We start from the raw sequence: 57,671 nt of genomic DNA on the forward strand, positions 1-57,671 counted from the left end.
TATTTTTGGATATACATTTATGATTAATAAAAAACAAGCATTTGCAGGTATCGGCATTTTACTCGCCGCCCTGTTTTTTGGTAAATGGGAATTAAGCAGTCAAATGCTATTTTTCCGATTACTGGTCGGCATGGGATTAGGCTATGCTTTAACTCGTGGATTCATGGGATTTGCGGGAAGTGTTAACCGTGCCTATCGAGGGGGTTCAACTAAACTGATGCAGATTTTAATGCTTCTGTTTATTGTCACAGCCATCGTTAATGCAGGCTTCCTATTCAATAGCGATATTAAGTCATACAATCTATGGATTAATCCGATTAATGCCGGTTTGATTCTAGGCGGCTTATCCTTTGGCTTCGGTATGACCTTCTCTTCTTGCTGTGCATCTGGCGTAATGACGGATTTAGTAACGGATTTACCACGTGCAGGTGTCACACTCATATTCTTTTCTTTAGGTGTATTTATCGGTTTTCCAATACAAAGTTCACAACCTTGGATAACAGAAAGTCTATTTACCAGTGCTTCATACGCTAACAATCCTGATTATAATGGTGTTTTTCTGCCTGATTTATTCACTTTTGATGGCCTAAATGGCTACCTAGGCGCAATCATTTTAACCACTATTTTTGCTGCGATTGTCATTTATCTATGTAAAAAATATGAAGATAAACGTCGTGAAAAAGGCACTTACCATGGTATTGATACTGAAATAGAGCAACAACAAACAGTTGCCGATAAAAATAAAAAGCCGGCCACTCCTTTTAAATTATTAAGCGCACAAACCTATCAACAAATTTTTGTTGAACCTTGGTCAATGAAAGCAGGTGCGATGATGATTGTCATTATGTTCACATTAATGTTAGCGGTTACGCAAACGGGATGGGGAGCATCGACCCCCTTTGGTATTTGGGTTGGTCAAATATTAACCTTCGTCGGCATGCCAATTGAACAGGTCGCACACTTTGCTGATCGACCTGTTGGTATGTTTGCAACCCCCTTCTTTGAGCACCCTATTTCAGTGCAAAATGTTGGTATAGTTATTGGTACATTATTCTGTGTATTAATGATGGGGCAGTTAAAACTATCATTCAATTATTCTGCTAAACAACTCGCCTTATTTGCAATGGGTGGTCTATTAATGGGGTTAGGTACTCGTTTTGCAAATGGCTGTAATGTAGGGGCGCTATATACTCCTATTGCCAACTTATCCTTATCTGGCTGGATCTTCTTCGTGGCACTAGTATCAGGTGGAATATTTGGTAATCGAGTTGCTAAACGAATTAGTTAAGTAATGAATAGGAAGATATAAGATTAGGCTACCCGTTCTTTAAAACGGGTAGCCTCTGTTTTAGTGTAATTTTAAGCGAGGACGTAAAATACGGTTAATTTTTTCAACCAAGGTCATTAAGCCCGTACGTAAATAGCCATGTAAAGCTACTTGATGCATTCTATACAGAGAGACATAAACTAAACGCGCTAAGCGTCCTTCAATTTTCATAGACCCTTTCATCAAGTTACCCATTAAACTACCCACTGTGCTGTAATTACTTAATGAGACAAGCGAACCATAATCACGATACTGGTAGTCAGATAACGGCTTATTTTTGATCGTTGCTAAAATATTATTAGCCACTAAAGAGGCCATCTGATGAGCAGACTGTGCACGCGGAGGCACAAAACCACCACCTGGTAATGGGCAACTAGCACAATCACCTAATGCATAAATTGTCTCATCTAATGTTGTTTGTAAATTTGCTTTCACCACCAACTGATTAATACGGTTGGTTTCCAATCCCGCAATATCCTTCAAAAAGTCAGGCCCTTTAATACCAGCAGCCCAGACGATTAAATCGGCTTTAATCAGTTCGCCAGATTTAGTCATTAAGCCCGCTTCAGTCGCCTCAGTAACCATTGTCTGGGTACGTACATCCACACCCAACTTAAGTAGCTCTTGATGTGCTGATGCCGATATTCTTTCAGGTAATGCAGGTAAAATTTTATCACCAGCTTCTATTAAACTCACTTTAAGATCCGTTGATTTGATCTCTTCAAATCCGTAACTAGAAACTTGTTGTAGTGAATTGTACAGTTCTGCTGATAATTCAACACCCGTTGCACCCGCGCCCACAATAGCGACACTCACTTGTTCAGCTTCTTTCACACCAAGCTGTAAATACTTGTTCAACATGAGATGATGAAATTTCTTGGCTTGCTGTGGACTGTCTAAGAAAATACAGTGGTCAGCCACCCCTTTCGTGTTAAAGTCATTGCTAACACTCCCTAGCGCCATCACTAAAATATCGTAGCTTAATTCACTTTCAGATAATATTTGCGTGCCATCTCTGTCATTAAGGCTCGCTAGATGAATTTTTTTATTTTCTCTATCAATATTATCAAGCGCTCCCAGTCTAAATTTAAAACCATGGTTTGTTGCATGGGCGCGATAACTTAATGCATCAATACCATCATCTAAAGAGCCTGCTGCGACTTCGTGTAGTAATGGTTTCCATAAATGCGTTCTATTTTTATCAACGAGTGTGATTTGAGCTTTTCTTTTTTTCCCTAATTTTTTTCCTAATGATGTCGCTAACTCCAATCCACCAGCCCCACCACCAACAATTACAATATTAAGCATACTTACCTCGAGTTTATAACAATTTATTTATAGCATTAATTTCATCAACAAAAATAATGTTATAAATAAATTTTCTAGGGACATATTTATAGCTAAATCACAGAAGAGTGTAATTATTTTACACAAAAAAACAAGGGTATGTTAACACTAATCATTAAATGTGGATATGTGGTTATTTTATTACAGGAATGTTAAAAGAGAAATAATCGGTTACCTATGAAATCTCTCTTTTTATAGCGATTTGATCAAGACTGCTTAAATTGTTTAATTGTTTGCAGGTGGTGAGAAATATCTTGAAATTTGTGCCCCTGATTTTCATCAAATATGATCGGATAATATTTAGAAAGAAGATAATCACTCTCTGCTGAATTAAGCATTTCATCAGTTCGAGAGAGGATACATAAACAATTTTCTCTATTTTTACGACGAAAATCATTGATACATTTAGTCGCTATATCAAGGTACTCTTCCGGCCATTCTATCTTACCGACCATATTATCTTCAGGATTAAGGTTCGGATTAAATAACACCTGTTTAATACCACAGAGATAGCCAATGCGCTCACTCCAATAACCTCCAAGTCCAACACCACATATTAGAGGATTATCATCATCACTACTCTGAACATGCTTATGTACTTCTTTGAGAATATGACTCATATCATGCTTTGGATGTATGGTGCTGTAATGAACGAAACGAACATCATCATCGATAAACTTTAATTGCATCACTTTTTCATGATTGCCTGGGCTTGTTGCATCGAAGCCGTGGAGATAAATGATCATTTAAATATTTCCGCCTTATTCTTCTATTGTAAATTACACGACTGGTTTACAAATCTTTTAAAACTTATAGTTCATCATCATATACAAACAAATCTGTATATCCATAAGTTTATGGGAATTAAAATAGAGTGCAAGGGGTGAACTTAAGTAATTAGACATCTTCTACAAACCGTCGTAATTTTTGACTATTTTCTATCCAACTAGGATCCCGATTCAGTGGCAATATGCACTTATTTTTTATATGGGCTAATTTATGTACACTATCATCTTTCAGCCCGCTTGTAACATCTAAGTTATCTAATATTGAAATAGCAGCATCGCTGTCATTGCATGCTAAAACCAAATCACAACCAGCAGCAATTGCTTGCTCTGCTCTATTAACATGGTTACCTGCAAAACTAGCGCCTTTCATTGAAATATCATCGCTAATGATGACACCTTTGAAGTTTAGTTGTTTACGCAATATAGTTTGTAACCAATATGATGAAAAGCCGGTTGTGGATCACATTGCGCATACACAACATGAGATGGCATTACAGCAGCAAGTGAAGCGCACTTTATTAATTGTTGAAAGGGTAAAATGTCGCTCGTGAATATAGCTTCTTCACTACGCTTATCTACCGGGAAATCGACGTGAGAATCAGCTTTAACACTACCATGACCAGGAAAATGTTTTCCCGTTGCACGCATGCCAACACTTTGCATACCTTGTATATAGGCTTGTGCCAATTTAATTGTTGTATTCACGTCCGATGAAAATGCCCGTTCTTTTATGACATCAGAAATGCCATTTAAGTCTAGTACAGGTGCAAAACTTAAATCGATGTCACAGGCTATCAGCTCACTAGCCATCACAGAGCCACTGCAAAAGGCAAGTTGTTGAGCTTTTTCCAAATCATGGCACTGCAGCAAACTTCCCGCGGCAGGTAACGTTGTAAAGCCATGACGGAAACGTTGCACTCGACCTCCTTCATGGTCAACACTGATTAATAAATCATTTTTAGCATGATAACGGATTTGTTGGACAAGCTCCTTGAGTTGCTTAATATCAACAAAATTCCGAGTAAATAAGATAACCCCCGCGACTAAAGGATGAGCTAATATCTCCTTCTCTTGCGCATCTAACTCTACACCTTTCAAATCAATTATTATCGGTCTCATCACTTTTTCTCATATAGGATCGTTCGGGAATTATACCAATTCGCATAATATTATAGTCATAACTTGTTGAGGGAAAATGATGGAGAGCAAGGCGTATGATTGAGTAATAGCTCGCTATTACGATTGAATGCAACGCTGTTATCTATTATTTTACCCAACAAGATAGAGCAGATACTTATGCGGATTGTATAAATTGGTTAGGATTATTACATTCCTTGCACAGTGAATATATAAAAAAACCAGCAAAGCTGGCTTTTTTATTGTTATAAATATCACGCCACTATTCAATGCGTTGTATAAGCTTTTCGATTTCAACTCGCTGAACTGGATTACTCTTATTTAAAATAGATAATAGAATCTCCTTAGCCCCTTTTTTATCATCTATTTCTAGGTACGCTCTTGCTAAGTCTAGTTGCGCACTTACTCCATTTTCATCATCATCAATGTCGATATCAGACTCAGCATTAATAACATCCGGAAACTCATCTAAACCGAAATCTAAATCAAATTCGTCATAAAGATCTTCTTTATTATTAGACTGTTCACTATCTTCCATCAATGTCTCGATATCGATAAAATCATTCTTTTTAACAATCTCATCTTGATCAGTTTGCGCTTGAGCAAGCAAATCGTCAATATCGGCTTCATCGCTTTGCGCTTGAGACAGTAAATCATCGATATCAGCTTCATCGCTTTGCGCTTGTGCGAGTAAATCATCGATATCAGCTTCATCGCTTTGCGCTTGCGCGAGCAAATCGTCAATATCGGCATCATCGGTTTGCGCTTGCGCGAGCAAATCGTCAATATCGGCATCATCGGTTTGCGCTTGCGCGAGCAAATCGTCAATATCAGATTCATCGCTTTGCGCTTGAGCAAGCAAATCATCGGCATCAGCTTCATCGCTTTGCGCTTGAGCCAGTAAATCGTCAATATCGGCTTCATCGCTTGGCGCTTGAGCCAGTAAATCATCAATATCGGCTTCATCGCTTGGCGCTTGAGCCAGTAAATCATCAATATCGGCTTCATCGCTTGGCACTTGAGCAAGCAAATCGTCAATATCGGCTTCATCGGTTTGTGCTTGTGCGAGCAAATCGTCAATATCGGTTTCGTCGGGTTGCGCTTGAGCAAGCAAATCATCAATATCGGCTTGTTCCTGTTCTTCCTGAGCTAATAAATCATCTAATTCAGTACTAACAGATTTAGCATTGCTTGACTGCGTTGACTCTAACAAATCAGAAATCATATCTGGATCGGTGATATTCTCACTAATAACTTCTGGTTGAGTTACCTCATCTGTTTTTGGTGATGTTACGGCCGAGTCTATACTCCATTCATCTTGCTCCGTAACATCATTTTGCTTTACATTGCTATCCTCTTCAGCTAATTGCGCTTCCCATTCCGCCGCCAAATCTAAATCATCATTACTAATTAGATCTTCTGCATTAACAAGTGCTGCAATACCAAAGGGATCATCCTCATCATGAGCGGGTTCATCATCATCTAAATTAATCGTCGATAATGATTCATTTTCAACTAACTCATTAATGCCGAATGGATCTACATCACTATTATCTAAATCAACATCCATTGTTTCAGGAGCAGTGTCACCACCAGGGATAATCTCCTCCAAATCAATATGTTGCAACTCTGATGAAAAGTCATTTTCTTCGTCATCATCAATATTGATGGTTTCCGGCTCAGCGGATTCTTGTGCAGAAAAATCTATTTCTTGCTCACTCTCACCTTCGGCAAAAATATCTTCAGTTAGTAGCGAATCAAATTTGCCATGCTCTTCCATCAACATACTTGTAGATTGTGCAAGTTCTTCATTTTGCTCGGCTAATGACTTTTTAACACTCATGCGTGAGATAATGACAAAAATAGCGAGTAATAATAATATAGGGAAGAAGATCACTAATAGTAAGTTGGTCAAAGAAGACGTTATCCAACGTAATACTTCATTAAACAGCCCTTCACCGCTAAATGGGCGAGCTGCAACGGCGTCTAATTGGGCTCGATAATCTGCAAGGGTGATCTGTAAAGCTTTATTATTCGCTAATTCGGCTTCCAGTGCAGCCTGTGTTGAACTGAGCTCTTCACGAAGTGGATCAATTATTTGTATTAATTTTTGATTTTTCTCAGTCTCAACTAATAGATCTTCTTGGAGACTATTAAAGCTATTTTGTTGCTTTACCGATTCAACTTGAAGCGCGATCAATTCATTTTTTACAACCAATAACTCTTCTTTTAATGCCTCATCTACGGCTTTCTGTGCAATAATCGACTTCTCATTTTTTTGTGGAGCCTGTGCGACTGATTGCGCTTCCGGTTTAGTATTTTTTTTAGCAGGTGTTACGCTGGATTTGGCTTTATTTACCGTTACGTTAGGCTTAGGCGTATACTTGTTAATTAACGCCATCGCCTCTCTATCTGTTTGTTGTAAAACGAAGTCTAACGTTGGAATGGTAATATTCGAAGATGCAATCGGTCTATTAATATTACCGTTAAAAAATGCATTAGGATTTAATTTATAGATACCAAGAAGGGTTTGTTGAATACTAACCCTATCGCTCGGTCTAAGTTTAGAGGCAATTGACCATAATGTTTCACTCGTCGTAATTGGCCCATATTGCCCATTAGAAGTTGCAGTTTCTCCATTAGGTCCCGTTAAATCAAGGGCGAAACTTTGTGGTGCAGAAAATATTAAAGAAGAGCAGCATACAAGAGTAAGCAGGAGACGCTTCATATCCATTCCTTGTTAAAAGCAAAAATAAGTCGTTAATAAACAGTTCTATTAACTTGAATAATAAACTAGCTCATTCAACTGCCGTGTAATTATCTAAAAAGTTAGGCTAGAATTGAGAATTAGCCCACTATAATATTCTATTCAAAATTATAAATAGGTATGTATTAGCTTTTCAGCAACCATAATCGCATTTGTCGCAATACCAAAGTGAATGTTATCTGCACAAACCCATAGATTGATACCACATGGATCACAAACATCTTTTCGTAATCGCCCGACTTGTACGCTCTCATTACCAATAACATCATTAATCATGTCTGGATAATCACAAACTGATTTTGCTAACACAATTCCATCGCTGTGATGTAATGACTGTGCAACCTCATCAAGCTCGACAGGGTAATGCGTTTGTAAGTGTACGGCTTGCGCACATCCATAAAACATTGGTACAACAGCCTGTGTTGATGAAACAATAATAGCGGGGTCATTTAATAGTGAACGTATTTCATTTACTAAACGTAATTCACTTAAACTAATACCTTCATCATCAAGCGCGCCAACTTGTGGAAACACATTGAACGCACACTGTTGAGGAAAGTTAGAACTCTCTATTGCCATGCCATTTAACAAGCGAGCGGTTTCACCTGCGAGCGTTGTTACGCCAACCTTACCCGTTACCGACACAGAGTGATAACTTGCAACATTGACACGTACTAAGCCCACTTCTTGATTAATCTGCTTAATTGCTAAACTTAACTGCGCACTTTCACTGCTTGGAATCGCTATTTTATTGGTTTCTAAATAACGGCCAAGGTGGTCGTCATTAACACCGATTTGGACCAATGGAACGTTAATATCTTCGCTAAAAGTGCCGCTATTATCTATAACAATACAATACTCACTCGCGACATCTGCCCATTTTTGAGTGGTTTCGATATCCGTTAAGAAAAATGCGATATCCACTTTTTGCCAATCAAATTCCTCGATATTGCTAACAGTTAGCGATTTTCCTGAAAACATAACGGTTTCAATATCTGTTTCACCATTAGCAAGCGGGTAAACCTTAGCAACTGGAAAGTCTCGTTTGACAAGCACTTCTAGTGTCGTTTCAATACACCCATGGATGTCACCTATCAGCGCGATATTATATTCAGATTTCATTGTATTCCTTGCTGTTACTCGTTAGTTGAAAAACCTAACCTAGTTAATAATGCATTTTGTGATTTATGTGCGTTAACCGTCAATGTAGATAATTCACGGCGTTCTTGGTAAGTTTTTCGCATAGTATCAAAACCATCAACTTGTTCAATCATTTGACGGAATAAATAGTCATCTCTGCGCACATCAAAAATCAGATGGACGAGTGATTTTAATAGTGTTTGGTCCACTGTCTGTGAAATATTGATAGCATTAATCGCAGCAGTCGGTAGGAAATCCTTTAACGTATACGTTGTTGGTAACGACAATAAATCGGTTAATGCTTGATATAGCATTTCCGTCCCACGTACTTTGCCATCTAAGCTATAACCGGCAATATGCGGTGTTGCAATTTCCACCAAAGGTAACAACCGTTTTTCTATATTGGGTTCATTTTCCCACACGTCAAATACGAGAGAGGGTAACTTCTGCCCGTTGGCAATTTCTAACAAGGCTTGATTATCAATCACATCACCACGTGATGCATTCAATAAAATCTGCCCACTCGTTAATGTCGATAACACTTCATGGTTAAACATATGGACCGTTGGAAACGGACCTACAGTGATTTTAGGGACATGTAGGGTAATGATATCCGCTTTGAGAACATCGCTGAATTGACAAAAATCGCGCTTATCACCTGCTAGCTGCAAGGGGGGATCATATAACTTACAGTTGACACCCAAAGCCGTTAAACGTTGAAATACCGCACTACCCGTATTACCAGCGCCAACAATCGCCACTGTTTTATCGGTGAGTTGAAACTGTTTTTTTTCAGCGAGTACCAACAAACTACTTAAAATATATTCCGCAACAGAGACCTTATTACACCCTGGCGCACTGCTGAAAGCCACGCCTCTGTTTTGTAGATACTTTTGATCGATATGGTCGGTGCCGATGGTTGCTGTGCCAACAAATTTAAGAGACTGATTAAGGTGTAATAACGTCTCATTAACTTGCGTAATAGAGCGAACTAATAACACATCGGCATGACGTAATTGTTCCGCTGTGACACTACGACCAGCAAAATAATGTAGCGAGCCTAATTCAGCGAAGAACTCCTGTGCATAAGGAATATTTTCATCTATATAAATATTCATTTAATTTCCTACAAAAAAAGGAGCGTAAGCTCCTTTTTATTTATTATCAATAACGAATTAAATGGTTAGTAACGCTTAAATACCAAGGTTGCGTTGGTACCACCAAAACCGAAACTGTTAGACATAACAAGGTTCAATTTAGCATCCTCAGCTTGGTTAGCAACAATCGGTAAACTAACTGCTTTTTCATCGATTTCTTCAATATTAATTGAAGGAGAGATAAAGTTATTTTCCATCATGATCAGGCTATAAATGGCCTCATGGACACCAGCGGCACCTAAAGCATGACCTGTTTGCGATTTTGTCGCACTAATCTTTGGTGCTTTATCGCCAAACACTTCATTAATCGCCTCGAGCTCTTTAGTGTCGCCAACGGGGGTAGAAGTACCATGTGTATTAAGGTAATCAATATCGCCCTCTACCGTCGATAAAGCCTGACGCATACAGCTAAACAGCACCTTCTCCAGAAGGAGCAACCATATCGTAACCGTCTGATGTTGCACCGTAACCAACAATTTCAGCGTATATTTTAGCACCACGAGCAAGCGCATGCTCTAACTCTTCAACGACAACCATACCGCCACCACCGGAGATAACAAAACCGTCACGGTTTGCATCATAAGTACGAGACGCTTTTTCTGGTGTTTCGTTGTATTTACTTGATAAAGCACCCATGGCATCGAACTCACAAGCCATGGTCCAATGTAACTCTTCACCACCACCAGCAAAAACAATATCTTGTTTACCAAGCTGAATTTGCTCAAGTGCATGACCAATACAATGAGAGCTTGTTGCGCACGCAGAACTCATTGAATAGTTAATACCTTTAATTTTAAAAGGTGTTGCAACACATGCAGATGTGGTACTTGCCATGGTACGAGGCACCATGTAAGGGCCAACACGACGAACGCCCTTATCAAGCATAATTTGGCAAGCTTCTACTTGATTTTTAGATGAGCCACCACCCGACCCTGCAACGATGCCCGGTTCGCTCATTAGAGACCATTTCAGGTGGTAAGTTTGCGTCGGCAATAGCCTGTTCCATTGATAAATAAGTATATGCAGCGGCATCACCCATGAAACGCATCACTTTACGGTCAATATGTTGCGATGGATCTATTTTTAAATCCCCCCAAACGTGGCTACGCATTTTCAATTCTGCAAATTGCTCGGAGAAGGTTATGCCTGATTTACCACTTTTAAGTGAAGCTAAAACTTCTTCTTTATTGTTACCAATACTAGAAACAATACCAATACCTGTAATTACTGCTCTTTTCATTATTAAGCCTTTATTGCTTGAGGGACTAATTATATGATGATAGAAATGTAGTTTTACTTGTTAGCTACACATCGAGCATCCAAATATAATCGCACAGAGTGGGAAATATAACTTGTATCAAGGTAAAAGCAAATTAATTCAACACGCAAAAATAGACTGGTCTGATCAGTCAGAACCTTATTCCCCTGAATTTCAAGACATCTACTTCAATACAGAAGAAGGTTTAAAGGAATCGCTTTATGTGTTTTTAGCGGGTAATGCGTTGCCTGAGCGATGGCTTAAATCAACGCAGCCCTTTTTTAGCATTGCCGAAACAGGCTTCGGTACAGGTTTAAATTTTTTAATCACCTGCTTGGAATTTCAAAAATTTAAAAGAGAAAACCCCGAGGCTCCGTTAAAGCGTTTATATTTTACTAGCTTTGAGCTATACCCGTTATCACTTGCAGATTTACAACAGGCTTTACAGAGATGGCCATTACTCGAGAATTTTATTGCACCGCTACTCGCTCAATACCCACTGCCTCTCCCCGGATGCCACCGCATAACCTTAGATGAATTCGATATTACCTTAGACCTTTGGTTTGGTGATGTAACGACCACCTTGCCAACGCTCTATTGTTATCCCTCAGGGCTGTTTGATTGTTGGTATCTCGATGGTTTCGCGCCGAGTAAAAACCCAGAAATGTGGAGCAACGCGCTTTTTACCCAGATAGCTCAGACTTGTAAGGCTAACGCAACCATCGCCACCTTCACTGCCGCAGGATTTGTCCGACGAGGATTAACTTTAGCTGGTTTTAACATGAACAAACGTAAAGGTTATGGCAAAAAACGGGAAATGTTAGTCGGGCAACTCGTATCATCCCCAATAAAATCAATATTACAGGGACAACATTACCGACCTACTGCAACCACACGTAGCCGTGATATAGCCATTATCGGGGGGGAATAAGCAGTGCATGTCTATCCTTGGCGTTAATAAAACGCGGTTATAAAGTCACCCTATATTGTCAAAATAGTGACATCGCATCGGGCGCATCAGGTAATCAACAGGGGGCACTCTATCCATTATTAAACCAGCAGCATAATTCGCTCAGTCAATTCTTTGCCAATGCCTTTCTGTTTTCACGTAACTATGTCCAAAAGCTGCAACAAAGCAGTCCCTTTGCCCATGATTTATCGGGACTATTGCAGCTCTACTATGATCAGAGCGCAACAAACAAATTAGAGAAAATTTTACAGGCGCAGCTACCCGACCAACTTGTTAAGTACGTTTGTACAACAGAGTGTAATGATATCGCTAATTTACAAATTGATACCGCTGCGCTTTTTTATCCACTTGCAGGCTGGTTAAGCCCGGTGCAAATGGTCCGGGCTATTTTCGCCAGCGCTAAACAGTTAGGTGAATTAACCATCCATTTAAATCAGCAACTACACTCTTTTAGTCACTCGCCAACGGGTTGTAAATTGCATTTTATGGAGCAACAACGAGAACATGACCTATTAATATTGGCCTGTGGATTCGAAACACTAAATTTTACCCAATGTCGCGCCATTCCGTTATCGGCAGCTCGTGGTCAAGTGACTCATATTGCAACCAATAACTGGCTTTCAAATTTACAAGTCCCCCTATGCCATGAAGGTTATTTAACACCACAATATGGAGGGAAACATTGTATGGGTGCGACGTTTAAGCGCCATATTATGGATCCATCTTTTGCACTTGATGAGCAACGTGAAAATAAACTTAAGCTGCAAAAATGTCTCCCCAACAGCGCATGGACGGAGACCATTGATTGTGACCATCAAGAGGCACATATCGGTATTCGCAGCACCACACGTGACCACTTCCCTTATGTTGGCGCATTAGCTGACTATGAAGCAACCAAAACGCTTTATGAAGATGCAGAAAAATCATTACCGGCGGAAAATGCGCCCTTTTATGAGAATATATTCATCTTAACCGGATTAGGCTCTCGTGGATTATGTTCAGCCCCCCTTGCCGCTGAAATACTTGCTAGCCAAATCGAGGGTTCGCCACTCCCCTTATCAAAAAACATATTAAATGCCATGCAAACAAATAGGCAGTGGGTGAATTACCTGCAAAAAGGTAAAAAAATGAAGATATAAGTAACGATAACGACCATAAGCTTTATATTCTTTCCCTTTACTCTTTGTTAAAAGGTAGAATTGCGTTAATCTACGCCCTCGACTTTAGGGAATGCTCCATGCGCGGCATAAACCTGACTAAAATATAGAATTAATGAGACATTATACAGTTTAATGAAATATTCCCGCGTTTTTATCAACAGCCTAGCTTACGAATTGGCACCAGAAGCCATTTCCAGTAACGAATTAGAAGCGCGTCTTGCGCCTTTATATCAAAAATTACGGATTCCTATGGGACAACTTGCTGCCTTAACGGGTATACAAGAACGTCGTTGGTGGCCAAGTAATCATCGTTTATCCGACGGTGCCATTGCTGCCGCTAAAAAAACCATTGCAGAAACCGATATTGATATCAATGATATTGGTGCCGTTGTTTATACTGGCGTCTGCCGAGATCAACATGAGCCAGCCACGGCCTGCCGAATAGCTGCTGAGCTTGGCGTTAACAACCATACTGCCATTTATGATATCAGTAATGCCTGCTTAGGCGTGTTAACAGGCATCTTAGATGTGGCTAATCGTATAGAGCTTGGACAGATCAAAGCGGGATTAGTCGTTTCCTGTGAATCTGCTCGCCATATCGTCGATATCACTATCGACAATATGCTAGAAAATCCAACCATTCAAAATTTTTCTCAATCCCTAGCAACACTGACGGGAGGCTCTGGCGCAGTGGCGGTTTTATTAACCGATGATAGTTTACCGCTCACCAATAGCCGTAAACATAAATTGCTCGGTGCCAGTCACCTTTCCGCGCCCGAGCACCATGACCTGTGTAAATGGGGCTTACAAGAAGTGGGTTTAAAACTGCATCGCGAGTTTATGCGCACTAATGCCGTGCCATTACTCAAAGAAGGGGTAGCACTTGCCTATAATACTTGGCAGCATTTTTTAACACAGCAAAATTGGATAAGCGAAAATGTTGACAAAGTTATTTGTCACCAAGTGGGCTCAGCCAATCAAAAGCAAGTCTTAGCTGCACTAAATATTCCTGCACACAAAGAGTTTCCGACCTATCAGAAACTTGGCAATATGGGTACAGTCTCTCTCCCTGTCACCGCAGCCATTGCCCATGAGCAAGGCTTTTTAAGCAAAGGTGACAAAGTAAGTTTTCTCGGTATAGGCAGTGGTCTTAACTGCATGATGTTAGGGTTGGAATGGTAAGATGAATTTAGATACTTTATTTCCCTTTAAACGTAATTACTTAAATCGTAATGGTCAAAAATATCACTATCTTAATGAAGGTAGTGGCGATCCGGTTGTTATGGTCCATGGTAATCCAAGTTGGTCTTTTTATTACCGCAATTTAGTTTCTGCATTAAGTGCCAATTATCAATGTATTGTCCCAGACCATATTGGCTGTGGTTTATCTGACAAACCGAGTGACAGCGATTATAAATATACCCTAAAAACACGTATCGATGACTTAGAAGCGTTGCTCGATTCTCTCAATGTTAAAGAGAATATTACCCTAGTTGTACATGACTGGGGAGGAATGATTGGACTGGGCTACGCAGCGCGCCACCCTGAACGTATCAAGCAGTTGGTGATATTAAACACCGCCGCTTTTCATATCCCAAAGAGTAAACGATTTCCGATGCCATTATGGATCTGTCGTAATACCCTATTGGGCACGGTGTTAGTGCGTGGTTTTAATGCCTTTTCTTCGATCGCATCCTATGTGGGTGTGAAGCGAAAACCGATGGCAAAGGCTATCCGTCAAGCCTATGTTATGCCCTTCAACTCTTGGAACAATCGCATTTCTACACTGCGTTTTGTACAGGATATTCCACTTTTCAGACGCGATGTGAATTATCAATTAGTTTCAGAAATAGAAGCTAGTCTCGCGCATTATCAAAACATCCCCACCCTCATCTGTTGGGGGCTGAAGGATTTCGTTTTCGACAAACATTTCTTAGCGGTATGGAAAGAGAAGTTACCACAGGCAGCGTGCCATGAATTCGCCGATTGTGGCCATTATATTCTTGAAGATGCCAGTGATGAGGTGATCCCGCTTATTGAACAATTTATGGCAGCCAATCATTGATGAGTAATACAAACCTTTGCCAACATCTGGTCAATGCAGCAAGTGAATTACCCGATGCGCTTGCCGTCGCAGTACAAACAAAAAAATTGACCAAATTAAGCTATCAAGAGATCAATTTTAAGCAACTAAATGAACGCTCCGATGCGATCGCCTTTGCGCTTAATCAATATGGTCTGAAGCGTGGCACAAAGGCGGTATTAATGGTTACACCCAGTATTGATTTTTTTGCACTCACTTTTGCACTTTTCAAAGCGGGCATCGTCCCTATTTTAGTGGATCCCGGCATGGGGATTAAAAATCTCAAACAATGTTTTATTGAAGCAAAACCAGAGGTTTTTATTGGTATCCCTAAGGCACATCTAGCGAGAAAACTATTTTCTTGGGGCAAAGAGAGTATTAAACAGACCATTAATGTGGGGGGAGTAAATCTTTTTGCTGATATTAGCCTCAACACCTTATTACGCCGCCATCAAAGCAATCGCTCTTATCAAATGGTACAACTTGCTGACCATGAAATGGCGGCTATCTTATTTACCAGTGGCAGCACTGGCAGCCCGAAAGGCGTTGTATATTCACATGCGATGTTTGAAGCACAAATAAATGTGCTTAAAAATGATTATGAAATTAAACAAGGTGAACGCGACTTAGCAACTTTTCCGCTATTTTCGCTTTTTGGCCCCGCACTGGGAATGGCTTCCATTGTACCTGATATGGATGCAAGCAAACCGATAACAGCCAATCCTAACCATATTTTTGCCGCAATTGAAAAGTATCAATGCACAAATTTATTTGCTAACCCCGCATTAATCGAACTATTAGGACAAGCAGGCAACAAACAGCAAATCAAATTATCTAGCATAAAACGAGTTATCAGTGCAGGAGCGCCTGCGACCTTGCCATCCATTGAACGCTTTACCAAATTGCTGTCAGGTAATAGCGAAGTGATTAACTCCTACGGTGCAACCGAGGCGTTACCAATCAGTAAAATTGCCAGTTCACAGCTATTACGTACCCATAGCATCACCGATACCGGTGGCGGTATTTGTGTCGGTTTACCCGTTGCAGGGGTGGACGTTAAAATCATCGCTATTAGCGATAAAATTATCGACAAATGGGACGATAGCCTTAGCTTACCCAGCTATGAAATTGGTGAGATTGTAGTAAAAGGACCGCAAGTAAGCGAGCGCTATTATCATCGCGATCAGGCAACACTGGCGAGTAAAATTATAGATGGTCAACAGGTACGTCACCGTATGGGTGATAGCGGCTATTTCGATGAACAGGGACGCTTATGGATGTGTGGACGCGCATCACACAGCGTACAAGCAACCATTAATGAGCAAGAAAAGCGCTTTTTTTCCATCTCCTGTGAGCGTATTTTCAACACCCACCAAGCGATTAAACGTAGTGCCTTAGTGAGTATTGAAGAAAATGGGAATATAGTGCCACTGTTGTGCATCGAGCTTAATCGTGACACGCATAAAAGCGCAAAAATGATTTTTACTGAATTGCGGCTAATTGCCGATAGACACACTCAAACGGTCGGTATTGAAAAATTTTTAGTGCACCCAAATTTCCCGATGGATATTCGCCATAACGCGAAAATATTTAGGGAAAAATTAGCTATTTGGGCGCAGCAACAAATCAATAAATAAGCGAAATTAACCATGTCATTTAACACGACTCCTGTATTCAATGAATTACATCCACAACAACAACTTGTACTAAAACAACTTTCAGGAAAGGTGAAACGTGTTTTTGTCACTGGTGCGGGTGGTTTTTTAGGTAAAGCTCTGTGCCGATTCTTACGCAGTGCTGATATACAAGTTGTGGGTTTTGCTCGTGGTGATTATCCAGAACTTCGGGCAATGGGGATCGAGCTAATACAAGGTGATATCTGTGATGAAATGGCTCTGTTAGATGCCATGCAAGATTGTGACCTGGTTTTTCATGTTGCCTCTAAAGCAGGGGTATGGGGGAGTAAAGATTCCTATTTCTTACCCAATGTACAGGGAACTGAAAACATAATCGCGGCATGTTTAGCACATAATATAAAACAGTTAGTCTATACCAGTACGCCAAGCGTTACCTTTTCTGGTGTTGATGAAGAAGGTATTGATGAATCGGCTCCCTATGCCGCACAGTTTTTAAATTTTTATGGCCTTTCGAAGGCAATTGCAGAGCAGAAAATTTTACAGGCCAATCATGAAAATCTTAAAACAACCGCCCTACGACCACACTTAATATGGGGGCCAGGTGATCCGCATTTAACGCCTAGGGTATTACAACGGGCAGAAGCCGGTAAACTAAAATTAGTCGGAAAAACGGACAAACTCGTTGATACGATTTACATCGATAATGCCGTTTACGGCCACCTACTCGCCGCTGTCGAATTATGCGCTAATGCCTCTCGCTGTACAGGTAAGGCTTACTTTCTAAGCAATGATGAGCCTATTTTGATGGCCGACATGCTAAATAAGATACTCGCTTGCAAAGAACTACCAGCGGTCAGCAAACGGGTCTCAACACAACTTGCATACTCTGTTGGAACATTGTTGGAGTGGATTTATATTGCCCTACGCAAACAACAGGAGCCAATTATGACGCGCTTTGTTGCAAGACAGTTATCAACGAGCCACTATTTTGATATCAGTGCGGCAAAGAGTGATCTTGGCTATGAAGCATTAATCTCGATTGATGAAGGGATGGAAAAACTCAAACCATCAATAAATGCCTAAACCACCATTTAATTCATTTTCGATCAAAAAAAGGCGGGTATCTAATTCGAGTTGATGATAATTAGGCAACATATAACAGCATAAATTATAAAATGCCTTGTTGTGCTCTTTCTCTTTTAAATGCGCCAGCTCATGAACCACTATCATATCGAGCATCGCCTGCGGTGCATTTTTAAATAGCGTTGCAATACGGATTTCCTGCTTTGCTTTTAATTTCCCCCCTTGTACACGTGAAACATAGGTATGTGTCCCGAGGGCATGCTTAACAAGCTGTATTTTCGGATCAAAACAGACTTTACTCAACGGTGATGACTGTTTCACATAACGTTTTTTATAATCCTGCACATAATCAAAGAGCGCTTTTTCACTATTTATGCTGTTTTTTTCTGGATATTTATTAACTAAATAAGCCGCCAGTTTATTTTCCGATACTAGCCCTTCTACTTGCGCAATAATAGTTGCTGGGTAATGGGCAATATATTGTAATGCTTTCATGACTTAACCGGTAAATAAGAGGATGGAGAGAATATAAATTAAAATTTAAGCAAAAAAAATGGTAAATCCATACGGACCTACCATTCTCTATATTATTTAGCACTCATAAAGAGCTAAATATATCACAGCAAATTAAAGTGCTACGATGTTGTCAGCTTGTGGGCCTTTTTGACCTTGGCTAACAGTGAATTCTACTTTTTGGCCTTCAGCTAAAGTTTTGAAACCTTCGCTTGCAATTGCACTGAAGTGTGCGAATACATCTGGACCAGATGCTTGCTCGATGAAACCAAAACCTTTAGATTCGTTAAACCACTTAACTGTACCTTGAACTTTAGACATAATAATATCCTGTAATTTTATTTAATGTAAGAATGCCATATTGGCGGGATAGCGTAAAAACAGACTGGAACTTAAAAACTACAGTGCGTGGTATTATTAATAAAACAACGAATTGGAGAATGTAAACAAAAGGCTTTCTTTTTTGCTGACCGCCACTATATAGTGTTTTCATTAACGGTCAAGTACTCATTTGTAAATAATCATATATATAAAACACTTCCCATCAATATAATAAGTTAGTTCTATTTTAATGATTCTGTGAATAACTGTGGCAAGATATCTTGCGCTTTTCCAAGGTACTCTTCTTGAAACGCGCGGTTGATCGTTCCATCGGTTGTAGATTAACCAACAGGGTTCGCGCCCCATTATAGGCTGCGATACTGACAAAATTAGAGGCCGGATAAACCGTACCAGAAGTGCCGATGGCAATAAACAGATCGCATTCCTGTAAAAAGGTTTCAATAACGCCATCACTTAATGCCGGAATATCTTCGCCAAACAGAACAATATCAGGGCGAATTGGACTCCCACATAGCGGGCATTCAGGCGTCCTATCCAGATGTCCTTGCTGATCACGATAACGTGCTAGTTTACAGTGTGAATTGCTACATTTGCTATACATAATATCGCCATGTAAATTGATGACATTTTTACTACCTGCACGTTGATGCAAACCGTCTACGTTTTGTGTCACTAGCAATAGCTTTTGATCTGCCGATAAATGCTTTTCTAATTGCACTAAAGCAAGGTGTGCGGCATTAGGCTCTGCTGCAAGCACAGGTTCTCGCAGGCTACCAAATAATCGCCAAGTGTCCGCCGGTGAACGGTTAAATGCAGTGATTGAGCCATAACGCTCAACTTCATGCTCTTCCCATATACCACCGCTACCACGGTAGGTTTGCAAGCCAGAATCTGCGGAGATACCCGCACCGGTTAGCACGAATATTTTTGAATATTGAGAGAGATTAATTGCCATCTGCATTCCTTGTTCGTCCACTTGCTTCTTAATCATTATTAGCAAATAGATATGCGCTTCTTTTACATAAATAAACCAGCATTAACATCAAGGGCACTTCAATCAACACCCCCACTACGGTCGCCAATGCAGCCCCTGAAGACAACCCAAAGAGGATAACAGCCGTCGCAATCGCAACTTCAAAGTGATTGGAGGCACCGATCAGCGACACTGGTGCAGCATCTTGATATGAGAGTTTGAACCACCTAGATAAAAGAAAATATCCTAGCGCAAAGATAAAGAGAGTTTGTAATAACAATGGAATAGCTATCCAGAGAATAGTTAATGGATTGGCAACAATAATTTCCCCTTTAAAGGAAAACAACAGAACCAAGGTGATCAATAACGCGGTAATACTAACGGGCGTTAACCAACCAAGAAATTTTTCGTTGAACCAATCTATTCCCTTATATTTAAGAATTAATTTTCTCGAAAAATAGCCAGCGAGCAAAGGTATTGCAACGTAAATTAACACGGAAAGCGTCATCGTTTCCCAAGGTACTGGCATTGAATTTACATTCAGCAAGAGAGTGCCTAATGGCCCATAAAGTAACAGCATCATCAGCGAATTAATCGCAACCATCACCAAGGTTAATCCATCATTTCCCTTTGCTAAATTACCCCACATTAATACCATCGCGGTACATGGCGCGATCCCAAGCAAAATAGTGCCCGCAATGTAACTGCGCCATAGATCCACTTCTTCGCCATTGGCCAAAATTTCCGTCCCGGGTAGAAAATCTCTGAATAAATAGCCTAAAAAAAGATAGGAGATCGCAAACATGGTAAATGGTTTAATTGCCCAATTAATAAATAACGTAAGCATAACTGGCTTTGGTGTTTTTGCAGATTTAACTACCTGCGCAAAATCTATTTTCACCATAATCGGATACATCATAAAAAAGAGACATACTGCAATAGGAATGGATACCTGATAAATTGACCATTCATTTAGGGTATTGGCAACACTCGGTGCGCTCTTTCCCAAAAAAATACCCGCGGCAATACAAAACACGACCCATATGGTCAAATAACGTTCAAAAATTGATAATTTTTTTTCTGCCATCTTAATGACCTCAATTATTTCAGTAACTACCCTATAGGATTTTACTCATCACTTAAGTATATGCGTCGATTTTATAAGTAACTATATAACCACAAAATTTTTCATAAAGATTACAATGATATCATTGACCCGTCTATAGCTATAGGGTTTAAGGTAGAAGCAGTTCAAAACAGGAGGTACTTATGTTTACTGTCACTCAACTTGCGAAACAATTTGCCATTTCTAGAACAACTATTTTGTACTACGAAAAAGAGAAACTCCTAGCGCCAGCTTATCGTTCTGAAAATGGCTATCGCTGGTATGGCGAGAAAGAAATTTTACGAATAAAAGCAATTATCTCTTATCAATCCTACGGTTTGTCTATTGCCAGTATTCGTACCTTGTTAGCACAAAATGATAAATCACAATCTCAGATATTAAAGGATCATTTCAATGAATTAGAACAAGAAATTCAAAACCTTAAAGCACAACAAAAGGCAATTGTGCTGTTATTACAAACGCCTAACTTAATAGAGGAAAAAATGGTGAATAAAGAACGCTGGGTAGAAATAATGGTTGCAGCAGGTTTTAGCGAAGATGACATGATTAGATGGCATCAAAAATTTGAACAACTAGAGCCACAGGAACACCAAAAATTCCTCGAGTCTCTAGCCATATCGCAGCAAGAAATTACTAAAATCAGAGCGCTGTAAGCTTAATATTGCCGCAAGGATGTGGCAATAATAGATTAACGTTAAGACAACCACTCTTGGTGCAATTGATCGCTATCACCTAAATAATCTAATAACCACTGCGCTGCGGGACTGATAGTTTCAGTGTTCCATGCTAAGCAGCAGGGGCTAAGGTGTGGAGGTTGTTGCAACTGTTTCTCAACTAATTCACCAGATTGTAAAAAGGGAATGGCGATATGTGATGGCAATAGACAAATCCCTAACGCATCACGCAAACATTGCAGTGCACTATACCAATTAGGCACCATAATTCGGCGCTGATTATCCATTAGCCAAGTAACGCGTTTTGGTAAAGTACGCGAGGTATCTTCTAAGCAGATCGCAGGAAACTCAATCAACTGCTGCACAGATAGCTTATCTTCTATTTGAGCTAAGGGATGATTTTTTGATACAACAAATTTCCACGTTAATGATCCCATATCTCGATGTGCAAAGGAGCCTCCCACGGGAATTGCCATCGTCGCACCAATGGCGATATCAGCACGCCCATCGGCAAGCGCATCCCATACACCATTAAAAACTTCCATGGATAGATGTAGTTCGACATCGGGAAATTGTCGATAAAAATCCCCCACCATTTTCGAGACGCGACTTTCTCGTACAACATTATCTAATGCAATTGAAACATTTGCTGTCCAACCATTGGCAACACGTTGTGTTTGTAAACGAATATCATCCATCTGCTTAAGCAACTCTCGCGCTTGTTCAACAAAGTAAATGCCCGCCTTAGTAAGTTGTACTTCTCGATGCAATCGAACAAATAAATTCACCGCTAAACGATCTTCTATCGCACGCACGGTATAACTAATTGCACTTGGTACTTTGTGCATTTCTTCCGCGGCACCAGAAAAGCTACCTCGGCGGGCAACCACATCAATTACCTTTAGATCATTATAAGAAAACATATCAAATCAAATATTTTGAAAGCAATGTTCAAATATTAGCGTTTCACAGATAATAAAACCACCATTAAACTGCACTCTTTTATTAATTGCATGAGAAAACCATGAATCAATCGCCGTCCAAAATCACCTTAACCTGGTTTGCTTGCTTAAGCATGTTAGGATTTTTAGCTACCGATATGTATTTACCGGCATTTAGCGTCATACAGCAAGATTTCGCCACCTCTGAAAAGTTAATTGGCTTATCTTTAACAATATTTCTATTGGGCATGGCATGTGGCCAATTAATTTATGGTCCACTCTCCGACAGATTAGGACGCATTAAAGTCTTAATTGCAGGGATGGTTTTATTCAGTGTAGCTTCTCTTTTCTGTGCCTACGTTAGCAACGTACAGTGGTTTTTAGTGGCACGTTTTTTTCAAGCTTTAGGTGCTTGTAGTGCCGCGGTTATCTGGCAAGCTATCGTTATCGATCGCTATCAGGGACAAACTTCAGAGCGTGTTTTTGCGACCATCATGCCCCTCGTTGCATTATCTCCAGCACTCGCGCCACTGGTCGGTGTTGTATTAGAAAACAGCTACGGCTGGCGCAGCATCTTTTTAACGCTCGTTGCACTTGGCGCTTTATTAGCGGTGATGGCTAGCAAAGAAAAAGAGAGCGTCCAAAGAGATAGTAGTAAATCCAGCAAACTACTAACTCAATTAAAAAATGATTACCAAGAGATATTCAGTTCGCGACAATTCATCGGCAATATGCTCATGTTTGGTGCATCATCAGCGATATTTTTTGCCTATTTAACGGGCTCACCATTCTTAATGAACGCAATGGGGTATTCAGCTAAAGAGATTGCACTTAGTTTTATTCCCCAAACTATCGGATTTATTATTGGTGGATATGGTTGCCGGGCTCTGCTTAACCGTTTTACTGGTAAACAGGTGTTACCCTACGCTTTATTGCTATTAATCAGTGCCGTATTAATCTTACTTACTTTTTCGTTAACGCTTAAAATAACCACGATTTGGCCAATTTTATTACCATTTTGCTTAGTGGCGGTTGCCAATGGTGCAATATACCCAATTATTATTAATCAAGCCTTGGCGGGTTTTAAATCCTGCAGTGCCACAGCAGCAGGCTTATTAAACTTTTTGCAAACGATGTTCTGCTTTATCAGCAGTGCGATTGTTGCCGCCTTCGCAGTACAGGGATTAATAGCAATAACGCTGGTGATGTCCGCGGCCGCAATTGTTTTTGTGATCGGTTATCAATTAAGCAAGCGCATAAAATTCAGTGAAGGTGAATTGGCCACTGCACTTTAATCAATAGGAGTCCTTACTATTAGATGAACAATGGTAAGGACTCACGACACATCAAAAATAGACGTGTGATTGACGCAAATAGCGATGCACGAAATTTAACATTTATTTAACTGATAAATATCATGGCGACGGTCCTGTAGATTTTTTACACTACCAAATTCATGAAGCTCTCGAAGCAGATAAATATCCACATCGGCAATTAGTATCATTTCTGTATTGGGCGTCGCTTCCGCTTTTATGCCATTAGCAGGAAAAGCAAAATCACAGGGTGTAAATACAGCGGATTGTGCATATTGAATATCCATATTATGTACTTTAGGCAAATTACCAACGCCCCCGGCAATGGCGACATAACATTCATTCTCAATGGCACGCGCATGTGCACATGTTCGAACACGAGAATAGCCATTTTGCGTGTCGGTTAAAAATGGTACAAAAAGGATATCCATCCCTTCATCGGCCAAAATTCGACTTAACTCTGGGAATTCGGAATCGTAACAGATAAGCACACCAATTTTACCACAGTCAGTATCAAAGGCTTTAAGCTGAGTGCCTCCATCCATTCCCCATACTTTCGCTTCATCGGGGGTAACATGAAGTTTTTCAAAACGCTCTTTTGTACCATCGCGTTTACAAAGGTAGCCGACATTATAAAGCCTATCGTCAACGATCTCAGGCATACTGCCAGTAATAATATTGATGTTGTAACTAATCGCTAATCGGTAAATTTTTGTACTATGGTTTCCGTATATTTAGCTAATTCTCGAATGGCCTGAGGCTCACTAATATGGTTGTTTTCTGCCATTAATGGGGCATTGAAAAACTCAGGGAATAGTGCAAAGTCGGAACGATAGCCAGCCACCGCATCAATAAAATATTCTGCTTGCTGCATCGATTCATCGAGATCTTTATAGGGACGCATTTGCCACTGTATTAAACCAAGACGCACCAGTTTTTTATCTGGAGCCGCTTTTTTACTTGGTTTTTCATAATAAATATTATTCCACTTTAATAGTACAGCGTAATCATTCGATCCCGTATCCCCTTCAAGGTAGCCCTTTAATATTTTAGCAGGATGAAAATCATTAGAAACTTGAAAGTTCAGTACGGGATCATGGATTTCTTTACGCTTTACCTTGTCGATATATTCCTTGGGTGAAATTTTATCGGCATATTTATGATAATTTGGAATGCGTCCACCAAAAGTTATCCCCTTTAAATTTAATCTTTCACAAAGCTCTTTGCGATAGTCGTAAAGGCGTCTCCCCAACCGTAAACCGCGAAACTCTGATTTTATAAAGACATCGATACCATACAAGGTATCACCATCGGGGGTATGTGTATTAAAAGTGTCGTTGCCAGTAATATCATTATAGGTGTGCGCATCATCAAAGTCGTCATAATCAATTTGAATGGATAATGCACAACCTGCGATTTGGTCATTAACTTTAATAACCACTTGCCCTTCTGGAAATTTACTAATTAACGACTCGATTTGATGCTCTTCCCAATAGGGATTCACCAGGCTGCTATAGGCCTCAATCATAGCGTCTTTTAATTCCTGATAATCATCAAGACTCAATAATTTTAATTCGACATTTTCTATATTTTGCATCCCAAAACCCTATTTTATAATGACAAAAGATCACTACTTTTCAATTTAACATCGCTGCATCAATAATTAAAGACAGATTATATAAGGAATTAGCGATTAATAACGACAAAAAACTGCATAAATATTTTATAACAACGGTGCTGGGATCTTTTTTCCTTGCCCTACGATATGCCAGCTCGACAGGTGGATCTATTTCACTTTACCTGTTGGTATAGCATTGCAATATGAGGGATATTATCTTCCAGATAGCAATCGGATACAGTCATAAAATGATGTGCAGTATAAAATTTTTCAAGATGTTGTTGCGCAGATATTTTAAGGGGTTGCCCTTTAAATTGTTGCAGGCATATTTTTAAACCTTCTTGTAGCAATTGATTCCCTACCCCTCGGCCTCTAAATTCAGGTGCAACCACAATTCGACCGAGTGAAATGCAGTCGGCGTAGGTTGTTCCCATGGCCAACACGCGAAGATAAGCCGCAATTTTACCATCAATATAATAAAACAGATGCTTTGTCTGGGCATCCCTATCTAAATCATCAATATCAGGATAATAACAGCGCTGTTCAACGACAAAAACATCAACTCTTAATTTTAAAATATCGTAAAGTTGATCTACCGTTAACTCATCAAAATGTTTCACATACCATGTTGCCATTATATTCTTCCAATTAAATTTTCCACCATAACTCATAATAACAATTGAGATAACTATACAGCGATAGCGGTTTTATAAAACGCAGAGGCTACTATCAATCACGCCCAGCGGAACGCTATGAGCTTATCACTTTTTATAAGTTGAACTACAATAAAATGAGTTCTGTATTTTATCGAAGCGATTAAATCGCTTAAAAAATACAAGGAAAAAGTACAATGAAAAAACTCATCTTAGCTGTTTCTATTACACTCACCACTTTATTTGGTTGTGGTGGCGGTTCATCAACAAGTGATGATTCAGGTGGTGATAATGGCGACATACCACCGATTAAAACAGATAACTACACTCTGTTAGCTTGGAACGATCTGGGTATGCACTGCGTCGACGGAAAAGATTATTCGGTATTCTCTATTCTCCCTCCTTACAATGATCTCAAAGCGCAGCTTATTCTCAAAGAGGGCAACATCGATAAACATGTTACCTCCGGTGTCACAATAACTTACCAATCAGCCCCAAGCCTTGCAGGCGACCTCAACACAGAAAGTGCCAGTAAAACCAATTTTTGGGATTACGCACTACAACTCTTTGCTGTGAAACTCAATGATAATATAGGTTTAGCTGGCAATATGACCCCAAGCACTGCACCACAACCGCTCGCCTACAATAATCAACATGCGTGGTGGGAAGCTGATGGCATTCCTATTATGAACTATGATGACAATGGCAAAAAAAACTACTATCCGATGGTGAAAGTGGTGGCTAGAGATGTTGTCGGCAACCTTTTAGCCACCGCACAGGTGGTGCTGCCTGTTAGTGATGAAATGGATTGCCAGCAGTGCCATGCGTCAAATACTCATATTAATGCAACGCCAAAAAATGGGTGGGTGAACAATGCCAATCCACTCAAAGATTTCAAACTTAACATTCTTAGACGCCATGATGATAAACATGATATCAGTCATTACTTGCAAGCACTGCAAGCAAATGGCTATCACTACAGCAGCTCTTTATATGAAACGGCGATTCAAGGCACCCCGATTCTTTGTGCCATCTGCCATCAATCTAATGCATTAGGCACCAATGGATTTAATGGTATTCCACCATTAACAACGGCTTTGCATGCTTTACACGCTAATGTCACCTTACCAAAAAGCAGTTTAACCTTGAATGATGACAATAATCGCGACAGCTGTTACGCCTGCCATCCGGGTGCAACCACCGAATGCCTACGCGGAGCAATGGGCAAAGCCAAAGCCCCCGATGGCAGCCCATTGATTGAATGTCAAAGTTGCCACGGCAATATGAGCGCTGTTGGCCAACATGGGCGCAATGGTTGGTTCGATGAACCCGACTGTCAATCTTGCCACCAAGCTGGTATGCGCCATACGACAGCCGTTATCGATGACGCAGGTACACTACGCCCAGCATTGGATAAACGCTTTGCCACCAACGACAACACGCCACTGGTTGGCAGCAATCTGTATCGCTTTAGCCGTGGCCATGGCGAGATGCAATGTTCTGCATGCCATGGTTCAACCCACGCGATTTACCCAAGCAGTCATGAAGAGGATAACCTGCAAAGTATTGCGCTTCAGGGGCACAGTGGAACCATTGCGGAGTGTACGGTATGCCACGCTACGCCACCATGGACAACTAACCAAGGTCCACATGGAATGCACAGTATTGGACAACGTTGGGTGGATGAACATAAGGAATATGCAGAGCATAATACTCAGAGCTGCGCAGAGTGCCATGGGGCAGATTTCAGAGGTTCATTCCTCTCTAAAACATTTTCTGCACGTAGTTTTATGACAGAGGAATGGGGAGATAAAAACTTTTCAGCGGGCCATCCAATCAGCTGTTATGATTGCCACAATGGCCCCTACGACGATTAAAAAATAAAGCGGATTAAATTCCGCTTTATTGGCTTATCCGTTACCATTTAATATCGATTAACCGTGCATGATTAAAATGACTTAAGCAGGTATTTAGATAGATAATGGGCCACGGCTTCATCATCGCAATCACCGATCACTTCATTATCAGGTAAAGCTGATTTAACTTTATGATGCGCACCGCCCATCACCAATCCTTTTCCTGCCATAGAGAGCATTTCAAAGTCATTCATCCCATCACCAAAAGCAATACAATCTCGTAATTGATAACCCTTCATTTTTGCAATGGCATCAAGTGCATGTCCCTTTGACACCCCCAAATCCATCACTTCTAAACAGTAAGGCGTAGAAAAGGCAATATTGGCTTGGTCAGCAAATTTAGCTTTAATTTTATCTTCCCACATTACTAACTTATCATGATCTCTATCTTCTCTCGTGATAAATATTTTAGCGATATCAGTTAATGGTGGATTTTCAATATCAAATAGTTTGTAGGGAAAATGGTCTCCCACGGCAGACTTTTTGGTTTCATCCTTGCTAATTAACCAATCATCACTGCGGTATAAATTAACGTGGATATCTTCATCGCCTTTAATCATTTCGATGACATCGGCAACAATATTCTCGGATAAATTTTGCTTAAAAACGATTTGATTATCGCAATCATGAACACAGGCACCATTTGAGGTGATCATAAATGCAGGAATACCTAATTGTTCTCTCATATGAGCAACATCGATATGATGACGACCTGTTGCAAAAATGAAGTCAACCCCCTGATTATGTAATTGCGTTAATATGTTTTTAGTAAATGGGGATATTTTATGATCGGAAGTGAGTAGCGTACCATCAAGATCTGATGCTGCAATTTTATACATATAAATTCTCGTTTTGCTTGTACTGGAGAGGAGGAAAAATTGAGCATAACATAATTTATTCAATCAATAGAACCACAATAAAGGCTCATTTTAATGATTAGTTTTTAGTGATTTTTAAAGTATTTAAAATAACGTTTTTCTACAATATGCCCAAGGCACTAGAAAATGTAAAGTCAGTAAAAAACACATTAAAGTAACATAGGATAAGCATTTATTTTGTGCAGATAATAATTATTTACCTATACTTTCATTGCTAACTCTCTTGTAACTATTTTCACTTTGCTGAAAGGAATAATCGTGGTAACGAATTTCAAAACAAGGTTTTTACATTACACCGAATTATCTGCAAAAGAGCTCATTAACGACCTTAAGGATGCAGTGCGGTGTGACGTTGCTACAGTTTGCTGTTTACCATGTAATCGTTGCCCTTATTTGCATAAACATATTGATACTAAAAAAATACAATTAAAAGGGTTGCGGGCATATAGCATCAAGATAATAACAACCAAAGAACAACATTTATTACTGTCAATAACGGCACCAGATATCGATACTTGGCTAGAGATTAACAACATACCAATATCTTCACTATAAAGATGCACAACGGGTAACTCTCAACTTTTCAAGTCGACATGTCAGATTTAGTCTGAATTGATAAGCAGATACTCGCTTGGGCCTGTTCAACAGCCGATTAAGGTGTCGGCTGTTATGTTTCTGGATTAAAACTCATCATATCGTAACTCAGGCAAACTCTATTAATGGCAGTTAACGCTTCAAACAACGGCTTGGGAAAGTTGGTGGCTTTTTTGAAACAAAAAAGGTGACAGCTTTTCCAAGTACGCGTGCTTTGATTTGTTACACGTCTATTACTCCATGCCTATGTATTTTGGCTCTGATTGAATAAGATTTATCCAACGCATAATTGCAGGATACTCATCTAAATCAAAGCCACCTTCATCAGCAACATGGGTATAGCCATAAAGTGAAATGTCGGCTGTGCTTAATTTATTTCCGGCAAGGTAAGGTGTTTTCTGCAATTGCTGTTCCATAACGCGTAAGGCTTTGTGCCCACCTTCTTGCTTAGACTCATAGTCCATTTTTCTATCATCGGGTAAGCCTAAATATTTGGCTATATATCTTGCTACAGCAATAAATGGTTCATGGCTGTATTGTTCAAAAAATTGCCATTGTTGAATTTTTGCATATTCAAATGGAACACAGGAAAGCAGATCTGTCCCAGAAGCCAAATAATTTAATATTGCATTTGATTCAGATAAGCATCTTCCATCATCTAACTCTAAAACAGGAATTTTGGCATTAGGGTTTTTCTTAAGAAATTCGACTGTATGTGTTTCATCCTTGAGAATATTTACTTCAATCCACTCATGCTCGATGCCAAGTAAAGAAGTAAGCAATTTTATTTTGTAACAATTTCCAGATTGGATATCCCCATAAATTTTCACTTATTTCTCCTTTAACATGCAACGAGGCTGTAGAATTTCTCATTTCAGCCTGATTATTTTAAATAAAAAACACAATAATTCATAATTTGTTGGTATTCAACTAAATATTCTGTTTTTATAAACTGACTGATTAATAGAACTAGAACGGGGACATATATTGACGCTCACTCGTTGTCAAGACGAATAAATCTAGAACATGTATTACCAAAATGCCTACAACGCGTCCGTAATTACGGCTTTTTAAAGGGCAATGCCAAACAACTTCGCCTTCAAATATTGCTGATACTAGGATGCGATTTAAACACAGAACGGGCGTAGAACGGTAGAAGGGTAGGGTAGAACGGGGGTAGAACGGGGACATCCATACCTTTTCATTTATAAAAATATAATAGCTATTCTTTTTAAATGATATTCAATTTAGTCAAAAAGGTTTGGAAGTCTAGTAATGCTCGATCCCCATGCTACCAAACTATCTGATCTGGTCTTGATTTACCTGCATAGTGAACTTCAGGTTGAAAATATTTATCAACAATTAACTCATATTGCGATGAATCTCGAAGTTCTCTAATAGTGTCCCATATCGCTTCAGATAGTTCAGGATTATCTTGCACGAATTGATGAGAGAACATCAAGTAGTAATCGACTTGCATGAAAGGAGGGAATACTTTGATAATATATTTAAACTCCTCAGGATGTAATTTCATCTGAAAATCGGCCATCGTTTCTATATCTGCCCAAGCAGCAATCCTTCCCGCTTTAAGCATCTTTAGTCCATTAAATTGTGATCTAACTTCATGAACTTGAACTCCGAGTGCTTTTATCGTTCCAACAATGGCATATCCCCTTACCGCACCAATTTCGCCATTAAGGTTTGTTATTTCTTTACCGTCCCATTGTAAAGGAGAGTTTTTGTATTTATACAGGAAATACGACTGAGACATAATTTTCCTGCTACCATCAGGCAGACCATTTTTCATGGGGTACACACCTATTTGCAAACGTTCAGGTTTGAAGCTAGCGTGAAAAATCCCGTCAACTACGTTCGCTTGCACTTCCTTAAGCCCCCTAGCCCAAGGTCTACGTTTAAACTCAATTTTGATACTGAATTTTTTTTCTAACAACTTTAAAAGTTCTAACGTAATTCCAGGTTTTTTCCAATCAATATTACTCCCCTCTCCGAAATAAAATGGAGGATTCGCTTTTACTTCATATACAAGCGTGACTTTCTTTTTAACAATCTCAGACGCACATGTCGGTAGGCTCAAGAACAATAAAATGAAAATAAATCTCACCATTATTTGTATATCCAATTTTCAATAAGTTAAATACACACTAATAACGAAGCTATAGAATAGCTCATTTTCAGCCTGATTATTTTAAATCCAAAATAAACCATAATTCACAATTTGTTGATATTCAATTAAATATTCTGTTTTTAATAACTGACTGATTAAATTGAGTGATACATCGCTGAATTGGCTTAATAGACTCAAACGACAGACTCAAACGAGGACATCCATATCTTTTCATTTATGAAAATATAATAGCCATTCTTTTTAAAAATAATCTTAATCAGCGCTTTGCTGTAATTAAATAGTTAAATTCCCGCACTTGATACTCAATTCAATCTGTTTAAACAAGTTTTATTAAAATCAACGCACAGAGCCTCCTTAACGAAGCGCTAATAGTTAATAAAAAACAAATGATTGGGAGTTAATGCAGCATACAACTTAGTTTGTTTTGCCCGAAACAAACGAGGACATCCATATCTTTTAATTTATAAAAATATAATAGCCATTCTTTTTAAAAATAAGCTTAATCAGCGCTTTGCTGTAATTAAATAGTTAAATTCCAGCACTTGATACTGAATTCAATCTGTTTTATTAAAATCAACGCATAAAACACCCTTAACGAAGCGTTAATAGTTAATAGTTAATAGTTAATAGTTAATAGTTAATAGTTAATAGTTAATAGTTAATAGTTAATAGTTAATAGTTAATAAAAAATAAATGATGGGGGAGTTAATGCAACATACAACTTAGTTTGTTTTGCCCAGATACCCAACAGCGACCAGTGTGTTCGGCAAACAAGGCAAGCTCTTCAAGTGAGCCCACTGCACCATGGTAATCTTTACCAAAACTCACGGCTAAGGCTAACCACGTGTCACTCTCTAAACCAAGGGTACTTAATAAGCTTGGCAGTTGGCTCGAAATCACGCCGCGCTTATCCTCTCGAATCGCTCGCCCAGTCCAATCAACAAGCTCTAAATAATCGAGCAAGGCATAGGGAATACCTTCGTGGGGCGCATCACATTCTGCCGCTACAAAACCAAATAAGGGTTTACTGTTATCATGGCAATGCAACGCTTCATCGTGACTACATTTACTGTGGATACGCTCAAATATGGACGTAAATTCCGATGTTTCCACACTCTCTGACATTTTTGCCCGCACGGGGTTTAAATCAACATAAGCCATGCAAGTTAAAAGTGCTTTTTCATCAAGCAATGCTTGCGACTTAAAGCGCCCTTCCCAAAAACGCCCTTTACAGTTATCTTCGGCGTTCGCTTTGCGGGCAATAAATTCATTTAACGCGCGCATGAACCAAGAGATATCAAGCAGGCGATGACGCCATTTGCTGATTATCTCAAGCGCCACCTCTATTTGACCTGCGCAAGTCAGCTCCCCTTTGCGCCATCGCGAAACTATTTCTGAGCCGGAATAAAGTTGATACCAACGTCGGCAAACTTCTTCATCGCTACAGGCGCTAATCTCGGCTTCATTAGCATGTAAAACAAGGTGATAGTGATTAGACATAATCGAATAAGCGCAAACATCAATGGCAAAGATATCACTTAATTGCCGAATGCGATCGACCATCCATTGCCGGCGATGTGAATAGTTTTTACCGCTGTAATTATCTTCGCCACACAAAAATGCACGGCGAACACATCGAGAAATGCAATGATAATAAGGTGTGTCCACAAGAGAAATTAACGAAGCACGTGATTGTGTCATACCAAACCCCACAACTGTAAACAAAAACACTGTTTATATAGTAGGTACAATATTCAATTTAGTCAAAAAGGTATGGGTGTCCTGCACTAGTGTGAGTAAATCCTCTGTTGGGTTGTAAAAACCCTTAAAACAATCTCTCAACTTAACCTACCTGTATGGGAAAATTGGTGTTACCCAAGAAAAATATAACGCTGCAATAAACGGCGCATAGGTTGGCGCTATTTTTGCTGCTTTTTGTTTTAGCAAAAATCGCGACAGCCGTTATGCGTCCGATTTAATTGCCTTGTTAATTTTTAGCGACTTGTTTGCTCTTCGCCTACAAGACACTTGATGCTTGATTTTGTTGTAACTTGAAACAAAAAATGTTGATTTAAAACAGCTTTAAATCAACGAAGTAGCCCAACTGCAAACAACAAAACTTAAATCATAAAATTGAAAAACAAGGTGAATTAAGCAAGCCCGTTTAGCACAAACTCAACCTAAATATTGCCCCACTTCCAACTACGATTCAGAAAGCCAATTAGCAAACTCGCTCAGGATTGGATCGTGTAAAACACCAAACCAACCAATTTATAATTTCTACATTTCATAATGCGGAGCGAAATTTAACGCCTTGCTAAGCGGACTAAAATTGTGGGTTATAATGTGGAGCGAAGCGGAGCATAACCCACTGTTTTAGTTCCGTTTAAGCAACTTGTTGAACGAAGCCGCTGTGCGGCAGAAAAACAAAATATGAACCAACACGCATACTTATATTTGCATCACTTTTCGGTGATGTCTAATAGGAGTATAAGCGATGAACACCTCAGAACAAAAACACTTTAACCTTTTATATCAACAACACTTGACCAACTTAGCATTACAGGGCATGAGACCTGCCACTATTGATGCTTATTCTCGTGCTGTGCGTAGGATAACTACTTTTTTTGACCGCACACCTGACACCCTCACTAAAGCTGATTTGAAATGCTACTTTGCGCAACTCATTCAAACTCACTCTTGGAGTACCATCAAATTAGACCGTAATGGGTTGCAGTTTTTCTACAAGCATACCCTTGAACGCCAGTGGGAATGGTTAAATATTGTCAAACCACCACAAGTAAAACGCATTCCTGATGTCATCACCAACAAGCAGGTTGGCATGTTAATTAGCGCGACGCGTGCTTTACGCTATCAGGTGTTTTTTCTTGTCCTGTACAGCATGGGATTACGGTTAGGTGAAGCCCTTCATTTAACCGTCAACGACATTGATAGCCAAACTATGCAAGTTCATATCCGTGAGGGAAAAGGCGGGAAAGATTGCTTAATCCCCCTTCCCAAACGAACCTTACAGGCTTTGCGCTGTTACTGGAATACACACCGTCACCCGGTCTTATTATTTCCTCGTTTTGGTCAAAACAAACATGTACCCATGGATAAAGGAAGCGTCCAAAAAGCCTTGAAGAAAGTAATGGCTGAGTTAGGGATTAAGAAAAATATAAGTCCACATTCACTGCGACATTGCTTTGCAACACACTTGTTAGAGCAAGGTATTGACCTACGCTCTCTGCAAATATTATTAGGCCATCATAGCCTCAATACCACAGCAAAATACACACAACTCACCACGCTTAAACAAAAAGACAATGTGGCAGCCCTTAACCAACTAACCGATAAATTACCGATTCAATGGGAGGCTTTATGAGCCAATTTATTGCATTACTTGAACGCTACCATGAGCAACTAGAGCAACAATATGGTGGATTATTAAATCAAGATATTCGCCGCGCCATTACCGATATGTTGCACTGTAAAAATGATACAACCCGCACCACACAATGGCACTGCGGACACTGTCAGCATGACCAACAACATCCCGCATCCTGTGGAAACCGAAGTTGCCCACAATGTTTGCATCAAACCACATCGAATTGGCTAGCCAAACAAACTAATAAATTACTACCTGTGCACTATTTTATGGTCACGTTTACCTTACCCTATCAATTTAGAGCCCTTGCTCATAAAAAACCGAAGGCGCTATATAAATTGATGTTTCAAGTAACATCAAACATATTAAAAGACTTTGCCTCACGACAGAATAAAGGTGACTTAGGTTTTACCAGCGTATTACACACACATAATCGTAAAAGAGAATGTCATCCTCATCTACATATCATCGTGCCCAGTGGAAGCTATGATGCAACGAACAAGCAGTGGCATAAAAATGATAAGAAATATCTCTTTAATGAATTGGCACTCGCCAAGGTATGGCGAGCAAGAGTGATTGATGCAATCAATCACCACCCCGAGTTAGCTATGCCCAATGATATTGCTAAAAAATGGGTCGTTGATTGTCGCAAGGTCGGATTTGGTTTGTCATCATTCCAGTATTTATCTCGTTACCTGTACCGTGGCGTGTTACCCGATAAAGACATTATTAATGTCAGCGAAAAAACAGTGACCTTTAGATATAAAGAAGGAGGAACAGATATTATCAAAAAGCGAACATTACCCGTACTTAAATTCTTATGGTTAATCTTACAACATGTATTACCAAAAGGCCTGCAGCGCGTTCGTGATTACGGTTTCTTGAGAGGTAATGCTAAACAACTTCGCTTGCAAATCATGCTGATACTAGGGAGTCATTTAAGCACGGTGGCAATAACACCAAAACGAAAAAAAACCGTCTACATCTGCCCATGTTGTCAGCATGAAATGAGTTTTGTAGGTATAAAGCGACTGAGAAATTAGCGTGTTATCACGCGTGATCTTCTACGAAGAATTCATAACAGAAAGCGAATAAAAAGAGGTGTATTGGCATTCAACCAAAAAAGATAACAGATTGATATAATTGAACTATCAATTGTATATTAGCGAAACTCGCCTAAAGAAAAGTGACAAATTAAATTTAGCCTTCAGCAAAATCCACTATTTACTATAAAGAGAAGCAATTCCCGATCGGGCTTGTTCAACACCCGAATAAGGTGTCGGCTGCGCAACACCTATTCTTGTTTGTTATACCACTTTACTCTGAATTTTCCCATTCGGTATAAACATTCAAAATTGGCTTATACCTTGATGTTAGAGGATCAAAATATTCCTTTAACTCTTTATTTTCCAATAGGTTTCTTATTTCGTATTTATAGTTTTTCTTAAATCTATTTTTATCAACTTTATTATCGATGTATTTAGAGCAAGCGTCATCATATGTATTCATTAACGTTTGCACAGCAGCGTTGAAACTTTTGCTATAAGATTTTAGAGTAAATTCTCCCTCATCATCAATGTTACCAGCATCTTGTTTAGCTATTAATGGCGCCATAATAATATTTATTTCATTAACTTTAGATTTGGCATTTTCGATAGCCTGCCTCATTTCCAGTTCTACCATGCCAAATTGCAAATTTAAATTATCTTGAGCTATAGAATTAGCTTTAGAGCTTGATAATATACTGCTCCAATTGAAACAATTAGACTGATAGAAGCAATGATATCGCTTACATTTATATTCATTGATCCTTCATAGCACTAATTACATCAAGAATTTCACTATTATCCGATGCACTAGTACTTTTCTGGACGTTAGTATAAATCCGAGATTCATCAATATCTTCAAAAGCTGGAGTACTTTTAACAAGCTTTTCCAATTCATCTAATATTTTATTCTTTGTATCTTTATCTAATGGCTTGTTTGTACTTGCGAACACCAACCCATTTAAATCATTTAAGATACGTTCTAACTCAGCTTTGCGATTTCCAGCCTTAAGCAATCGTTCAAAATAGTGCTGTGCTCTTTGTTGATGTGTCATTGATGCCATTTGGAACTCCATTATTTATAATTAGTGGTATAACGAGGCTGTAGAATTTCTCATTTTCAGCCTGATTATTTTAAATAAAAAACACAATAATTCATAATTTATTGATATTCAATTAAATATTCTGTTTTTAATAACTGACTGATTAAATTGAGTGATATATCGCTGAATTGGCTTAATTAGGCGGGGGTATTCGATGTTAAGGCATCGCCCTTGGGTTAATGCAGGCTGTTTTTTAACTTCTCAATATTATGCACTAAACAGTACATCTGCCATTGCGCATTCACTTTCTCTTGCCCGCGCAGCGTGAATTTATTCATCCCTTTATTGACCGTAATATTGCCAAATACCGGCTCTATTGCACCTAACCGTTTACTGTATTGTCGCCGTCCGGGGCTACTGTCTATTTTCACCCGCATTTTATCGCTATAAGATATAGGTTTGGTGCTTTTATTGATTTCAAACTGGACTTGTCTGCCTTGTTTAGTCGGCGCGTTGCGCATGCATTGCTTTTGTAGTACGCAGGCCCGGCAATCCTTTAAATAACCTGAGAAACGAACGTATTGCCGACCTGCCGTTTCAACATTTTTAACACTTAACCACATTTCATTACCTGCTGGGCAGCGGCAACTTGAGACCGTTTCATCAAAGTAAAAATCGTGACTAGTAAATAGTCGCGCTCTGCCTTTACTGCGTTTTAATCGCCGTTTTTCTTGTTCTGTTTGATAGGTTTGACTGGTTTGGAATAAAGGATTGCGGCTTCTAAATGCGGTATCTGCTATATAAGTATCTAACCCTGTCGTGGCCATGAACTCAAGGTTCACTTCACTGTGGAAACCACTGTCAGCACTGAACTTGGCATCTTTAAAGGTATCGGGTGTACCTAGCTTCGTAAGTTGTTCTTGCAACTGCTTAACCGCGGGCTTCAATGTCTGCTGCTCACCTACCGAGCCCCATGCCTGCGCTTGCACTATGATTTGGTGTTTATCATCATTGATAGCAATACCGTTATAACCTTGAATCGTCCCTTTACTGGTGGTCATCTTGGCGCTATCTGGGTCGGTGATATTGCTTTTTACTGGTTTATTTCGACTACCTATTTTCTCTTTATTACTCGCAAGGAACGCACTAATTTTATTGGCACTTTCATCTAATTTTTGTTTCTGTTTTAGGTCATGTTGGCGTTCATCTTCATTAAGACCGTCTTGTGCCTGATGTCTTGCAATAATGCGTTGGCTAGCACGTTGCAACTTGCGTTGTTTGCGTTCAAGCTCTGCAAATGTACCACTCCACTCTTTACTCGCATTGCTGCTTATCTTGCAACCATCAATCGCAAACATGTGACGACCTATCAACCCTTCTTTATCGCATATCATTAAGACTTGGGTAAAAAGCGGCTCGATTTTATCTTTCATTTTGGAGATAAAGTTGGCGATTGACGTGTAATGTGGCTGTACATCACCCGATAAACTCATGAAGGTGATATTACGCTCACACGCGTCTGCGATACGGCGACTACTAACAAGGCCACGAGAGTAACCGAACAAGATGATTTTTAGCATAACAGAAGGTGGATAAGCAGCTGCACCGCCATTGTCATTATTGTACCAATCATCAAAGGTGCTTAAATCAAGGTGCTTATCAACGATATGGGAAAGTGCGTACTCAAATGTACCGGGGAGAATTTGCTGTGCAAAGTCAATCGGGATGAATTTACTTTGACAAGATAGGTCTGGTTTGTAATTAGCCATGACGTTTCACTCTGAGCGAATAATAACTATTAGATCACAGCCGATCAGCGCATGCAAGTACATTTTTTATACAATTTTCATTAAATGAAAAACAACGTAAAAACGGTCTTTTTGGAGAAATTCTACAGCCTCAACGCCTTAATAACTGGCGTGTAGGTTGGTGCTGTTTTTGCCGCTTTTTGTTTTAGCAAAAACCGCGACAACCGTAATGCGTCCAGTTGATTAACTTGTTAGCTGGCATTTATTCGCAACCAATTTAGCTGTTCATTATAAGCGAATTGATTGTAATTAATTGAATATAAATTCATAAAACCATGCAAGTAATCTACTTTTGTAGTATTTACATTTTTCTTTCTAGATAGCTCATTTTGTAGTTCTAGCACATCAAAATGAAACTCTTTTTTGGGAAAAATCAACTCAACTTCAAACAGTGGACTCACTTCTTTAAAATTTCGAATTTGAGAACCATAGTAGCAAATTGCACGATTTACATTTTTAACCGACAGCTTTTCAGATAACTTCCAAATTATAGAAGCCCCAATACTAAAACCAATTAAGGTGCTAGCAGAAGTTATTGATTCCGTCATTTTTAGTAATATTGACAAATAATCTTCAAACCCAATATTCTCCATGAAGTAAGAATATGCTTCTGTTTCATCTTTAAAAGCCATATCGACCCCACCATAAGGATCGACAATAACCTTTGCATTGAGCTCTTCACTTAGCTTTACTAAAGCAGGTGTTTTACCGAAGATATCTGTGACTAAAATTATATTCATAAACCTCTGCTTGACAGCTAACGTTTACAGCACGGGCGAGTGAAACGAGTCCAGCCCGCAGGGCGAGCGTGCCTGTTTTTGTTAGGCTGACTGAGTGACGACATGTATGTTTACTCCTTCTGAATCTAAAGGCTCTTCAAAATACTGGTTAACTGTTTCAAACATTTCAGGAGTATCGTATTTTGCTCTTTCCGGTTGCTCTATGCGTCTTTTAGAAATTTGCTCTAAACACTTTTCGTTTGACACTTTCAAATAAATTGCTCGATGTGGTGCATTTACCGCATTGGCAACGTCTAAGTACCATTTGCGAGAATCAATAGTGTTTGCTGGAAAGTCTAAAACCACAGAACTGCCTGCCTTCAATATCTGTTGAACGTGCGGAGCTAGGACATCAAGTAGTTTATGGTGCCTTACTACAAAATCATCGAAATCATTGATTTCATCGGGGTAAAGCTTAGTAAGCCACTCGTCTTCAGAAATTAATACCACATTACTTTCAGAAGCAAAGGTTGTTGAGTAAGTTGTTTTACCAGCACCCATTTTTCCAATAAGGAAATGTAATGTTCCGAGATTGCCCATGGTTTCTCCTAAAGCCTAACGTTTTTCTTCACCGGCGAAAAAACGCGCAGCGGTTTTGAGTCCTTGCCCGGCTGGGCGTAGCCCAGGACTTATAGGGCAGATGGTGCAAGAATTTGTTAGGTGTTTTTTGCCAAGACTTGCACTGCAAATTCTGCTGCCTTTCCAGTATAGCTGGAACAGTTTTTTCGAAGACCCAGAGATCTAAACTTTTCCATACCATGCTCAGTACCAAGATCACAACCTAGCAACTTATGACAATCTTTAGCGCCAAACTCCTTTTCAAATTTCTTAACAAGTTCTTGGGTGGCATCGTATGAACTCGAAACATTGTCATTTACCGAGTCTCTCCCTAGCGAAAGGCTTACTCCCATTACAGCACCTGTAAGGGCACCACAAGGTCCGCAAGTTCGAGACATCCCACTGCAAAATGCAGTCGCGGTTTTTGAGATTAATTTACTATCAACCCCCAGATTCTGCCAAAGCTGATACGACGCTTTCTGCACATAAGAGGCCGCCTTCAAAATTTGACTCCGCTAACATTCTAACTTTTTGAGAATCATCCATGAATGAACACCTCCTAAATACCTAACGCCGCACTAAGCGGACTAAAATAGTGGGTTAAAATGTGTAGCGAAGCGAAACGTAACCCACTGTTTTAGTTCCGTTTAAGTGCCTTGTTAAGTTTTGGTCAACTTGCTAATCTCAGAAGTGTAAAAACAACCGCAACAATTGCTAAAACCCAAGTAATTTTACTAAGTAAATACATGAGCACTCCAACAATTGTTGCAAAAGCCCAAGTAGCAACAGGTACTAGAAAAAAATAGGCAAGACAACAAAAAACAATAAAAGCAATTAGGTAAGGCATAATTAACCTTGCTCAATTTGATATAGTAGTTCCACCAAATCTACTGCTTTAACATCATCCCATCTAAGGTAACTAGCTAAAGAACTTGTTCCCGAATCTTTTCCGAGAACACTGAGACATATACCTTGATGATCTTGTGACGCAGAAACCCAAACTTTAGATGCTTGCTGACAAAAATATGTAGACCCTTTCAATCCACTTTTTTGTATTCTCTTTTTCCAAGTGTCTACTTTTTGAGTGGTGATTTGAATTGTCATAAGAACTCCGAAAAACTTAACAGCTTTATAAGTGGCATCATGATGTAATGCACCGCGCCACTTATCTTATTTAAAATGATCATCACAATATCTATTAATCATCATTTAATCAATCAGTTCGCTAACTATTTGTAAAAACTTTGATTTGAGATAGGTATGACACTGCCACCTATCACCTTTTGAAATAATGCCATAACCCACTAATTTATATAGCAAATTAGAATGTTAATAAATATAACCTGCACGGTGACGTAAAACTCAGTGCCACTTATCTCATTTTTTAAAACGCTAAAAAACAGAAAAATAACATTTAAATTCAATTGGTTAAGACTGATTTGTAGCATAACGCTTTCTGAGATAGGTATGACTACGCCACCTATCACCTTTTGAAAATAATCCCCTAACTGTCTAATTTATAAAGTAAATGAGAATGTTAACAAATATAACCTGCACGGTGACGTAAAACTCAGCGCCACCTATACACTTTTACTTGATTAAATATTTAGTCTGTTCATGATCTTTATAATGTGCACGTAGTTGCGCTGCAATCGCTAATTTTACTTGTTCTGTAATGACCACCGTTTCATGAGGTTCGAGTATATTTAGCAATTTGGTAAGCAGTTGTTTCTGCGGCTCTGCTGTTTTTGTTACCCAATCACTCAATAGTGTCCGATTGATCGCTGCGGGTAAGGAAGCTAATACCCCTAAATCATTCTGATCATGTACTAATAACCCCGTCGTCGTACCTTTGTCCAAGGTTAACACTTGGTAAAAATAGAGAGTATGGTAATTAAGTTGTGCCTGTAACTCTTCCGCAGAAGGTTGCCCAACTTGCTGGAGTTTATTTTTTAATAGATGGCAGTAACCATTGATCACCGCTTCACCAAATTGCTGGGGAAAAAGCGCTTGTTGGTCATCATTGGCGATAAATCCTTCTAAGTAAAAATGACTCACGCCTCGTGTGCATCCCAAGGCAGGAATCGTAAAATAACGTTGCGCTAATTCTCTACCTTGCTGATAAAGATCGCCGCTGACACGTTGTAATATTTTCTCAAAATAAGCCTTATCTGCTAAATCAACGATTGCGGGATTGAGATCAGCCATGATCCGCCAACTCCCTTTACCATCTCTAAATTCGCTCCAACTAATATGCATGTGCATGGACGGGGCTAATGGATGATGAGGATGAATGATCACGGAGAGCGCCGTTGCCGATGAGAATGATTTTTGTGACAGGTCATCATAATGAACTTGTGAAATATTAAGGGAGGCACGGTTAAATGCAGAGGATTCTATAAACTGCACGCGCATTCCACCACCATGCAAACCATTATCTCGCAGCCATTCTATTACTTGGCTATGTTGCTTTTTGTTACACTCAATCGTATGTAATTGTTTTACAAATAGCTGTTGCAAAGCCGTTAACATCTCCATTGCAGCGATTGCACGTGGTGATTTTATCGCTATCTTCATATTTTTATCCTATCTGTAAACTTGCGCTGTAGTGATACTGCACTACACTGAAATGTAAACATACTTTCCCAAGCCTAGGTGCCCCCTTATTCCTAGGCTTTTTTTTACCCTATTGATTTAAGAAAGTTAAACTAATGAACTTGTTATTCTCATCGAGAGTCAATTGAAAACGTCCCCGTACCCCAAGTTGTGAAAAGAAAGGCACAAAACGCATTGCTGGTAGCTGGATCATACGCCCCTCTTCATCACGTACTTTGACAACGGTATTTGGCGTTGTATAGAGTTGTTGGAATGCTTGATAGGGTATATTGAGCCTAAAATAAAATTCCTTCATTATTTTGTCTCTGTACAGTTAAATGTGTGTATCTACCTAAAGAGGCGTATGGCTCTTGATGGCAATACTGTTTTTCCATTGCCAATAATAAATCATACATCTCTTCTCGATTCTTATTTTCTTTCAAGTAGTCGTGTAAAACACGCACACCCGTTTTTTGTAGTACTTTCATATTTGCAGCATCTAGCCAACTGACAACATCTTTTTCAAAAAGTGGTGAAGTCGGCGTTAAACGTACTACTTTTTTACGTATCATGTCCTTGGCAACAAAATCAAAATTACCAGAGAGTAAATTGAAAAAACGTTGCGCTTCTTTGTTATAAAACATTAAGGATAACAGACCGTTTTCGTCTAAGAATTGTATTAACCCTAGTAATGTCTGTTGCGGATCCTTAAGCCACTCTAACACCGCATGATTTAATATCAGATCAAATTTGCCATCAATACGGTCGGGTAAATCCTGAATAGCACAATGCAAAATTTGTACATTATCTTGATACGCACTCCCTTGTAATTGTCGAGCCGCCTCTTTTAATAACTCCTCAGAGATGTCACATAACACTACCTGATGGCCAAGAGCCGCTAATTTCTGCGTAAAAAAACCGAAGCCACCACCCGCATCTAAAATGCGTAATGGCCGTTGTGGTAATAATGATAAACAATGCTGTAACTCATCCCAGACAATGGTGGTACGAATTTTACCTTTACTTGTACCATAAATATTATTTACAAATTTTTGTGCTATTTTATCAAAATTATGATCGCTCAACTTAACAACATCCAATGAAATGTTAAACTACTTAAAATTATCAATACTACGAGAGTAATCAATATGTTATTTATATTAAAAAAATGGATTGGCGGCCTGTTAATGCCCCTTCCCTTGCTGTTATTCGTTTTTTTAATTGGCCTTATTTTACTCTTATTTACACAAAAACAAAAACTAGCCAAGTTATTTTTGTCACTCACTTTTGTTCTGTTATGCGCATTCAGCAGTTTGCCAATTAGTGATGCCATTGTGCAACCTTTAGAGCGACAACATCCACCACTAAAAAATATAAAACAGGATTACGCCTATATTTTATTACTTGGTTCAGGTGGGACGGCAGATCCTGACCTACCAGTAACGGGACAACTCTCAGCGACCGCTTTAAGCCGTTTTATGGAGGCATTACGTATCTATCATGCTAATCCCAATGCGAAGCTGGTTGTCTCTGGATCTGGATTTGGGGATTTAAAATCACATGCTCAGCTACTTGAAGAATTAGCCCTTGCAATGAAAGTGCCTGCACAGCAAATTATCCGTTTAGATGACAGTAAAGATACTGACCATGAAGCGCGTCTAATGTCTGATATGATACGTGGCAAAAAAGCCGTTTTAGTGACCTCTGCAACGCACATTGATAGAGCATTACGACTCTTTTTTAAATATGGAACGGCACCGGATGTCGCACCGAGTAATTATTTATCACCCAAACGCGCCACTGAGAGACCAAGTTATTACTATATTCCCAATGCCTATTACCTCTATGCAACACAAGTGACATGGCACGAATATTTGGGGCAGTTACAAAATAAATTACAGTAATACCAATTCCGATAAATAGCTGATCTATTTTACTGGTTAAAACAACTTACTGCTGCGTTGTAATTTTCGCAAAGGGAATAACCATTTACGTCAAATTACGCCTTGAATTAAGCTGTTTTTCCTGCGCAAAATTTAGATCACATACTTACCGGAATTGGTATAAATAAAAAAGGTTTGCTATCGAGCAAACCTTTTACTAATAATGGCGTGTTACAGTTGGCTAAACTAATTGCGTTTCCACTTTAACCACGGCCTGTGCAACAACCATATGCTCACCATTAAAGGATAAAGCAGGTGAGCCATATAGTTCATAACCATCCGCGAGTAAAGCGGTAATACGAGCGCAAAATTCCGCATTATCTTTACCAGTGATCAGTTTGTACGTTTCTTTAGGTTGCGACATATGAGCTCCTTAGATTATCAAAAAATCGATATAAAGAGCATAAAACGATTAGTCGAAAAGCGATAAATAAATCCGTTAAAATTGTGAATAGACAACTCAATTGCATAAAAAAACAGCGCTTTGTGCGCTGTTAATCATCAATACTTAACGACCTTACCTTATCCTTAAGGGCGATACACTTTTACATTGTCAAAACCTGCTTCTTTTAAATAGAGCGCCTGTAGTTGACTCATGACACCTCGCGCACAATATAAAAGGTAGGTTTTATCCTGCGCTAGCGTTTCAAACTGAGTGGCTAACTTAAAGAAAGGTAAATGTACGGTTTCGACACCTTCAACAACAAGCGGAGATTCCTCTTCTTCTTCTGGCGAACGTATATCTAGAATGACATCATTAGCGCTAAAATCAGCAACGGATTCAACCTCGGCCACTTGTTCATGGGCAGCGGTATCAATATCTCGAATGTCTAAGACATTGGCATTTTCAACAACTTGTTCGATTAAAGAGAGGTCAAATTTAGCTTCCTCTTTATCAATTTTTTTCATGACCGCTTTAACGGTTGGACGCTGTGAAATTACACCACAATACTCTGGAATTGTTTCGGATAACTCCGCCGAACCAATTTCGCGGGCACAATTGATAATATCTTGTTTATCGGTGGCAATCAGTGGACGTAAAATTAACATATCGGTCACTTGATCGATGATCGATAAATTACGTAATGTTTGGCTCGATACTTGCCCTAACGCTTCACCAGTCACCAGCGCTTCAATATCAAAGCGTTGCGCAACAAGGGTTGCAGCACGCATCATCATACGTTTTAAAATAACACCCATTTGACCGTTTTCAACTTTTTCGAGTATTTCTGCGACAACAGGCTCAAAGGGGATAGAGATGAATTTAACGCGATGAGACGAACCAAAACGGTTCCAGAGTTGATAGGCGACCTGTTTCACACCAATTTCGTGGGCACTACCACCTAAATTGAAAAAACAGTAATGGACGCGTGAGCCACGTTTAATCAATTGATAACTCGAAACACCAGAATCAAAACCACCTGAAATTAATGATAAAACTGACTCTTGCGTTCCTAATGGGAATCCACCTAGCCCTTTATGACGAGTATCAATAAAGAGTAATTTATTATCGTTAATTTCAAGGTTAACGGTAACGTCGGCACCTTTTAATTTCACGCCAGCAGCATCGGTATGCTGATTTAAGCCACCACCGATATAACGTTCTGCTTCTATTGATGAAAATTCATGTTTACCAATGCGTTTTACGCGGACACAGAAGGTTTTACCGTCAAGGGTGTTACCTATATGGTCATGCGTTAATTGATAGGCATTGTGCAGATCGGTAAATTCACTCTCTTTGACTTCTAAAAAGTGCGCGATACCCGGCGTACTTTTTAGCATTTCAATTAATTTAGCTTTATTTTCTGGCGTGTCGTTGACACTGCGAACAATGATTTTATCCCACTCTAAAATAACTTTAACCTGTTCATCGTAACGGGTTAATACATTACGGATATTCCCCTGTAACATTTTGCTAAAACGTTTACGAACAGGACGACTTTTCATCATAATTTCAGGGAAAAGTTTAACGATAAATTTCATGGTATCTTCACTGTGCAGTTAAATAAGGGGGCGGATTATACCCTGTACGCAGCGTTAGGCAAAGGATCTTATTCCTGTAAGTTAAGGCAACTAATTTCACATTCACCTAACTCAGTGGCAATATAGGCTGAATCGCCGGTGATGGTGACTGAAAAATCCATGGTACGTTTGACTAATTTTGCTAATGCTTGAATCTGTACAAATTGCAGTTGATTCACTTCCACCTTAACCGTTGCAAAGTCGGCTTGGCTCTGTTTCCACCAAACATCGGATTTACTATTAAAACTATACACTTTCACCTGTTTGGCTTGGTGAGATGCTTTTTTAATCCGTTCAAAGGCAGGTTCGCCCACGTCAATCCAGAGTAAGAATTGATCATCTAACCCTTTTGCCCAAATATCGGGATCATCGGCAACCGACAGCCCCTTTGTAAAAGACAAAAATTCCTGTGCATTCAAACAATAAGCAACAACTCTGGCCATCATGCGCTCAAGCGTTTCAGAGGGATGCTGTGCAACGGTTAAATTCAGCGTTTCATAAACATCGCGATTGAGATCAGAAAGATTAATATTCATTTTAAAAATAGTCGGTTTAAGCGCCATGGTCATTCCAATAGTCAGAGACAAAAAAGCCACGCGAAAACGTGGCTTATACCAATCGGAATAAATAGCTGATCTATTTTACTGGTTAAAATAACTTACTTTTTTGTTGTAAGTTTCGCAAAGGGAACACCATTTGCGTCAACTTACGCCTCAAATTAAGCCATTTTTCCTGCGCAAAATTTAGATCACATACTTAATCCGATTGGTATTAAAAAAGTAATATTAATAGCTGCTTAGATTATGCTACAGGCATTTTTGCCAGTTCAACACAAACTAAATCACCAAACTCTTCCGTTGTCACAAGGTTTGCTTCACTTGCTTTGGAAAGATCAGATGTTGAATAACCTTTTTCAAAAACGCTTTGCATTGCTGCCCAAAGATTTTTAGCTTCTTTTTCCATACCGAAACTCATCTCTAGCATCAACGCAACAGAGCCAATCATTGAGTACGGGTTAGCAATACCTTTACCCGCGATATCTGGCGCACTGCCGTGTGAAGGTTCGTAGTAAGCTTTATCAGGTCCCATACATGCAGATGGCATTAATCCTAATGAGCCTAGAATACCGCCGCCTTGGTCACTTAAGATATCACCGAACATGTTTTCCATTACCATTACGTCAAACATGGTTGGTTTTAAACAGAGGTAAGTTGCTGCTGCATCAACAAGGATATTAATCACTTCAACTTCTGGGTAGTTTTTACTCTCTTCCGCGACGATTTCATTCCAAAGTACACTTGATTTTAATACATTAGATTTATGAATGTTATGTAATACTTTTTTGCGCGTCATCGAGACATCGAAAGCAACGCGGATGATTTGACGAATTTGGTCTTCATCATATTCCAATACTTCACGTACATAACGCTTACCTTCAGCATTAATACCCGTCTCTTTTTCACCGAAGTACAAACCACCCACTAATTCACGGATGATCATGATATCAATGCCTTCACCGATGACAGATTTTTTTAGTGGTGAAAAGTGTGCAAGACCTTTTGGTAAAAAAACGGGGCGGAAGTTTGCAAAGGTGTTGTAACGACGACGCAGTGGAAGTAATGCGCCACGCTCTGGTTGCTCGTCTACTGGGATTTTTTGCGACTCTTCATGATTTAAACCAATTGTCCCTTTTAGGATAGCATCAGCTTTATCACAGGCTGCTTTGGTTTCATCAGGGAATGATTTGCCGGTTGCAAAATATGCAGCCGCACCAAATAGTACATCGTTAAGTTCAAATTTAACGTCTTTATTACGTTGTTCAACTAAATTTAATACTTTAACTGCTTCTTTCATGACTTCTGGACCGATACCATCGCCAGCAAGTAAAGCAATATTATATGTTTTCATTTTTATTCCCTAAAAGAGTGATTGGATTATATAAGTATTGTGCGTGCATCATAAGTAAAAGTCGGCTTAGTTTCAAATATAGGAGATGACTTTCTGCTATTTAAGCACTTTTAGTGCATATTAAACCGGATTATCAACATCAACAAACTCCACATTAATGTCACATTCCTCTGCTATCCACTCGCCTAATGCTTTTATGCCATAACGTTCCGTCGCATGATGACCCGCAGCATAATATTCAATCCCCATCTCTTTAGCAACATGTACAGTGCGTTCGGAGATTTCACCGCTAATAAAGGCATCAATGCCCTGCTCTGCTGCAATGTTTATGTAATCTTGCCCACCGCCTGTACACCAAGCGATCGTTTTTATCTCTTTATGTCCCCCAGCTATATGCAGAGGTGTGCGGCCTAGCTGCAATGCAATACGTTTGCTTAAATCATCAACACTAATCGCTTGCTCAAATTTACCGACACGGCCAAGGCTGCGTTTATCCCAAGGCTCAAGTGGGCGACGGTCGATAATATCTAAGCGTTGCGCCAACTGCGCGTTATTGCCTAATTGAGGATGCGCATCTAAAGGGAGGTGGTAGGCATAGAGATTAATACCATTTTCAATTAATGCTTTAATACGTTTGTATTTCATGCCGACGATTTGTTGTGCTTCACCGTTCCAAAAAAAACCGTGGTGCACTAAAATCGCATCTGCTTTTTTAGCGATGGCAATATCAATCAGGGCTTGGCTCGCCGTCACGCCGGTGATGATTTTTGTGATGCTTTCATTGCCCTCTATCTGTAAACCATTAGGACTATAATCTTTAAATTGATGAATTTCTAAAAGTTGATCTAACTTATTGGCAAGTTTTCTGTTTTTCATAAGGCATTCCAATGGCAGAAATAGGCTTGTAATCACAAGCCATGTAAAAAATGCTTATCATAAAACGGAAATAGATAAATTGAAAATTTAACGGCTTATTTATAATTAGGTTCGCACAGAGAAACGATATCCAGCACCACGCACCGTTTGTACTAAATAGTCGTGGTCGAGTAGCGCCTTACGCAAGCGACGAATATGTACATCCACGGTACGATCTTCTATATAGACATTGGTTCCCCAAACATTATTTAATAGCTGCTCGCGACTAAAAACTCGCTCGGCATGGGCCATAAAAAAGTGTAATAATCTAAATTCTGTCGGCCCAATTTCAATCGCGGTTTCAGCGATGGAAACACGGTGAGACAGTGGATCGAGCTTTAATTTGCCAACTTCTAGGGTGTCATCTAATGAGGTTGGGTTGACTCGACGTAATACTGACTTTAAACGTGCCATTAACTCTTTAGGAGAAAAAGGCTTAGTCACATAATCATCTGCGCCATTTTCCAGACAACGGACTTTGTCTTCCTCGGCACCACGTGCGGTTAACATGATCACAGGAATTTTACGTAATATTTCATCCTGCTTAAGGTACTGCAATAGCTTGATACCACTGCCACCCGGAAACATCCAATCCAATAGAATCAAGTCAGGATAGGGTTCGATCAACTGTTTGACTGCACTACTGTAGGAATCCGCTTCTGTGCATTGATAGCCATGCTGGTCAATCACGTAACATAACATTTCACGAATATCTATTTCATCTTCTACTACTAAAATACGTGTCGCCATTTAAGCTTACCTGCTTGTTTTAAGTATTTGTAATGATAGCATTATCACCATGAATTATGACAGTTTTGTGACAACCGTTACTTGCAACGGTAAAAATTGCCTTAAACTGGGGTTAGGTAAAAAAATATTGAACTAGTTTTTCCAGTATTAGTAAAAACCGTTTACACTCTCCCCCTATTTTATTTGTCGTTAATTAAGGTGCATTTTATGTTTTTCAAAAACCTACAAGTTTACCGTTTCACTCGCCCACTTGAACAAGACGCCGATGCGTTAGAAAAAAACCTTGAAGAATTTAAATTTAAGCCCTGTGGCAGCCAAGATATTTCCAAGTTAGGCTGGGTATTTCCAATGGGTAAATCTGGCGCTATGTTTACGCACCTCGCCGCAAAACAGATTCTTATCTGCCTTAAAAAAGAAGAGAAAATGTTACCCGCAGGCGTCATTAAAGATCAACTCAACGAACGGGTTGAGGCAATAGAGCAAGAGCAAGGCCGCGCCCTAAAGAAAAAAGAAAAAGACACATTAAAAGAAGATATTATTTTACAATTATTACCGCGTGCTTTTAGTCGCACAACACAAACCTTTGCTTGGATAGATCCCGAGACAAACTTGTTATATGTTGATGCTTCGAGTAGTCGTAAGGCCGAAGAGCTAATATCACTTCTACGCAAAACCTTGGGTAGTTTACCCGTTGTGCCGATTCAACTTAAAAATCCAACGGATGTGGTAATGACGGATTGGCTAGTAGAGGGGAATATTCCCGCTAATTTTAAATTAGAAGATGAAGCAGAGCTGCGTTCCGCTCTTGAGGGTGGCGGTATTATTCGCTGTAAACAGCAGGATTTATTATCCGATGAGATAAAAAATCACCTTTCAGTCGATAAATTTGTCACTAAGCTCGCCTTAAATTGGGCTGATAGTATCTCTTTTATCATTGGCGAAGAGTTTGCTTTAAAACGTATAAAATTTGCAGATGTATTACAAGAGCAAAATGAAGAGATAGACAAAGATGATTTCGCAGCGCGATTCGATGCTGATTTTGCGTTGATGACAGGCGAAATAAAACAGCTGATCCCTGCGGTTATTGAAGCATTAGGTGGCGAACAAAGCCTATAAAATTGCTCCCCCTGTGACGCAAAGTTACAGGGGGTTTCATTAATATTTTACTTATATCCCCTCTTTTTTCTGCTACTATTGTCCCCTATTTTACCCCTTTAATTTAACAACAAGATGGAACTTATGACTATTTCTATTTTTGGTAGTGCAAAATCTAAGAGTGCAACGAAAGCACTTCTTTTAGGCTCTGGTGAGTTAGGCAAAGAAGTGGCCATTGAATTGCAACGCTATGGCATTGAAGTGGTTGCTGCCGATAGTTATGAAAACGCGCCAGCGATGCAAGTGGCACATTCATCACATATTGTCAGTATGTTAGATGGTGATAAATTAGAGGCCATTATCCGCGCTGAAAAACCAGATTTGATCATTCCGGAAGTCGAAGCGATCGCGACTGATAAATTAGTGGCTTTGGAAAAAGAAGGCTTTAATGTTATTCCCAGTGCTAAAGCAACGAAGTTAACCATGGATAGAGAAGGTATTCGTCGCCTTGTTGCGGAAACCCTGCAAGTAAAAACATCGCCTTATCAATTCGTTGATACAAAAGCGCAATTCTTGCAAGCGGTACAAGCGATTGGCCTACCCTGCGTGATCAAACCCGTTATGAGCAGTTCAGGTAAAGGTCAGAGTGTCATAAAACATGAGAGCGATTTAGATAAAGCATGGGACTACTCTCAAGAAGGCGGTCGAACAGGTGCTGGGCGTATTATTATTGAAGGTTTTGTCCCCTTTGACTATGAAATTACACTCCTCACTATCAGCGCATCGGATGGTATTCATTTTTGTGCTCCTATCGGACATCGTCAAGAAAATGGTGATTACCGTGAATCTTGGCAGCCACAATTGATGTCCGAAATCGCGCTTGCAGAGGCACAAAAAATAGCTGAAAAAGTCGTTACTGCATTAGGTGGATTTGGGCTGTTGGTATGGAATTTTTTGTCAAAGGTGACGAGGTCTATTTTAACGAAGTCTCACCGCGTCCGCATGATACAGGCCTAGTGACACTGCTATCTCAAGACCTCTCCGAATTTGCACTGCATGTACGTGCCATTTTAGGTTTACCCATTGGTAGTATTAGACAATATGGTCCAACGGCTTCCAGCGTCATTCTTGGTAATGGTAAGTCCGAAGATCTTCGTTTTGCAAATATTGCCCCGGCACTCGCTTGTGTCACAGGAGCACAATTACGCCTGTTTGCTAAACCCAATATCAATGGTTCACGTCGTTTAGGTGTCGCGATTGCTCGTGGGGAAGATATCAAATCGGCAATTGCAAATGCAACACGCGTTTCACAGCAAGTTAACATTATCTATTAATAGGATAACTTATGGCTCTTTTATAAATACAGTAGAGAGCCATATATACCATGGCACTTCAAAATGCCACATCAGCAATAAAAGGCAGGAAAAGAATAGACCGATTCATAGCAACAAATGTTAAAGATGTGTACTAACACTGTAATAATGTAAAAAAATATTACCCATATCAAAAATATTGCTAAATTATGTTGAATAAGGACTGAATTAACGCTTTTATAGCGATTTAATCGCCACGGGAAATATCGATTTAAACACATATAAAATTAAGGAATAGTTAAAATTATGCTGCAACGAAAATGGATAACGATGTTGCTTATTACTTGCAATTTACTTATCACCGCACAAGTAAAAAGTAGTGAGATAGTCATCAATAATGTAAGTGGTGAGAAGGAAACCCTTGTTGTAGATATTCTGAAGCTAATACTCAGCAAATCCGATCCGCAGGTAACTATACGTCAATACCCAGAAGCATTACCTACGTCTCGTCTCGAAGATGAAGTAAAATTAGGTAATATAGATGTAATGTGGGCAGGGATTAATAATCACTTAGATGAATCATTCATGACGGTAAGGATTCCTATTTTAAAAGGACTGCTTGGACACCGTATTTTCATTATTAGAAAAGACCAACAATCAAAATTTAATAATGTCAAAACGCTTGATGATTTGAAAAAGCTCAATGCGGGGCAAGGAACTCAATGGGGTGATACGGCTATTTTAAAAGCAGCTAGCGTACCTGTTATTACCACACTGAAATACCCTAACCTTTTCTACATGCTAGAAGGTGGACGTTTCGACTATTTTCCTCGTGCGATTCATGAGCCATGGAGTGAAGTCGCTTCCCGACCTGAGTTAAATTTAACAGTCGAAAAAAACATCATGTTAGTTTATCCCTTTGCGATGTACTTCTTTGTCGAGAAAAACAATCAAGCACTACATGAAAAACTAACCCAAGGTTTTGAAATGGCGATTGCTGATGGCAGTTTTGACGAGCTATTTTTTAGCAATCAGCAAATTAAAGATGCATTAAGCAAAACCCACTTTAAAAATAGAATCATAATTAAAATTCCTAATGGTGCGATGCATCCAGATACACCAATAGATTGCCCAGAATTATGGTTAGATCCGACAAGCCTTTAACATAGAAGAGAAAAAAATGAATTCAATTATTAAAAAATCAATGTTATTACTTAGCACTGTATCGCTGCTTATAATGATCACTGTTTTCTCAATTAGTTATTTTGCTACAAACAACTATTTAAGTAAGCAACTGGAAGCGGAAATTACTGACTCGCAAACTACCCTTGATATTGTACTTAAAGAGCCTATTTTTGGTTACGATAAAGAGTTGATTGGTGATATTTTAGGTGCCTTTGTGATGCAACCCTACATCCATAAAATTAGTGCCTATGACCATAGAGACCAACTACTCGCAGAAAAAGTAGAACAGGCACAAGCCCCCGAGTCGACTCAAGTTATTAAAAAAGATGTGCCTATACTTTGGAGTGGCGACAAAAAAATTGGTAAATTAGTTATCCTTTATCGTTCCGATAGCCAAGATAATCTTTTAGCCGTCATCAGAAATGTCTTTATCCTAATCGCTTTAATTTTAACATTGGTATTACAATTAACTAACTGGCTCACACTTAACAACCTCGTTGTAAAACCCTTACGCGTTGTCGGTGATGCTTTATCTGAAATTGCCGCTGGTGGTGGAGACTTAACTAGTCGCATCAAGGTTAAAAATAATGATGAAATTGGCCACTTAGCAAATAATTTCAATGACTTTATCACTAAATTGCACAGCATTGTCGCAGGTGTGATTGAAACGGCGAATAAAGTTAAAGATACCGCAACTAATATTATTGCCAGTGCAGAAAATAATGTTCATGCAACGCAACAACAATTACAAGAAATAGAACAAGCCTCTACTGCTTTAAATGAAATGTCATTAACCACTAATGAAATTGCTCAAAATGCGAATCAAACAGCGAAGAGCACTGAAGAGTGTAGTGAATTGGCACAAACAGGGAGTCTTGTTGTCCAAAATACAGCTGATCAAATCAATTTACTTGGTAATGATATGATGGTTACCGCTGAAAAGATTAGCCAACTACGCGATAAAAGTGAAACCATTGGTACTGTTTTAGATGTAATTAAAAGCATTGCTGAGCAAACTAACCTATTGGCACTTAACGCGGCGATTGAGGCTGCAAGAGCGGGCAAACAAGGGCGTGGATTTGCCGTGGTTGCCGATGAAGTTCGTAGCTTGGCAAAACGCACTCAGGATTCAACCTCGGAAATTGAAAAAATCATCGATGAATTACAAAAAGCTTCATCTGATGCCAATATGTCAATGGAAGAAAGTCAGATTGCCTTGCAAAAAACAGTACAAGAATCAGTTAATGCAAGTAATGCACTCGCCGATATTCAAACTACTATCGATCAAATTAGTGGTATGAATGCACAAATCGCGACCGCTTCCGATGAACAAAATGCGGTTGCTGAAGATGTTAGTAGAAACGTTACTGAAATTTTCAATATTACCAATGAAGTATCCGGCAACGCGCAAAGTGCTGGCGGTGCAAGTAAAGTATTGGGTGCATTGGGTAATGACCTTGTAGCCAACCTCTCTAAGTTTAAAATTTAAAATACACAACAAAGGCGCGTTTCTACGCGCCTTTCCCTAATTCTCCATTAATTCCAAATAACCTCATCAGCAACTACAATTTGGCCTCCATCCTGTTATATAACCGTGTTATCCCAAGATACAAAGTCAGCAACCATTGAGCCAATCAATATAGTATTATGGCAGATCAGAAAATTATACGAATTGGTATTACTGCAATCAATGACTCGCTATCCCCCTTTTTGCCTACACCTAAATAGATCAGCTATTTACTCCGATTGGTATAAATAACGGAATTGCTATCAATCACCACGCAAAATTAAAAAAATAATCACAAAACAAACAAATAAAGCTTGAAAAACAGACGATTTAACTATACTGTTGTTACATACAGTGTTTTTACATACAGGTTAATATATGCTTTCTAATCATGCGAAAATAGTGCTTAATACAAGAAATTCTCTGCAGCAATCGTTGCAAAGTCACACACATTTATCCTATTTACATCTATCTTATGATTTAAATAATTACCATTCATTATTAACGCATATTAGTGAAGTTGATGATCCTCGTTGGGTTTTATTCATCTCCCCACCAGGAAAACCAAACGTTAACTTTTTAACACAAGCAGGTATAAACAAAAATCGTATTATTATCTTGCCACAAAATAGAGTAGATAATGCGGATGAGCTGATGAAAATGGCATTAGCAAGTAACAATTATGCAACGGTCATTGGCTGGAACAAACAGTGTGAAAAAGCAACACAAGATGAATTAAGATTAATTGCGGAAAAAAATAAAACTCATTGTTTTATCTATTGTGCACAATAATATGCTGTATTTTATGAAATTCGTTATAATGATAATTTCAATTTTTCATAGTGAGTTATTAATGTATCCATATAGCGAGAAGACCAAACAATTAATCAGCCTCATTGCCAGTGGTGACGCGGCATATATACCTAAAGCAATTACCTGTGCGATTAAAGCGCTTGATGCCATTGCTGCCAATGAAGAGCTCAGTAAACAAGTACGAGAAGACGCAGCCTTTGCGGCAGCAAATTTAATACTCAGTGATTACAATGATAATGATTAATAGCAATTCGCATTATATTATGCGGATTGGTATACACATTAGCTGAATAAAAAAGGAGCCCAAAGGCTCCTTTTTGCATGCTAACGAGAACGGTTAACCAATGTGAGTCAAACCACCCATGTAGTGCTGTAAAACTCGAGGTATCTCAATGCGTCCATCTTCCAGTTGATAATTCTCAAGAATTGCCACTAAAGTACGCCCTACCGCTAACCCTGAACCATTTAATGTATGTAACAACTCTGGTTTTTTAGCGCCTACGGCACGAAATCTTGCCTGTAGACGACGCGCTTGGAAATCGCCCATATTAGAGCATGATGAAATCTCACGGTAACTATTTTGAGCTGGCACCCATACTTCAAGATCGTATGTTTTAGTGGCACCAAATCCCATGTCTCCTGTACATAAAACAACTTTACGATATGGTAACTCAAGGTTTTTCAATACCTGTTCAGCATGGCCCGTTAGCGCTTCTAATGCTGCAAAACTCTGCTCTGGATGTACGATTTGTACGAGTTCAACTTTATCAAATTGGTGTTGGCGAATTAATCCGCGCGTGTCTCGCCCATAGGATCCCGCTTCACTACGAAAACAGGGGGTATGTGCTGTCATTTTGATTGGCAATTCCGATTCATCATAAATCATATCACGTGCCATGTTAGTTAGTGGCACTTCTGCAGTTGGAATTAACGACATACCAATGCCCTCTTCCGTTGCTGCCATGGTATTAAACAAGTCAGCACCAAATTTTGGTAATTGCCCTGTACCATACAAACTATCGGCATTGACTAAGTAAGGCACATATAACTCGGTATAACCATGCTCGTTAGTATGAAGATTCAACATATACTGTGCCAACGCGCGATGCAATTTAGCAATTTGACCTTGCATAACGATAAAACGAGAACCACTAATCTTAACTGCCGATTTAAAGTCTAATCCACCTAATGCTTCACCTAGATCTACGTGATCTTTTACCGTAAAAGCAAATTCTTTAGGCGTTCCCCAAGTTAGTACTTCTACATTTTCAGTTTCATCTTTACCAAGTGGCACTGATTCATGCGGTAGATTAGGAATACTTAATGAGATTTGCTTTATTTGCTCAGATAATGTGGCAAACTCTTCCTTAGCTGCATCAAGTTGAACAGCAAACTGCCCCATCTCTTCACGTAAAACAGAAATATCTTCACCACGTTTAGCAGCCAACCCAATTTCTTTAGA

General features: G+C 39.3%; 51 protein-coding genes and 4 pseudogenes (1 of these 55 only partly in view). 20 read left to right on the forward strand and 35 right to left on the reverse strand.

What is annotated here, in order from left to right; genetic code table 11:
• Positions 1-19: 19 nt before the first annotated feature.
• Positions 20-1,288 (forward strand): YeeE/YedE family protein, encoded by a 1,269-nt coding sequence (locus tag AB1A03_RS09775; protein ID WP_354624480.1) that lies wholly within the window; start codon positions 20-22, stop codon positions 1,286-1,288.
• A gap of 60 nt (positions 1,289-1,348) precedes the next feature.
• Here the strand turns inward: AB1A03_RS09775 and AB1A03_RS09780 are convergent, their stop codons facing one another.
• The 7 genes and pseudogenes from AB1A03_RS09780 to fabB all read right to left on the reverse strand — a co-directional run bounded on the left by AB1A03_RS09780 (position 1,349) and on the right by fabB (position 10,903).
• Complete coding sequence (locus AB1A03_RS09780) at positions 1,349-2,635, reverse strand: NAD(P)/FAD-dependent oxidoreductase (protein ID WP_354624481.1); 1,287 nt, start codon at positions 2,633-2,635, stop codon at positions 1,349-1,351.
• A gap of 245 nt (positions 2,636-2,880) precedes the next feature.
• Positions 2,881-3,420: an alpha/beta hydrolase YcfP gene (ycfP, locus tag AB1A03_RS09785; RefSeq protein ID WP_354624482.1), complete on the reverse strand. Its 540-nt coding sequence runs from the start codon at positions 3,418-3,420 to the stop codon at positions 2,881-2,883.
• Between the two features lie 151 nt (positions 3,421-3,571).
• Positions 3,572-4,581, reverse strand: a pseudogene (nagZ, locus tag AB1A03_RS09790) (beta-N-acetylhexosaminidase).
• 280 nt (positions 4,582-4,861) lie between these two features.
• Positions 4,862-7,327 carry a FimV/HubP family polar landmark protein gene (locus AB1A03_RS09795; RefSeq protein ID WP_354624483.1) on the reverse strand — a complete coding sequence of 822 codons (2,466 nt, stop codon included), beginning with the start codon at positions 7,325-7,327 and terminating at the stop codon, positions 4,862-4,864.
• Between the two features lie 147 nt (positions 7,328-7,474).
• The gene (locus AB1A03_RS09800) at positions 7,475-8,488 is read right to left on the reverse strand and encodes an aspartate-semialdehyde dehydrogenase (RefSeq protein WP_354624484.1); all 1,014 of its coding nucleotides are present in this window, start codon (positions 8,486-8,488) and stop codon (positions 7,475-7,477) included.
• A gap of 14 nt (positions 8,489-8,502) precedes the next feature.
• Positions 8,503-9,624, reverse strand: a complete 1,122-nt coding sequence (locus AB1A03_RS09805; protein ID WP_354624485.1) for a 4-phosphoerythronate dehydrogenase — start codon at positions 9,622-9,624, stop codon at positions 8,503-8,505.
• A 65-nt stretch (positions 9,625-9,689) separates the two neighbouring features.
• Positions 9,690-10,903: pseudogene (gene fabB, locus AB1A03_RS09810) on the reverse strand (beta-ketoacyl-ACP synthase I).
• Between the two features lie 112 nt (positions 10,904-11,015).
• Between fabB and mnmC2 the strand changes: the two are divergent.
• The 6 genes from mnmC2 (at position 11,016) to oleD (ending at position 17,854) form a co-directional block, all read left to right on the forward strand.
• The gene (mnmC2, locus tag AB1A03_RS09815; RefSeq protein WP_354624486.1) at positions 11,016-11,852 is read left to right on the forward strand and encodes a tRNA (5-methylaminomethyl-2-thiouridine)(34)-methyltransferase MnmC2; all 837 of its coding nucleotides are present in this window, start codon (positions 11,016-11,018) and stop codon (positions 11,850-11,852) included.
• 17 nt (positions 11,853-11,869) lie between these two features.
• The gene (gene mnmC1 / locus AB1A03_RS09820) at positions 11,870-13,030 is read left to right on the forward strand and encodes an FAD-dependent 5-carboxymethylaminomethyl-2-thiouridine(34) oxidoreductase MnmC1 (protein ID WP_354624487.1); all 1,161 of its coding nucleotides are present in this window, start codon (positions 11,870-11,872) and stop codon (positions 13,028-13,030) included.
• 153 nt (positions 13,031-13,183) lie between these two features.
• On the forward strand, positions 13,184-14,233 hold the full coding sequence (locus AB1A03_RS09825) for a 3-oxoacyl-ACP synthase III (protein WP_354624488.1): 1,050 nt from the start codon (positions 13,184-13,186) through the stop codon (positions 14,231-14,233).
• 1 nt (position 14,234) lies between these two features.
• Positions 14,235-15,116 carry an alpha/beta fold hydrolase gene (locus AB1A03_RS09830; RefSeq protein WP_354624489.1) on the forward strand — a complete coding sequence of 294 codons (882 nt, stop codon included), beginning with the start codon at positions 14,235-14,237 and terminating at the stop codon, positions 15,114-15,116.
• On the forward strand, positions 15,116-16,771 hold the full coding sequence (oleC, locus tag AB1A03_RS09835; RefSeq protein WP_354624490.1) for an olefin beta-lactone synthetase: 1,656 nt from the start codon (positions 15,116-15,118) through the stop codon (positions 16,769-16,771). Before AB1A03_RS09830 ends, oleC begins: the two co-directional genes overlap by 1 nt.
• 12 nt (positions 16,772-16,783) lie before the next feature.
• Complete coding sequence (gene oleD / locus AB1A03_RS09840) at positions 16,784-17,854, forward strand: 2-alkyl-3-oxoalkanoate reductase (protein WP_354624491.1); 1,071 nt, start codon at positions 16,784-16,786, stop codon at positions 17,852-17,854.
• Here oleD and AB1A03_RS09845 read toward each other — a convergent pair.
• The 4 genes from AB1A03_RS09845 to arsB form a co-directional block, all read right to left on the reverse strand.
• The gene (locus AB1A03_RS09845; RefSeq protein ID WP_354624492.1) at positions 17,840-18,349 is read right to left on the reverse strand and encodes a M48 metallopeptidase family protein; all 510 of its coding nucleotides are present in this window, start codon (positions 18,347-18,349) and stop codon (positions 17,840-17,842) included. The two genes, oleD and AB1A03_RS09845, sit on opposite strands and share 15 nt — an antisense overlap.
• 132 nt (positions 18,350-18,481) lie before the next feature.
• The gene (locus tag AB1A03_RS09850) at positions 18,482-18,688 is read right to left on the reverse strand and encodes a cold-shock protein (RefSeq protein WP_354624493.1); all 207 of its coding nucleotides are present in this window, start codon (positions 18,686-18,688) and stop codon (positions 18,482-18,484) included.
• Between the two features lie 247 nt (positions 18,689-18,935).
• On the reverse strand, positions 18,936-19,664 hold the full coding sequence (locus AB1A03_RS09855; protein ID WP_354624494.1) for an SIR2 family NAD-dependent protein deacylase: 729 nt from the start codon (positions 19,662-19,664) through the stop codon (positions 18,936-18,938).
• Positions 19,665-19,692: 28 nt separating this feature from the next.
• Complete coding sequence (gene arsB / locus AB1A03_RS09860; protein ID WP_354624495.1) at positions 19,693-20,769, reverse strand: ACR3 family arsenite efflux transporter; 1,077 nt, start codon at positions 20,767-20,769, stop codon at positions 19,693-19,695.
• A 182-nt stretch (positions 20,770-20,951) separates the two neighbouring features.
• Here arsB and AB1A03_RS09865 point away from each other — a divergent pair, with 182 nt between their 5' ends.
• Complete coding sequence (locus tag AB1A03_RS09865) at positions 20,952-21,461, forward strand: MerR family transcriptional regulator (RefSeq protein ID WP_354624496.1); 510 nt, start codon at positions 20,952-20,954, stop codon at positions 21,459-21,461.
• A gap of 41 nt (positions 21,462-21,502) precedes the next feature.
• Here AB1A03_RS09865 and punR read toward each other — a convergent pair whose 3' ends face one another.
• On the reverse strand, positions 21,503-22,405 hold the full coding sequence (punR, locus tag AB1A03_RS09870; RefSeq protein ID WP_354624497.1) for a DNA-binding transcriptional activator PunR: 903 nt from the start codon (positions 22,403-22,405) through the stop codon (positions 21,503-21,505).
• 101 nt (positions 22,406-22,506) lie between these two features.
• Here punR and punC point away from each other — a divergent pair, with 101 nt between their 5' ends.
• Complete coding sequence (gene punC / locus AB1A03_RS09875; RefSeq protein WP_354624498.1) at positions 22,507-23,718, forward strand: purine nucleoside transporter PunC; 1,212 nt, start codon at positions 22,507-22,509, stop codon at positions 23,716-23,718.
• Positions 23,719-23,813: 95 nt separating this feature from the next.
• Here punC and AB1A03_RS09880 read toward each other — a convergent pair.
• Both AB1A03_RS09880 and AB1A03_RS09885 read right to left on the reverse strand, forming a co-directional pair.
• A pseudogene (locus tag AB1A03_RS09880) lies at positions 23,814-25,333 on the reverse strand (carbon-nitrogen hydrolase family protein).
• 194 nt (positions 25,334-25,527) lie between these two features.
• Positions 25,528-25,989 carry a GNAT family N-acetyltransferase gene (locus AB1A03_RS09885; RefSeq protein WP_354624499.1) on the reverse strand — a complete coding sequence of 154 codons (462 nt, stop codon included), beginning with the start codon at positions 25,987-25,989 and terminating at the stop codon, positions 25,528-25,530.
• A gap of 215 nt (positions 25,990-26,204) precedes the next feature.
• Between AB1A03_RS09885 and AB1A03_RS09890 the strand changes: the two genes are divergently transcribed.
• Positions 26,205-27,884, forward strand: coding sequence for a hypothetical protein (locus AB1A03_RS09890; protein ID WP_354624500.1), 1,680 nt, complete (start codon positions 26,205-26,207; stop codon positions 27,882-27,884).
• 71 nt (positions 27,885-27,955) lie between these two features.
• Here AB1A03_RS09890 and AB1A03_RS09895 read toward each other — a convergent pair whose 3' ends face one another.
• The gene (locus tag AB1A03_RS09895) at positions 27,956-28,762 is read right to left on the reverse strand and encodes a Cof-type HAD-IIB family hydrolase (RefSeq protein WP_354624501.1); all 807 of its coding nucleotides are present in this window, start codon (positions 28,760-28,762) and stop codon (positions 27,956-27,958) included.
• Between the two features lie 297 nt (positions 28,763-29,059).
• On the opposite strand from AB1A03_RS09895, the gene AB1A03_RS09900 reads away from it, so the two are divergent.
• Entirely contained in the window at positions 29,060-29,356 is a 297-nt protein-coding gene (locus tag AB1A03_RS09900; protein ID WP_354624502.1) for a hypothetical protein, read from the forward strand.
• 272 nt (positions 29,357-29,628) lie between these two features.
• Here AB1A03_RS09900 and AB1A03_RS09905 read toward each other — a convergent pair whose 3' ends face one another.
• From AB1A03_RS09905 to AB1A03_RS09915, 3 genes are all read right to left on the reverse strand, one after another.
• Positions 29,629-30,225, reverse strand: a complete 597-nt coding sequence (locus tag AB1A03_RS09905) for a glutathione S-transferase family protein (RefSeq protein WP_354624503.1) — start codon at positions 30,223-30,225, stop codon at positions 29,629-29,631.
• A gap of 461 nt (positions 30,226-30,686) precedes the next feature.
• Positions 30,687-31,520 (reverse strand): substrate-binding periplasmic protein, encoded by an 834-nt coding sequence (locus AB1A03_RS09910; RefSeq protein WP_354624504.1) that lies wholly within the window; start codon positions 31,518-31,520, stop codon positions 30,687-30,689.
• Between the two features lie 726 nt (positions 31,521-32,246).
• Entirely contained in the window at positions 32,247-33,242 is a 996-nt protein-coding gene (locus tag AB1A03_RS09915) for a hypothetical protein (protein ID WP_354624505.1), read from the reverse strand.
• A 796-nt stretch (positions 33,243-34,038) separates the two neighbouring features.
• Here AB1A03_RS09915 and AB1A03_RS09920 point away from each other — a divergent pair.
• Complete coding sequence (locus tag AB1A03_RS09920) at positions 34,039-34,926, forward strand: tyrosine-type recombinase/integrase (RefSeq protein WP_354624506.1); 888 nt, start codon at positions 34,039-34,041, stop codon at positions 34,924-34,926.
• Positions 34,923-35,972 (forward strand): IS91 family transposase, encoded by a 1,050-nt coding sequence (locus AB1A03_RS09925; protein WP_354624507.1) that lies wholly within the window; start codon positions 34,923-34,925, stop codon positions 35,970-35,972. Before AB1A03_RS09920 ends, AB1A03_RS09925 begins: the two co-directional genes overlap by 4 nt.
• Positions 35,973-36,246: 274 nt before the next feature.
• Here the strand turns inward: AB1A03_RS09925 and AB1A03_RS09930 are convergent, their stop codons facing one another.
• The 10 genes from AB1A03_RS09930 to AB1A03_RS09975 all read right to left on the reverse strand — a co-directional run bounded on the left by AB1A03_RS09930 (position 36,247) and on the right by AB1A03_RS09975 (position 43,843).
• The gene (locus tag AB1A03_RS09930; protein ID WP_354624508.1) at positions 36,247-36,612 is read right to left on the reverse strand and encodes a hypothetical protein; all 366 of its coding nucleotides are present in this window, start codon (positions 36,610-36,612) and stop codon (positions 36,247-36,249) included.
• A 118-nt stretch (positions 36,613-36,730) separates the two neighbouring features.
• A complete protein-coding gene (locus tag AB1A03_RS09935; RefSeq protein ID WP_354624509.1) occupies positions 36,731-37,039 on the reverse strand; it encodes a hypothetical protein in 309 nt (102 codons plus the stop codon).
• Positions 37,040-37,254: 215 nt separating this feature from the next.
• Entirely contained in the window at positions 37,255-38,787 is a 1,533-nt protein-coding gene (locus AB1A03_RS09940) for a transposase (RefSeq protein WP_354623034.1), read from the reverse strand.
• Positions 38,788-39,017: 230 nt separating this feature from the next.
• Positions 39,018-39,566, reverse strand: a complete 549-nt coding sequence (locus AB1A03_RS09945) for a hypothetical protein (protein WP_354624510.1) — start codon at positions 39,564-39,566, stop codon at positions 39,018-39,020.
• 81 nt (positions 39,567-39,647) lie between these two features.
• Positions 39,648-40,145 (reverse strand): P-loop nucleotide/nucleoside kinase family protein, encoded by a 498-nt coding sequence (locus AB1A03_RS09950; protein WP_354624511.1) that lies wholly within the window; start codon positions 40,143-40,145, stop codon positions 39,648-39,650.
• Between the two features lie 116 nt (positions 40,146-40,261).
• Positions 40,262-40,666, reverse strand: a complete 405-nt coding sequence (locus AB1A03_RS09955; protein ID WP_354624512.1) for a C-GCAxxG-C-C family protein — start codon at positions 40,664-40,666, stop codon at positions 40,262-40,264.
• Between the two features lie 346 nt (positions 40,667-41,012).
• Entirely contained in the window at positions 41,013-41,267 is a 255-nt protein-coding gene (locus AB1A03_RS09960; protein WP_354624513.1) for a hypothetical protein, read from the reverse strand.
• 486 nt (positions 41,268-41,753) lie between these two features.
• Positions 41,754-42,740, reverse strand: a complete 987-nt coding sequence (locus AB1A03_RS09965; RefSeq protein WP_354624514.1) for a coproporphyrinogen III oxidase — start codon at positions 42,738-42,740, stop codon at positions 41,754-41,756.
• A gap of 109 nt (positions 42,741-42,849) precedes the next feature.
• The gene (locus AB1A03_RS09970; protein WP_354624515.1) at positions 42,850-43,074 is read right to left on the reverse strand and encodes a DUF2835 domain-containing protein; all 225 of its coding nucleotides are present in this window, start codon (positions 43,072-43,074) and stop codon (positions 42,850-42,852) included.
• Entirely contained in the window at positions 43,055-43,843 is a 789-nt protein-coding gene (locus AB1A03_RS09975) for a methyltransferase domain-containing protein (protein WP_354624516.1), read from the reverse strand. The genes AB1A03_RS09970 and AB1A03_RS09975 overlap by 20 nt, the downstream gene beginning before the upstream one ends.
• 63 nt (positions 43,844-43,906) lie before the next feature.
• Here AB1A03_RS09975 and AB1A03_RS09980 point away from each other — a divergent pair, with 63 nt between their 5' ends.
• Complete coding sequence (locus AB1A03_RS09980) at positions 43,907-44,662, forward strand: ElyC/SanA/YdcF family protein (RefSeq protein ID WP_354624517.1); 756 nt, start codon at positions 43,907-43,909, stop codon at positions 44,660-44,662.
• A gap of 220 nt (positions 44,663-44,882) precedes the next feature.
• Here the strand turns inward: AB1A03_RS09980 and AB1A03_RS09985 are convergent, their stop codons facing one another.
• From AB1A03_RS09985 to phoB, 6 genes are all read right to left on the reverse strand, one after another.
• Positions 44,883-45,065, reverse strand: a complete 183-nt coding sequence (locus AB1A03_RS09985) for a DUF1737 domain-containing protein (protein WP_354624518.1) — start codon at positions 45,063-45,065, stop codon at positions 44,883-44,885.
• A 164-nt stretch (positions 45,066-45,229) separates the two neighbouring features.
• Positions 45,230-46,684, reverse strand: a complete 1,455-nt coding sequence (gene thiI, locus AB1A03_RS09990; protein WP_354624519.1) for a tRNA uracil 4-sulfurtransferase ThiI — start codon at positions 46,682-46,684, stop codon at positions 45,230-45,232.
• 68 nt (positions 46,685-46,752) lie between these two features.
• Positions 46,753-47,286 (reverse strand): YaeQ family protein, encoded by a 534-nt coding sequence (locus AB1A03_RS09995; protein ID WP_354624520.1) that lies wholly within the window; start codon positions 47,284-47,286, stop codon positions 46,753-46,755.
• A gap of 238 nt (positions 47,287-47,524) precedes the next feature.
• On the reverse strand, positions 47,525-48,631 hold the full coding sequence (gene leuB / locus AB1A03_RS10000) for a 3-isopropylmalate dehydrogenase (RefSeq protein WP_354624521.1): 1,107 nt from the start codon (positions 48,629-48,631) through the stop codon (positions 47,525-47,527).
• A gap of 120 nt (positions 48,632-48,751) precedes the next feature.
• Positions 48,752-49,507, reverse strand: coding sequence for a Nif3-like dinuclear metal center hexameric protein (locus AB1A03_RS10005; protein WP_354624522.1), 756 nt, complete (start codon positions 49,505-49,507; stop codon positions 48,752-48,754).
• Between the two features lie 105 nt (positions 49,508-49,612).
• Positions 49,613-50,296, reverse strand: coding sequence for a phosphate regulon transcriptional regulator PhoB (gene phoB, locus AB1A03_RS10010; protein ID WP_354624523.1), 684 nt, complete (start codon positions 50,294-50,296; stop codon positions 49,613-49,615).
• A 207-nt stretch (positions 50,297-50,503) separates the two neighbouring features.
• Here phoB and rdgC point away from each other — a divergent pair, with 207 nt between their 5' ends.
• From rdgC to AB1A03_RS10040, 6 genes and pseudogenes are all read left to right on the forward strand, one after another.
• Complete coding sequence (gene rdgC, locus AB1A03_RS10015; RefSeq protein WP_354624524.1) at positions 50,504-51,412, forward strand: recombination-associated protein RdgC; 909 nt, start codon at positions 50,504-50,506, stop codon at positions 51,410-51,412.
• Between the two features lie 135 nt (positions 51,413-51,547).
• A pseudogene (purT, locus tag AB1A03_RS10020) lies at positions 51,548-52,725 on the forward strand (formate-dependent phosphoribosylglycinamide formyltransferase).
• Positions 52,726-53,010: 285 nt separating this feature from the next.
• Positions 53,011-53,868, forward strand: a complete 858-nt coding sequence (locus tag AB1A03_RS10025) for a substrate-binding periplasmic protein (protein WP_354624525.1) — start codon at positions 53,011-53,013, stop codon at positions 53,866-53,868.
• Between the two features lie 16 nt (positions 53,869-53,884).
• On the forward strand, positions 53,885-55,378 hold the full coding sequence (locus AB1A03_RS10030; RefSeq protein WP_354624526.1) for a methyl-accepting chemotaxis protein: 1,494 nt from the start codon (positions 53,885-53,887) through the stop codon (positions 55,376-55,378).
• 396 nt (positions 55,379-55,774) lie between these two features.
• On the forward strand, positions 55,775-56,188 hold the full coding sequence (locus AB1A03_RS10035) for a SulA-like leucine-rich domain-containing protein (RefSeq protein ID WP_354624527.1): 414 nt from the start codon (positions 55,775-55,777) through the stop codon (positions 56,186-56,188).
• Positions 56,189-56,249: 61 nt separating this feature from the next.
• Entirely contained in the window at positions 56,250-56,453 is a 204-nt protein-coding gene (locus AB1A03_RS10040; protein ID WP_354624528.1) for a YaeP family protein, read from the forward strand.
• Positions 56,454-56,546: 93 nt separating this feature from the next.
• On the opposite strand, the gene serS is transcribed toward AB1A03_RS10040, so the two are convergent.
• Positions 56,547-57,671, reverse strand: partial view of a serine--tRNA ligase gene (gene serS, locus AB1A03_RS10045; protein ID WP_354624529.1) — the 3' portion only. It continues 162 nt past the right edge of the window; only the last 1,125 of its 1,287 coding nucleotides appear in the window; its start codon lies beyond the right edge, outside the window — the gene reads right to left on this strand; its stop codon occupies positions 56,547-56,549.

It is taken from the genome of Psychromonas sp. MME2 (assembly GCF_040566515.1).
GTDB lineage: Bacteria > Pseudomonadota > Gammaproteobacteria > Enterobacterales > Psychromonadaceae > Psychromonas.

Coding starts and splice junctions, on each gene's coding strand:
- AB1A03_RS09775 (WP_354624480.1), top strand. CDS start 20: ATGATTAATAAAAAACAAGCATTTGCAGGTATCGGCATTTTACTCGCC.
- AB1A03_RS09780 (WP_354624481.1), bottom strand. CDS start 2,635: ATGCTTAATATTGTAATTGTTGGTGGTGGGGCTGGTGGATTGGAGTTA.
- ycfP (WP_354624482.1), bottom strand. CDS start 3,420: ATGATCATTTATCTCCACGGCTTCGATGCAACAAGCCCAGGCAATCAT.
- AB1A03_RS09795 (WP_354624483.1), bottom strand. CDS start 7,327: ATGAAGCGTCTCCTGCTTACTCTTGTATGCTGCTCTTCTTTAATATTT.
- AB1A03_RS09800 (WP_354624484.1), bottom strand. CDS start 8,488: ATGAAATCTGAATATAATATCGCGCTGATAGGTGACATCCATGGGTGT.
- AB1A03_RS09805 (WP_354624485.1), bottom strand. CDS start 9,624: ATGAATATTTATATAGATGAAAATATTCCTTATGCACAGGAGTTCTTC.
- AB1A03_RS09825 (WP_354624488.1), top strand. CDS start 13,184: ATGAAATATTCCCGCGTTTTTATCAACAGCCTAGCTTACGAATTGGCA.
- AB1A03_RS09830 (WP_354624489.1), top strand. CDS start 14,235: ATGAATTTAGATACTTTATTTCCCTTTAAACGTAATTACTTAAATCGT.
- oleC (WP_354624490.1), top strand. CDS start 15,116: ATGAGTAATACAAACCTTTGCCAACATCTGGTCAATGCAGCAAGTGAA.
- oleD (WP_354624491.1), top strand. CDS start 16,784: ATGTCATTTAACACGACTCCTGTATTCAATGAATTACATCCACAACAA.
- AB1A03_RS09845 (WP_354624492.1), bottom strand. CDS start 18,349: ATGAAAGCATTACAATATATTGCCCATTACCCAGCAACTATTATTGCG.
- AB1A03_RS09850 (WP_354624493.1), bottom strand. CDS start 18,688: ATGTCTAAAGTTCAAGGTACAGTTAAGTGGTTTAACGAATCTAAAGGT.
- AB1A03_RS09855 (WP_354624494.1), bottom strand. CDS start 19,664: ATGGCAATTAATCTCTCTCAATATTCAAAAATATTCGTGCTAACCGGT.
- arsB (WP_354624495.1), bottom strand. CDS start 20,769: ATGGCAGAAAAAAAATTATCAATTTTTGAACGTTATTTGACCATATGG.
- AB1A03_RS09865 (WP_354624496.1), top strand. CDS start 20,952: ATGTTTACTGTCACTCAACTTGCGAAACAATTTGCCATTTCTAGAACA.
- punR (WP_354624497.1), bottom strand. CDS start 22,405: ATGTTTTCTTATAATGATCTAAAGGTAATTGATGTGGTTGCCCGCCGA.
- punC (WP_354624498.1), top strand. CDS start 22,507: ATGAATCAATCGCCGTCCAAAATCACCTTAACCTGGTTTGCTTGCTTA.
- AB1A03_RS09885 (WP_354624499.1), bottom strand. CDS start 25,989: ATGGCAACATGGTATGTGAAACATTTTGATGAGTTAACGGTAGATCAA.
- AB1A03_RS09890 (WP_354624500.1), top strand. CDS start 26,205: ATGAAAAAACTCATCTTAGCTGTTTCTATTACACTCACCACTTTATTT.
- AB1A03_RS09895 (WP_354624501.1), bottom strand. CDS start 28,762: ATGTATAAAATTGCAGCATCAGATCTTGATGGTACGCTACTCACTTCC.
- AB1A03_RS09910 (WP_354624504.1), bottom strand. CDS start 31,520: ATGGTGAGATTTATTTTCATTTTATTGTTCTTGAGCCTACCGACATGT.
- AB1A03_RS09915 (WP_354624505.1), bottom strand. CDS start 33,242: ATGACACAATCACGTGCTTCGTTAATTTCTCTTGTGGACACACCTTAT.
- AB1A03_RS09920 (WP_354624506.1), top strand. CDS start 34,039: ATGAACACCTCAGAACAAAAACACTTTAACCTTTTATATCAACAACAC.
- AB1A03_RS09925 (WP_354624507.1), top strand. CDS start 34,923: ATGAGCCAATTTATTGCATTACTTGAACGCTACCATGAGCAACTAGAG.
- AB1A03_RS09930 (WP_354624508.1), bottom strand. CDS start 36,612: ATGGTAGAACTGGAAATGAGGCAGGCTATCGAAAATGCCAAATCTAAA.
- AB1A03_RS09935 (WP_354624509.1), bottom strand. CDS start 37,039: ATGGCATCAATGACACATCAACAAAGAGCACAGCACTATTTTGAACGA.
- AB1A03_RS09940 (WP_354623034.1), bottom strand. CDS start 38,787: ATGGCTAATTACAAACCAGACCTATCTTGTCAAAGTAAATTCATCCCG.
- AB1A03_RS09945 (WP_354624510.1), bottom strand. CDS start 39,566: ATGAATATAATTTTAGTCACAGATATCTTCGGTAAAACACCTGCTTTA.
- AB1A03_RS09950 (WP_354624511.1), bottom strand. CDS start 40,145: ATGGGCAATCTCGGAACATTACATTTCCTTATTGGAAAAATGGGTGCT.
- AB1A03_RS09960 (WP_354624513.1), bottom strand. CDS start 41,267: ATGACAATTCAAATCACCACTCAAAAAGTAGACACTTGGAAAAAGAGA.
- AB1A03_RS09965 (WP_354624514.1), bottom strand. CDS start 42,740: ATGAAGATAGCGATAAAATCACCACGTGCAATCGCTGCAATGGAGATG.
- AB1A03_RS09970 (WP_354624515.1), bottom strand. CDS start 43,074: ATGAAGGAATTTTATTTTAGGCTCAATATACCCTATCAAGCATTCCAA.
- AB1A03_RS09980 (WP_354624517.1), top strand. CDS start 43,907: ATGTTATTTATATTAAAAAAATGGATTGGCGGCCTGTTAATGCCCCTT.
- AB1A03_RS09985 (WP_354624518.1), bottom strand. CDS start 45,065: ATGTCGCAACCTAAAGAAACGTACAAACTGATCACTGGTAAAGATAAT.
- thiI (WP_354624519.1), bottom strand. CDS start 46,684: ATGAAATTTATCGTTAAACTTTTCCCTGAAATTATGATGAAAAGTCGT.
- AB1A03_RS09995 (WP_354624520.1), bottom strand. CDS start 47,286: ATGGCGCTTAAACCGACTATTTTTAAAATGAATATTAATCTTTCTGAT.
- leuB (WP_354624521.1), bottom strand. CDS start 48,631: ATGAAAACATATAATATTGCTTTACTTGCTGGCGATGGTATCGGTCCA.
- AB1A03_RS10005 (WP_354624522.1), bottom strand. CDS start 49,507: ATGAAAAACAGAAAACTTGCCAATAAGTTAGATCAACTTTTAGAAATT.
- phoB (WP_354624523.1), bottom strand. CDS start 50,296: ATGGCGACACGTATTTTAGTAGTAGAAGATGAAATAGATATTCGTGAA.
- rdgC (WP_354624524.1), top strand. CDS start 50,504: ATGTTTTTCAAAAACCTACAAGTTTACCGTTTCACTCGCCCACTTGAA.
- AB1A03_RS10025 (WP_354624525.1), top strand. CDS start 53,011: ATGCTGCAACGAAAATGGATAACGATGTTGCTTATTACTTGCAATTTA.
- AB1A03_RS10030 (WP_354624526.1), top strand. CDS start 53,885: ATGAATTCAATTATTAAAAAATCAATGTTATTACTTAGCACTGTATCG.
- AB1A03_RS10035 (WP_354624527.1), top strand. CDS start 55,775: ATGCTTTCTAATCATGCGAAAATAGTGCTTAATACAAGAAATTCTCTG.
- AB1A03_RS10040 (WP_354624528.1), top strand. CDS start 56,250: ATGTATCCATATAGCGAGAAGACCAAACAATTAATCAGCCTCATTGCC.